General features: G+C 68.0%; 64 protein-coding genes, 4 tRNA genes and 1 pseudogene (1 of these 69 running past the window's edge). 61 read left to right on the top strand and 8 right to left on the bottom strand.

Annotation, left to right across the window (positions count from 1 at the left end):
• A protein-coding gene (locus CTZ28_RS41230; RefSeq protein WP_121894886.1) for a YccF domain-containing protein crosses the window boundary here: on the bottom strand, positions 1 to 253 show its 5' portion. It extends 149 nt beyond the left edge of the window; only the first 253 of its 402 coding nucleotides appear in the window; it begins with the start codon at positions 251 to 253; the stop codon falls past the left edge of the window.
• 255 nt (positions 254 to 508) lie between these two features.
• Between CTZ28_RS41230 and CTZ28_RS41225 the strand changes: the two genes are divergently transcribed.
• From CTZ28_RS41225 to CTZ28_RS41215, 3 genes are all read left to right on the top strand, one after another.
• Entirely contained in the window at positions 509 to 1,660 is a 1,152-nt protein-coding gene (locus CTZ28_RS41225; protein WP_121894885.1) for a barstar family protein, read from the top strand.
• 97 nt (positions 1,661 to 1,757) lie between these two features.
• On the top strand, positions 1,758 to 2,342 hold the full coding sequence (locus tag CTZ28_RS41220; RefSeq protein WP_121894884.1) for an SMI1/KNR4 family protein: 585 nt from the start codon (positions 1,758 to 1,760) through the stop codon (positions 2,340 to 2,342).
• Positions 2,343 to 2,798: 456 nt separating this feature from the next.
• The gene (locus tag CTZ28_RS41215) at positions 2,799 to 3,065 is read left to right on the top strand and encodes a GlsB/YeaQ/YmgE family stress response membrane protein (RefSeq protein ID WP_121894883.1); all 267 of its coding nucleotides are present in this window, start codon (positions 2,799 to 2,801) and stop codon (positions 3,063 to 3,065) included.
• A 109-nt stretch (positions 3,066 to 3,174) separates the two neighbouring features.
• On the opposite strand, the gene CTZ28_RS41210 is transcribed toward CTZ28_RS41215, so the two are convergent.
• Positions 3,175 to 3,663 carry a YajQ family cyclic di-GMP-binding protein gene (locus tag CTZ28_RS41210; protein ID WP_121894882.1) on the bottom strand — a complete coding sequence of 163 codons (489 nt, stop codon included), beginning with the start codon at positions 3,661 to 3,663 and terminating at the stop codon, positions 3,175 to 3,177.
• Positions 3,664 to 3,890: 227 nt separating this feature from the next.
• Between CTZ28_RS41210 and CTZ28_RS41205 the strand changes: the two genes are divergently transcribed.
• Positions 3,891 to 3,972 (top strand) — tRNA-Tyr (locus tag CTZ28_RS41205).
• A gap of 300 nt (positions 3,973 to 4,272) precedes the next feature.
• Here CTZ28_RS41205 and CTZ28_RS41200 read toward each other — a convergent pair.
• Positions 4,273 to 4,473, bottom strand: coding sequence for a hypothetical protein (locus CTZ28_RS41200; RefSeq protein WP_121894881.1), 201 nt, complete (start codon positions 4,471 to 4,473; stop codon positions 4,273 to 4,275).
• A gap of 481 nt (positions 4,474 to 4,954) precedes the next feature.
• Here CTZ28_RS41200 and CTZ28_RS41195 point away from each other — a divergent pair, with 481 nt between their 5' ends.
• Entirely contained in the window at positions 4,955 to 5,455 is a 501-nt protein-coding gene (locus tag CTZ28_RS41195; RefSeq protein WP_121894880.1) for a Dps family protein, read from the top strand.
• A 90-nt stretch (positions 5,456 to 5,545) separates the two neighbouring features.
• Positions 5,546 to 5,758 (top strand): hypothetical protein, encoded by a 213-nt coding sequence (locus CTZ28_RS41190; protein WP_121894904.1) that lies wholly within the window; start codon positions 5,546 to 5,548, stop codon positions 5,756 to 5,758.
• Between the two features lie 64 nt (positions 5,759 to 5,822).
• Here the strand turns inward: CTZ28_RS41190 and CTZ28_RS41185 are convergent, their stop codons facing one another.
• Together CTZ28_RS41185 and CTZ28_RS41180 are read right to left on the bottom strand one after the other, a co-directional pair.
• On the bottom strand, positions 5,823 to 6,479 hold the full coding sequence (locus CTZ28_RS41185) for an NAD(P)H-binding protein (protein WP_121894903.1): 657 nt from the start codon (positions 6,477 to 6,479) through the stop codon (positions 5,823 to 5,825).
• A gap of 170 nt (positions 6,480 to 6,649) precedes the next feature.
• Positions 6,650 to 7,912 (bottom strand): amidohydrolase family protein, encoded by a 1,263-nt coding sequence (locus CTZ28_RS41180; RefSeq protein WP_121894879.1) that lies wholly within the window; start codon positions 7,910 to 7,912, stop codon positions 6,650 to 6,652.
• Between the two features lie 279 nt (positions 7,913 to 8,191).
• Between CTZ28_RS41180 and CTZ28_RS41175 the strand changes: the two genes are divergently transcribed.
• The 9 genes from CTZ28_RS41175 (at position 8,192) to CTZ28_RS41140 (ending at position 13,149) form a co-directional block, all read left to right on the top strand.
• A tRNA-Thr gene (locus CTZ28_RS41175) sits at positions 8,192 to 8,264 on the top strand.
• Positions 8,265 to 8,310: 46 nt separating this feature from the next.
• Positions 8,311 to 8,383 (top strand) — tRNA-Met (locus CTZ28_RS41170).
• Between the two features lie 90 nt (positions 8,384 to 8,473).
• Positions 8,474 to 8,638, top strand: coding sequence for a 50S ribosomal protein L33 (gene rpmG, locus CTZ28_RS41165; RefSeq protein ID WP_003948671.1), 165 nt, complete (start codon positions 8,474 to 8,476; stop codon positions 8,636 to 8,638).
• Between the two features lie 120 nt (positions 8,639 to 8,758).
• Positions 8,759 to 9,211, top strand: a complete 453-nt coding sequence (locus CTZ28_RS41160; protein WP_121894878.1) for a MaoC family dehydratase N-terminal domain-containing protein — start codon at positions 8,759 to 8,761, stop codon at positions 9,209 to 9,211.
• Positions 9,212 to 9,214: 3 nt separating this feature from the next.
• On the top strand, positions 9,215 to 9,643 hold the full coding sequence (locus CTZ28_RS41155) for a MaoC family dehydratase (RefSeq protein ID WP_121894877.1): 429 nt from the start codon (positions 9,215 to 9,217) through the stop codon (positions 9,641 to 9,643).
• 43 nt (positions 9,644 to 9,686) lie between these two features.
• The gene (locus CTZ28_RS47520; RefSeq protein WP_183154848.1) at positions 9,687 to 9,842 is read left to right on the top strand and encodes a hypothetical protein; all 156 of its coding nucleotides are present in this window, start codon (positions 9,687 to 9,689) and stop codon (positions 9,840 to 9,842) included.
• 32 nt (positions 9,843 to 9,874) lie between these two features.
• Positions 9,875 to 10,453: a TetR/AcrR family transcriptional regulator gene (locus CTZ28_RS41150; RefSeq protein WP_121894876.1), complete on the top strand. Its 579-nt coding sequence runs from the start codon at positions 9,875 to 9,877 to the stop codon at positions 10,451 to 10,453.
• Between the two features lie 81 nt (positions 10,454 to 10,534).
• Entirely contained in the window at positions 10,535 to 11,983 is a 1,449-nt protein-coding gene (locus CTZ28_RS41145) for an MFS transporter (protein ID WP_121894875.1), read from the top strand.
• Between the two features lie 110 nt (positions 11,984 to 12,093).
• On the top strand, positions 12,094 to 13,149 hold the full coding sequence (locus CTZ28_RS41140) for a UDP-N-acetylmuramate dehydrogenase (RefSeq protein WP_121894874.1): 1,056 nt from the start codon (positions 12,094 to 12,096) through the stop codon (positions 13,147 to 13,149).
• A gap of 238 nt (positions 13,150 to 13,387) precedes the next feature.
• Here CTZ28_RS41140 and CTZ28_RS41135 read toward each other — a convergent pair whose 3' ends face one another.
• Both CTZ28_RS41135 and CTZ28_RS41130 read right to left on the bottom strand, forming a co-directional pair.
• Positions 13,388 to 14,428, bottom strand: coding sequence for an adenosine deaminase (locus tag CTZ28_RS41135; RefSeq protein WP_121894873.1), 1,041 nt, complete (start codon positions 14,426 to 14,428; stop codon positions 13,388 to 13,390).
• Positions 14,429 to 14,554: 126 nt separating this feature from the next.
• Positions 14,555 to 15,781, bottom strand: a complete 1,227-nt coding sequence (locus CTZ28_RS41130; RefSeq protein ID WP_121894872.1) for a pyridoxal phosphate-dependent aminotransferase — start codon at positions 15,779 to 15,781, stop codon at positions 14,555 to 14,557.
• A gap of 265 nt (positions 15,782 to 16,046) precedes the next feature.
• Here CTZ28_RS41130 and CTZ28_RS41125 point away from each other — a divergent pair.
• The 15 genes from CTZ28_RS41125 to tuf all read left to right on the top strand — a co-directional run bounded on the left by CTZ28_RS41125 (position 16,047) and on the right by tuf (position 35,116).
• Positions 16,047 to 16,119 (top strand) — tRNA-Trp (locus tag CTZ28_RS41125).
• A 106-nt stretch (positions 16,120 to 16,225) separates the two neighbouring features.
• The gene (gene secE / locus CTZ28_RS41120; protein ID WP_121894871.1) at positions 16,226 to 16,513 is read left to right on the top strand and encodes a preprotein translocase subunit SecE; all 288 of its coding nucleotides are present in this window, start codon (positions 16,226 to 16,228) and stop codon (positions 16,511 to 16,513) included.
• An 80-nt stretch (positions 16,514 to 16,593) separates the two neighbouring features.
• On the top strand, positions 16,594 to 17,430 hold the full coding sequence (gene nusG, locus CTZ28_RS41115; RefSeq protein ID WP_121894870.1) for a transcription termination/antitermination protein NusG: 837 nt from the start codon (positions 16,594 to 16,596) through the stop codon (positions 17,428 to 17,430).
• Positions 17,431 to 17,591: 161 nt separating this feature from the next.
• Positions 17,592 to 18,026, top strand: coding sequence for a 50S ribosomal protein L11 (rplK, locus tag CTZ28_RS41110; RefSeq protein WP_121894869.1), 435 nt, complete (start codon positions 17,592 to 17,594; stop codon positions 18,024 to 18,026).
• 100 nt (positions 18,027 to 18,126) lie between these two features.
• Entirely contained in the window at positions 18,127 to 18,852 is a 726-nt protein-coding gene (rplA, locus tag CTZ28_RS41105) for a 50S ribosomal protein L1 (protein WP_121894868.1), read from the top strand.
• Positions 18,853 to 19,015: 163 nt separating this feature from the next.
• Positions 19,016 to 19,945 carry an SCO4651 family lipoprotein gene (locus CTZ28_RS41100; protein WP_121894867.1) on the top strand — a complete coding sequence of 310 codons (930 nt, stop codon included), beginning with the start codon at positions 19,016 to 19,018 and terminating at the stop codon, positions 19,943 to 19,945.
• A 176-nt stretch (positions 19,946 to 20,121) separates the two neighbouring features.
• Positions 20,122 to 20,961 (top strand): SCO4651 family lipoprotein, encoded by an 840-nt coding sequence (locus CTZ28_RS41095; RefSeq protein WP_121894866.1) that lies wholly within the window; start codon positions 20,122 to 20,124, stop codon positions 20,959 to 20,961.
• A gap of 294 nt (positions 20,962 to 21,255) precedes the next feature.
• Positions 21,256 to 21,786: a 50S ribosomal protein L10 gene (gene rplJ / locus CTZ28_RS41090; protein WP_121894865.1), complete on the top strand. Its 531-nt coding sequence runs from the start codon at positions 21,256 to 21,258 to the stop codon at positions 21,784 to 21,786.
• Between the two features lie 110 nt (positions 21,787 to 21,896).
• Entirely contained in the window at positions 21,897 to 22,283 is a 387-nt protein-coding gene (rplL, locus tag CTZ28_RS41085) for a 50S ribosomal protein L7/L12 (RefSeq protein ID WP_121894864.1), read from the top strand.
• A gap of 559 nt (positions 22,284 to 22,842) precedes the next feature.
• Positions 22,843 to 26,328, top strand: coding sequence for a DNA-directed RNA polymerase subunit beta (gene rpoB, locus CTZ28_RS41075; protein ID WP_121894863.1), 3,486 nt, complete (start codon positions 22,843 to 22,845; stop codon positions 26,326 to 26,328).
• 106 nt (positions 26,329 to 26,434) lie between these two features.
• Positions 26,435 to 30,334, top strand: a complete 3,900-nt coding sequence (locus CTZ28_RS41070) for a DNA-directed RNA polymerase subunit beta' (RefSeq protein ID WP_121894862.1) — start codon at positions 26,435 to 26,437, stop codon at positions 30,332 to 30,334.
• Positions 30,335 to 30,753: 419 nt separating this feature from the next.
• On the top strand, positions 30,754 to 31,125 hold the full coding sequence (gene rpsL, locus CTZ28_RS41065; protein WP_003948652.1) for a 30S ribosomal protein S12: 372 nt from the start codon (positions 30,754 to 30,756) through the stop codon (positions 31,123 to 31,125).
• A gap of 2 nt (positions 31,126 to 31,127) precedes the next feature.
• Positions 31,128 to 31,598, top strand: a complete 471-nt coding sequence (rpsG, locus tag CTZ28_RS41060) for a 30S ribosomal protein S7 (RefSeq protein WP_003992340.1) — start codon at positions 31,128 to 31,130, stop codon at positions 31,596 to 31,598.
• A gap of 39 nt (positions 31,599 to 31,637) precedes the next feature.
• Positions 31,638 to 33,764 carry an elongation factor G gene (fusA, locus tag CTZ28_RS41055; RefSeq protein ID WP_121894861.1) on the top strand — a complete coding sequence of 709 codons (2,127 nt, stop codon included), beginning with the start codon at positions 31,638 to 31,640 and terminating at the stop codon, positions 33,762 to 33,764.
• Positions 33,765 to 33,922: 158 nt separating this feature from the next.
• Complete coding sequence (gene tuf, locus CTZ28_RS41050) at positions 33,923 to 35,116, top strand: elongation factor Tu (RefSeq protein WP_121894860.1); 1,194 nt, start codon at positions 33,923 to 33,925, stop codon at positions 35,114 to 35,116.
• Between the two features lie 127 nt (positions 35,117 to 35,243).
• Here the strand turns inward: tuf and CTZ28_RS41045 are convergent, their stop codons facing one another.
• The gene (locus tag CTZ28_RS41045) at positions 35,244 to 35,585 is read right to left on the bottom strand and encodes a hypothetical protein (RefSeq protein WP_121894859.1); all 342 of its coding nucleotides are present in this window, start codon (positions 35,583 to 35,585) and stop codon (positions 35,244 to 35,246) included.
• 91 nt (positions 35,586 to 35,676) lie between these two features.
• Between CTZ28_RS41045 and CTZ28_RS41040 the strand changes: the two genes are divergently transcribed.
• From CTZ28_RS41040 to CTZ28_RS40885, 31 genes and pseudogenes are all read left to right on the top strand, one after another.
• A complete protein-coding gene (locus CTZ28_RS41040) occupies positions 35,677 to 36,324 on the top strand; it encodes a hypothetical protein (protein WP_121894858.1) in 648 nt (215 codons plus the stop codon).
• A gap of 260 nt (positions 36,325 to 36,584) precedes the next feature.
• Complete coding sequence (gene gdhA, locus CTZ28_RS41035) at positions 36,585 to 37,970, top strand: NADP-specific glutamate dehydrogenase (protein ID WP_121894857.1); 1,386 nt, start codon at positions 36,585 to 36,587, stop codon at positions 37,968 to 37,970.
• Between the two features lie 641 nt (positions 37,971 to 38,611).
• Entirely contained in the window at positions 38,612 to 38,920 is a 309-nt protein-coding gene (rpsJ, locus tag CTZ28_RS41030) for a 30S ribosomal protein S10 (RefSeq protein WP_003948644.1), read from the top strand.
• A gap of 18 nt (positions 38,921 to 38,938) precedes the next feature.
• Positions 38,939 to 39,583 (top strand): 50S ribosomal protein L3, encoded by a 645-nt coding sequence (gene rplC, locus CTZ28_RS41025; protein ID WP_121894856.1) that lies wholly within the window; start codon positions 38,939 to 38,941, stop codon positions 39,581 to 39,583.
• Between the two features lie 8 nt (positions 39,584 to 39,591).
• Entirely contained in the window at positions 39,592 to 40,257 is a 666-nt protein-coding gene (rplD, locus tag CTZ28_RS41020; protein ID WP_121894855.1) for a 50S ribosomal protein L4, read from the top strand.
• Positions 40,257 to 40,676, top strand: a complete 420-nt coding sequence (gene rplW / locus CTZ28_RS41015; RefSeq protein WP_121894854.1) for a 50S ribosomal protein L23 — start codon at positions 40,257 to 40,259, stop codon at positions 40,674 to 40,676. The genes rplD and rplW overlap by 1 nt, the downstream gene beginning before the upstream one ends.
• Positions 40,677 to 40,725: 49 nt before the next feature.
• The gene (rplB, locus tag CTZ28_RS41010) at positions 40,726 to 41,562 is read left to right on the top strand and encodes a 50S ribosomal protein L2 (RefSeq protein ID WP_121894853.1); all 837 of its coding nucleotides are present in this window, start codon (positions 40,726 to 40,728) and stop codon (positions 41,560 to 41,562) included.
• Positions 41,563 to 41,574: 12 nt separating this feature from the next.
• Complete coding sequence (rpsS, locus tag CTZ28_RS41005) at positions 41,575 to 41,856, top strand: 30S ribosomal protein S19 (RefSeq protein ID WP_121894852.1); 282 nt, start codon at positions 41,575 to 41,577, stop codon at positions 41,854 to 41,856.
• A 44-nt stretch (positions 41,857 to 41,900) separates the two neighbouring features.
• Entirely contained in the window at positions 41,901 to 42,248 is a 348-nt protein-coding gene (rplV, locus tag CTZ28_RS41000) for a 50S ribosomal protein L22 (RefSeq protein ID WP_121894851.1), read from the top strand.
• Positions 42,248 to 43,069 (top strand): 30S ribosomal protein S3, encoded by an 822-nt coding sequence (gene rpsC / locus CTZ28_RS40995; RefSeq protein WP_003998826.1) that lies wholly within the window; start codon positions 42,248 to 42,250, stop codon positions 43,067 to 43,069. The genes rplV and rpsC overlap by 1 nt, the downstream gene beginning before the upstream one ends.
• Before the next feature lie 5 nt (positions 43,070 to 43,074).
• Positions 43,075 to 43,494, top strand: coding sequence for a 50S ribosomal protein L16 (gene rplP / locus CTZ28_RS40990; RefSeq protein WP_103837549.1), 420 nt, complete (start codon positions 43,075 to 43,077; stop codon positions 43,492 to 43,494).
• Positions 43,494 to 43,718, top strand: a complete 225-nt coding sequence (gene rpmC, locus CTZ28_RS40985; RefSeq protein ID WP_121894850.1) for a 50S ribosomal protein L29 — start codon at positions 43,494 to 43,496, stop codon at positions 43,716 to 43,718. Before rplP ends, rpmC begins: the two co-directional genes overlap by 1 nt.
• The gene (gene rpsQ, locus CTZ28_RS40980; RefSeq protein WP_121894849.1) at positions 43,718 to 43,999 is read left to right on the top strand and encodes a 30S ribosomal protein S17; all 282 of its coding nucleotides are present in this window, start codon (positions 43,718 to 43,720) and stop codon (positions 43,997 to 43,999) included. Before rpmC ends, rpsQ begins: the two co-directional genes overlap by 1 nt.
• A gap of 104 nt (positions 44,000 to 44,103) precedes the next feature.
• Positions 44,104 to 44,472: a 50S ribosomal protein L14 gene (gene rplN, locus CTZ28_RS40975; protein ID WP_003998823.1), complete on the top strand. Its 369-nt coding sequence runs from the start codon at positions 44,104 to 44,106 to the stop codon at positions 44,470 to 44,472.
• A gap of 2 nt (positions 44,473 to 44,474) precedes the next feature.
• The gene (gene rplX, locus CTZ28_RS40970; protein ID WP_121894848.1) at positions 44,475 to 44,798 is read left to right on the top strand and encodes a 50S ribosomal protein L24; all 324 of its coding nucleotides are present in this window, start codon (positions 44,475 to 44,477) and stop codon (positions 44,796 to 44,798) included.
• A complete protein-coding gene (gene rplE / locus CTZ28_RS40965; protein WP_121894847.1) occupies positions 44,798 to 45,355 on the top strand; it encodes a 50S ribosomal protein L5 in 558 nt (185 codons plus the stop codon). Before rplX ends, rplE begins: the two co-directional genes overlap by 1 nt.
• A gap of 5 nt (positions 45,356 to 45,360) precedes the next feature.
• The gene (locus tag CTZ28_RS40960; RefSeq protein WP_003948630.1) at positions 45,361 to 45,546 is read left to right on the top strand and encodes a type Z 30S ribosomal protein S14; all 186 of its coding nucleotides are present in this window, start codon (positions 45,361 to 45,363) and stop codon (positions 45,544 to 45,546) included.
• Positions 45,547 to 45,778: 232 nt separating this feature from the next.
• Entirely contained in the window at positions 45,779 to 46,177 is a 399-nt protein-coding gene (rpsH, locus tag CTZ28_RS40950; protein WP_121894845.1) for a 30S ribosomal protein S8, read from the top strand.
• A gap of 24 nt (positions 46,178 to 46,201) precedes the next feature.
• Positions 46,202 to 46,741, top strand: coding sequence for a 50S ribosomal protein L6 (gene rplF, locus CTZ28_RS40945; RefSeq protein ID WP_121894844.1), 540 nt, complete (start codon positions 46,202 to 46,204; stop codon positions 46,739 to 46,741).
• Between the two features lie 3 nt (positions 46,742 to 46,744).
• Complete coding sequence (gene rplR / locus CTZ28_RS40940) at positions 46,745 to 47,128, top strand: 50S ribosomal protein L18 (RefSeq protein ID WP_121894843.1); 384 nt, start codon at positions 46,745 to 46,747, stop codon at positions 47,126 to 47,128.
• Positions 47,129 to 47,164: 36 nt separating this feature from the next.
• Positions 47,165 to 47,770 (top strand): 30S ribosomal protein S5, encoded by a 606-nt coding sequence (gene rpsE / locus CTZ28_RS40935; RefSeq protein WP_003992370.1) that lies wholly within the window; start codon positions 47,165 to 47,167, stop codon positions 47,768 to 47,770.
• Positions 47,770 to 47,952, top strand: coding sequence for a 50S ribosomal protein L30 (rpmD, locus tag CTZ28_RS40930; protein WP_039656212.1), 183 nt, complete (start codon positions 47,770 to 47,772; stop codon positions 47,950 to 47,952). Before rpsE ends, rpmD begins: the two co-directional genes overlap by 1 nt.
• 2 nt (positions 47,953 to 47,954) lie before the next feature.
• A complete protein-coding gene (rplO, locus tag CTZ28_RS40925) occupies positions 47,955 to 48,410 on the top strand; it encodes a 50S ribosomal protein L15 (protein ID WP_121894842.1) in 456 nt (151 codons plus the stop codon).
• A 239-nt stretch (positions 48,411 to 48,649) separates the two neighbouring features.
• Positions 48,650 to 49,963 carry a preprotein translocase subunit SecY gene (secY, locus tag CTZ28_RS40920; protein WP_121894841.1) on the top strand — a complete coding sequence of 438 codons (1,314 nt, stop codon included), beginning with the start codon at positions 48,650 to 48,652 and terminating at the stop codon, positions 49,961 to 49,963.
• On the top strand, positions 49,963 to 50,625 hold the full coding sequence (locus CTZ28_RS40915; protein ID WP_121894840.1) for an adenylate kinase: 663 nt from the start codon (positions 49,963 to 49,965) through the stop codon (positions 50,623 to 50,625). Before secY ends, CTZ28_RS40915 begins: the two co-directional genes overlap by 1 nt.
• Before the next feature lie 124 nt (positions 50,626 to 50,749).
• Positions 50,750 to 51,586: a type I methionyl aminopeptidase gene (gene map, locus CTZ28_RS40910; RefSeq protein WP_121894839.1), complete on the top strand. Its 837-nt coding sequence runs from the start codon at positions 50,750 to 50,752 to the stop codon at positions 51,584 to 51,586.
• A 151-nt stretch (positions 51,587 to 51,737) separates the two neighbouring features.
• Complete coding sequence (gene infA / locus CTZ28_RS40905; protein ID WP_004927214.1) at positions 51,738 to 51,959, top strand: translation initiation factor IF-1; 222 nt, start codon at positions 51,738 to 51,740, stop codon at positions 51,957 to 51,959.
• A 60-nt stretch (positions 51,960 to 52,019) separates the two neighbouring features.
• Positions 52,020 to 52,133, top strand: a complete 114-nt coding sequence (rpmJ, locus tag CTZ28_RS40900; protein ID WP_003998809.1) for a 50S ribosomal protein L36 — start codon at positions 52,020 to 52,022, stop codon at positions 52,131 to 52,133.
• Positions 52,134 to 52,320: 187 nt separating this feature from the next.
• Entirely contained in the window at positions 52,321 to 52,701 is a 381-nt protein-coding gene (gene rpsM, locus CTZ28_RS40895; RefSeq protein WP_030811707.1) for a 30S ribosomal protein S13, read from the top strand.
• 65 nt (positions 52,702 to 52,766) lie between these two features.
• Complete coding sequence (gene rpsK / locus CTZ28_RS40890; RefSeq protein ID WP_003956432.1) at positions 52,767 to 53,171, top strand: 30S ribosomal protein S11; 405 nt, start codon at positions 52,767 to 52,769, stop codon at positions 53,169 to 53,171.
• A 149-nt stretch (positions 53,172 to 53,320) separates the two neighbouring features.
• Positions 53,321 to 53,630: pseudogene (locus CTZ28_RS40885) on the top strand (DNA-directed RNA polymerase subunit alpha); the annotation flags it as partial.

Below are 53,630 nucleotides of genomic sequence, written 5' to 3'. Positions count from 1 at the left end.
CGAGCCACCAGCCCGCGAAGACGATCCAGATCACGTTGCCGATGCACGAGGGGGCCCCGGCGTTCTGCTTCGGCACCGTGGTGCGGCCGAAGGGCCAGAGCACGAAGCCGGCGATCCGGAGCGAGGCGATGCCGAAGGGGATGGTCACGATGAGGACGAAGCAGATCAGCGCGGCCACGGCGTAGGCGATCGCCATCCAGATCCCGCAGAGGATCAACCACAGGACGTTGAGGACGAGGTTGATCGGTTTCATGATCGCTGCCCCTTCAGGAGTGACACTCGAATGCGGTCTCACCAGCTAGTATCCGGCGCTCAAGTATGAAGTCGTAACCGCAGTGGCCTGGTGGGAGAGTTGTGAGCGTCGGGGAGCGATCCCGTTCGGCATCGCCCACTTCGGGCAGAACCCGGTGTCCCTGCTGTCGCCGGGCCGCGAGATCGTCCCCGGGCACCGGCCGATCGTGGCGCGCCGACCGCTGAGGGGAGCATGGTCAGGGGAGGGAAACCGCAGGTGGGGGCATCGAGGTACGCCGTCATGGTGTACGACGACGAGAGGGAAACGCAGGAGACCGTGGCCCTGTGCGCGGACGCGGAAGATCTCTGCGCGGATGAACCGGAGCTGGACCGCGGCACCTTCCAACTCCTCGGCTGCGCACCCGAAGGCGGCTTCGCGGCCACCCTCGCCGACGCACGGGCGACCGGCTCGGCACCGCTCGGACCGCTCGTCCTGGAAGTCCTCGACCGGCGGGGCGACGGGTTCGGCTGGTGCTGTCTGTACGACGTCCGCGTCCTCGACGACCGCCCCTGCGCGCGCGACCTGTCGCTGCGCGACGTCACCATCGAGGCGTCCGTGGACGAGGAGGACCGGATCGTCCCCCACCCCCGACCGCTGTCCGCCGGTTACCGGCTGCTGGGCCAGGACCGGCTGCACGATGCGCGCGAGGAGCCGCTCGGGACCTGCAAGGACGTGATCACCCCGTTCGACGGATCGGCCGAGCCCCGCGAGAGCCCGCCCGTGCGGCTGCTCGGCTGCTCCGCGACCGGCACCCTGCGCGCGGCGATCGAGGCCGGCAAGGAGGATCTCGGGCCGGCCGAGCTGGTACGTCTGGACGGATCCGGCCGCCCGATCCAGGTCGCCGCGGACGGCGACCTGGTCGCCTGGGCCCCGGCAGCCCGCGGCCACGGCCTGGTCGACCTCGTGCTGGCACCGCGGTCCCGGCGACCGCCCACCGTCGCTCCCCAGGTCTGGCGGTTGTGGGAGGACGGACGGCCGTCCGAGCCCAACGCATGGGCGGCGTGCGGTGCGGACGGCCGCGCCTACTGGCTGACCACCGCCCTCCACCAGCACGGTCGCGGACCCGACAGGCCGCCGGGCACGGCCTGCCACCTCGACGGCCGCTTCGTCACCGACGCCCCCGGCTTCTTCTGCGCGCTCGGCGAAGCCGTGAACGGCCCCGGCGGCTACTTCGGCTGGGGCCTGGATGCCACCGCCGACGCCCTGTGCGGCGGCTTCGGTGCGGCCTGGCCGTTCACCCTCGTCTGGCACGGCTCCGACATCGCCCGCACCTGCCTGGGGCCGACTCCGCTCCTGCGGGGCCCGGAGACTTTCGAGGGCCTCGTGCGGTTCCTCACCGGGAAAGGCATCGAGGTCCGGCTGGACTGACCGTCCGTCACCCACCGCCGCCGACCACGGTTTTCCACAGGTACGAGGTTGTCCACAGGCCCGCACGATTGTCAGAGGCGGCCTGCATCATGAAGCCATGACCGAGATCGAGCAGTTGTTGACACGGGTTGCCGCACAGGCCCGTACCTCCCGCCCGTGGGGCTGGCCTTCGCTGCCCGGCCCCGTCGACCCGGCCGCACCCACCCGGGCGGAGGCCGCCCTGGGCTTCCCCCTGCCACCGCTGCTCGCCTCGCTCTACAGCCGCATAGCGGACGGCGGCTTCGGCCCGGAGTACGGCCTGTTGCCCCTGCTCGACAGCCCGCCCTCCGGCGAACCGGCCGCCGTCGCCCAGTACCTCGCCAACCGTGACGAGGGCCGGCGGGACCCCGACTGGCCCTGGCCCGAGGGCGTCCTGCCGATATCCCACTGGGGGTGCGGGATGTACGCGTGCGTGGACTGCGGCACTCCGGAAGCCACCGTCCTGCTCTACGAGCCGAACGCCGACGAGGCCGACCACGCCTGGTACGTGGACGCGCCCAGCCTCACCGACTGGCTGCGCGCCTGGCTCGACGGCACCGGTTGGTACGAGGAGAACGAGGAGAACGAGGAGAACAACGACGGCATGGACCTGGAACCGTGGTCCGACTTCCGGAGCCGTACGGCACCCGCGCGGACCCCCTGAAGCCGACCCCGCCACCGGGCCTCGACGGCACTCGAGGCTCGACCCCCTTGCCCCTCCACTCTCAGCGCCCCGCCAACCACCGCCGTACGCCGGAAGCCGTCGCCCTGGCCGCGAGCACCCCCGCGCGCGCCGCGCCCACGGCCACCGCGGTCGCAGGCAGGGCAACCCGACGAGCCCGTCGGCACCACCTGGTGACCGGCGCGGCCGACCTGCCGCCAGGGCCCGAGGCGGATGCGGGGCGGCGAGCCGGGCGGACGATCACGGCGTTCCGGACCCGCTGTTGCTCGCTGCAACCGGCCGGGGCGTGCGGGGCGTCTTCTGGAGCGACAAGGCACGAACACGCGCAGGACGGACGGCACGGACCCCGGGCCGTACGGCCTGCGAAGCACAGCCGGCGCGGCGGACATCACAGCGTCCGGACAGTGCGAGCACAGCGCGGGAGGGCAGGTTCACAGCATGAGCATCATCGGTTGGATCATCCTGGGACTGTTGGCCGGCGCCATCGCCAAGATCCTGCTGCCCGGGCGTGACCCGGGCGGCTTCATCGGCACGACCCTCATCGGCATCGCGGGCGCGTTCATCGGCGGCTGGGTCTCGGCCCGCTGGCTGGACCACCCCATCACCAAGGACTTCTACGACGGGGCCACGTGGGCGGCCGCGATCGGCGGCTCGCTCGTCCTCCTGGTCCTCTACCGCATCCTGTTCGGCAACTCGCGCGACTGATCGGTCCCGGGCGCGACACCGACAGACGAGAAGGGTGGGCCGCCTCGGTGCCCACCCTTCCTCGGGGTCGCGTCGTTCCCGTGTCCGCGCGAAGCGCGGACCGGCGGGACTACCGGTAGTTCACGTACTGCAGGGCGAAGTCGAAGTCGTGCCCCTTCAGGAGGGCGATCACGGCCTGCAGGTCGTCCCGGCTCTTGGAGCTGACGCGCAGCTCGTCGCCCTGCACCTGGGCCTTCACGCCCTTCGGGCCCTCGTCACGGATGATCTTCGCGACCTTCTTCGCGTTCTCCTGGGAGATGCCCTCCTCGATCGACGCGAAGATCTTGTACTCCTTGCCGGAGAGCTGGGGTTCGTCCGCCTCCAGCGCCTTCAGCGAGATGCCGCGCTTGATCAGCTTGGACTGGAAGACGTCGAGGACAGCCTTGACCCGCTCCTCGGAGTTCGCCTGCATCAGGATCTTCTCGCCGGACCAGGCGATCGAGGCGCCCACGCCCTTGAAGTCGTAACGCTGCGAGATTTCCTTGGCGGCCTGGTTGAGGGCGTTGTCGACCTCCTGCCGCTCGACCTTCGAGACGATGTCGAAACTGGAGTCGGCCATGTCCTGTGGCTCCTTGTATCGGGGGGCGTATCGGGTGCGTGTCGGCGTGCGCGGAGGCAGCCGCCGAGCCCGGTGCGAGACCGGGCCGCATCCGCACCAGCCTAGCCATCGGACGGGGGCCGGATGCCGATCAATCGGGTGGCGAAGCACCCCTCGGCATCGGGTATTGTTTACGTCGTTGCCAGGGAGCACCGCCGAACAGCGGACTCCGCACGGCAGCGAAACCCGGCGGTGTGCCCGAGCGGCCAAAGGGAGCAGACTGTAAATCTGCCGGCTCAGCCTTCCCAGGTTCGAATCCTGGCGCCGCCACGGTTGAAAAGAGACCCCCTCTGATCAGGTTACGCCTGGTCAGAGGGGGTCTCTTGGTTACTCTTCCCGCTCGATTCGTTGTGGACGGGGCGTGGACGTGTCTCACCTCGTACCGCCCCCCAGGTGTCCCTCGGAAGTGAGCATGATCACTCCGGTTCGTTCCACTCCCGAAGGGCTGCGTCGATCCCGCTGTTCGCCCATTCCCGCGTCTGGTCGAGCGCCCTGGCCCACACCTCCCCATAGGGCCACGCTCGCGCGGGAGCGCCCCGCGGCGCGTGGCTGCGGGGCGCCTTGTGGGGTTCAGTCGATCCTCTCCCCGTTGTGCGTACCGCCCTTGCAGGTGTTGTCCGCCAGATCGGCCGTTCCGCCGCCCTGCTTGCACTCGGAAGGGGTGACGTAGGATGGAGCACCTTGTGCGGTGGCGGTGGCGGCGCCTGTGAGGCCGAGTCCGGCGAGGGCTGCCGTGGCGATGACGGCCGCGAGGATTCGTCGAATGCGCATGTGGTTCCCCTTTCACGGATTGCCTCGGTTGGGGCACTAGTCAGCTTGATCTTCACTCGTGTGGGTGGCACGTGATGGTGCGCCATTCGAGTGGCAGCGCTGTGTGTCCTGCCGTAAGCCGGGCGGAGAACGCGGCGGTCCGGCGGACGGCGATCGGGAGCCGGCTGAGGCCCTCCGGCGGCGCGAAGGCCGAGGGCAGGGCCACCGGAGGGGCCGGGGTCCCTGATGGTGGCGGCCGGCCACGTCGACGCATCGCCGTACGGCCACCGGTCACGGGGGCATCGTGACCGCGGTGGGTGAGACACCCCGACCCCCTCCTGGACCCGTCGCGGTACGGCCATGCCCTGCCGATCTCGGAGGTCGCCCGAGCGGATCAGGAGCGGTGGCGGCGGAGGGGGACCTACGTAGCCTTGATCGTGTAGGGAGACGGGCCTTCCGCTCCAGGGGGCTGCTGCGCACTTCTGCCAAAAGGAGACATGCCATGACCGCTTCCGCTGGGGGCTCCCGGCGTTCGGAGGCCGATGTCACCGGCTTCACGGCCTCGCAGCCGATGGCCCAGGCGTTGCAACAGATCCTGGCGGATCTCGTCGAACTGCATCTCCAGGGGAAGCAGGCCCATTGGAACGTGGTCGGCCACAACTTCCGTGACCTGCACCTGCAACTCGACCAGATCGTCGACGACGCCCGGGAGTCGGCCGACGTCATCGCCGAACGCATGCGCGCCCTCGACCACTGGCCGGACGGCCGCTCCGACACCGTGGCGGCGAGCACCACACTCCCCGCGTTCCCGGAGGGAGAGACGAGCGTGAGCGCCGTTGTCGATCTCATGACCGCGCGGCTGCGTGCCACCGTCGACACGGTGCGCAGCTACCACGACCAGGTCGACAACGAGGATCCCTCCACCGCCGATCTGCTGCACGCGATCATCGACTCCCTGGAGAAGCACGCCTGGATGGTCAGCGCGGAGAACCGAACCATCTGACACCGTTCGGCACGGCAGATCATGTGCGCGACAGTGTTTCCGCGGGCGATCGCGACGGGGTTTCCGGGGTCGATGAAGGACACTGGCTCCATGGCCTCCCGTCGTAGAACCTGTCCGGTGTGCCGTCGTGACATCGCCGTCGTCGCGGGACGCTTCGCGCGACACGACCCGCCCGGCGCGCGCGAGAGCAGCGAACTCGTCTCGTGCGTCGGCTCGCGACTGCAGGCGCAACTGGACGCGGCCCAGCCGGCGTTGGACGGGTACGCCGTACCGGACTTCCCCGGGCAGCTGCCCCTCTTCTGATGGATGGTGCCGACCGGTGCTGCGGGTCCGACCGGTCAACAGGTCCAACGGGCCGCGGCCGGCCTCAGTTCCCCGCCACCGACTTCACCGCGACCGACACCGGCGCCGACCCGCTGATCAGCTCCAGCGTCAGACCGGCCGTCGCCGGGCTCTCCACCAGCTCCGCGAGGACGGCGGCCACGTCCGCGCGCGGGACGGAGCCGCGCCCTGTGTGTGCCTCCAGACGTACGAGGCCGGTGCCGCGCTCGTTCGTCAGCATGCCGGGGCGCAGGATCGTCCAGTCCAGGGCGTCCAGACCGGTCACGTACGCGTCGGCCGCGCCCTTGGCGCGCTGGTAGGCGTCGAAGACGTCGTCCCCCTCGTGGGCCGGGTCCGCGCCCATGGAGGAGACGACGAGGAAACGGCGCACGCCCGCCTGCACGGCCGCGTCCGCGAACAGCACGGCAGCGCCCTTGTCCACCGTCTCCTTGCGGGCCGCGCCACTGCCCGGGCCGGCGCCCGCCGCGAACACGGCGGCGTCCGCGCCCCGCAAGCGCTCCGCGACCTCTCCGGCCGAGGCCGACTCCAGGTCGAGGACGATCGGTTCGGCACCGGCCTCCCGCAGATCGCCTTCCTGTTCGGCCTTCCGGATGATCCCCGCGACCTCGTCCCCGCGCGCGGCGAGGAGGCGTTCCAGCCGCAACGCGATCTGACCATGACCACCAGCAATGACAATGCGCATGTTTCCGACCGTACGCCCGAAGAGCCGCATCCGCCGTACGCGTTCGGCCCGTTCGCCGCGAGCGCCCCGCGTGAGAGCTCGCGTCGCGCGCTCCCCTTCCCCTCGCTTTCCCCTCACTCCACCCGCTTCCCCTGATGCGCTCCTCCTGGCCCGCCCAGTGCCCGCGCTCCTCAGGAGACGTCGCCCCGCCCCTGGCGCGGCAGCCCCAGTTCCGCGGCGACCGCCGAGTTGCAGTACTCCCGTACCGCGCTGGTGCGCGCAACCACGCGCCCCCTGTGCACCACGATCCGGCTGTACGCGAGGGAGAGCGCGCCGGCCAGATGGTGACCGCGTACCGCGAGCAGTTCGGCGGGGAAGCCGGCCTCCACGCGGACCTCGGGAAGGCCGAGGGCGGCGCGGGCCGAGCCACTCACGGCGTCGTACGCCTCCTCCGGGCAGCACCCGTGGCTTGAGGCCAACAGGTAGGCGGCCTCCAGCGGGTCGCCGCGGCCGACCGGGTTGGACACGTCCCGCAGGGCGCCGCTCCCGGCCGCCACCCGTACCCCGGCGGCGCGCAGCAGCTGCACCGGGGCTGTACCCCGCCGCTCCACGGCGCCGCAGCCGCCCTGCGGCAGGCACACCACGGTCACCCCGGCCGCCGCGAGCCGGTCCGCGACGCGGGCTGCCGCCTCGGCCGGCAGCCGGGACAGACCGCCGCACGGGCCGAGGGTCACGCCGGGGCGCAGCCCGCCCGCCATTGCCGCGAGCCGGGCGAGGCGGGCCGGGTCGGATGCGTCCGTGTGCAGGTCGGCGGGGCAGCCGTGCTCGGAGGCCAGTTCCAGGACCGTCTCGACGTAGCCCGTGGGATCGGGGTCGAGGTCGGGGCAGCCGCCCACCGCGGAGGCGCCCATCTTCAGCGCGTCGCGCAGCATCGCCAGCCCGTCGGCCCCGGCCGCCCCGGTCAGCAGCCGCGGCACGGCCACCGTGGTCAGCTCCGCGAGCCCGCGCAGCGAGCGCCCCGCCTGAAGGACGGCGTCCAGCGCGCCCAGCCCCTGGACGTCGCCCACGCGCACGTGCGCGCGCAGTGCCGTCGCCCCGTGCCCGAGGTACAGCAGGGCGGCCTCCGTCGCCCGGCGCTGGACGTCCTCCGCGTCGTACGAGACGGGTGCACCGCGGTCGGCGGAGAACGCGGTGTCGGCGTGGGCGTGCGGCTCCACCGGGGCCGGAAGGAGCAGATAGCCGTTGAGGTCGACGCGGGAGCCGGAACGGACCGGTCCCGGCGCCAGGCTGCCGGCCGTGCCGACCGCCTCGATGCGCCCGCCGTCCAGCCGCACGTCCACGGTACGGCCGTCGGTGAGCCGCGCCCCGCACAGTACGAGGGTCCCGTCGGACCGGCCCGAGGAGCCCGGGGGATTCGACGAGGGCGGGGGCGGGGGCGGCTGGCTGTCGGGCATCGGGGTCCAGGGGCTCGGGGCTGCGGCTCGGGCTGCGTGGGAGGACGGAGAGGACTCATGATCACGCAGAGTGAGTCGAGCCTAGGGTGGCGAGTCGCACGCGGCGGGGAGGAGCGCAATAGTCGTACCGGTGTGGTCCGTCCGGTCCGCCACGCGCGCGTGGAGGGCCTTTGGAAGGGGCTCAGGAGGCTGCCGGGACGGGGGCCGAAGGAGCCTCGGTGGGCGGTACGAAACGGATTTGGGTGAACGGCGGCCTAGCGTGTAATGTCTTCATCGCTCGCCCCAATAGCTCAGTCGGCAGAGCGTCTCCATGGTAAGGAGAAGGTCAACGGTTCGATTCCGTTTTGGGGCTCTGGTGTGAGAGGTTCCCGTCGCGAGGCGGGGTCCGATCTCATCAAAGCGGTGTAGCTCAGTCGGTAGAGCAAGCGGCTCATAATCGCTGTGTCACCGGTTCAAGTCCGGTCACCGCTACTGACAGTAGCCGATTGCGGGGTCGGTCCTTCGATCGGCTACTCTTTCTTGCGTTGAATCAGTCCATCCGTTCGTCATAGGAGCACTCACGTGGCTGCCACCGACGTCCGCCCGAAGATCACGCTGGCCTGCGTGGAGTGCAAGGAGCGGAACTACATCACCAAGAAGAACCGGCGTAACAACCCGGACCGTCTTGAGATGAAGAAGCACTGCCCGCGTTGCAACGCGCACACCGCGCACCGCGAAACGCGCTGACCTTCAGGCTCGTACCGTGAGGCCGCCCCCGCAGTTTGGGGGCGGCCTCACGTCGTTTCCACCGGCTGGAACCCAGCTACCTTGTGGACCATCACAGCTGACATCAGGAGGTGCCGGGCCATGCCGCTCGACCAGTCCTTCGTGGGTCGGAGCTACCCGCCCACCGAGCCCTACGAGGTGGGCCGGGAGAAGATCCGCGAGTTCGCCGAGGCGGTCGGGGACACCCATCCGGCGTATCGGGACCAGGAGGCCGCCAAGGCGCTCGGCCATCCCGATGTGATCGCGCCGCCGACGTTCGTCTTCTCGATCACCTTCCGGGCCGCGGGGCAGGTCGTCGAGGACCCGCAGCTCGGCCTCGACTACACCCGAGTGGTGCACGGCGACCAGAGGTTCGTGTACACGCGCCCGGTGCGCGCGGGCGACCGGCTTCAGGTCACCTCGACCATCGAGACCATCAAGTCCTTGGCCGGGAACGACATCCTGGACATCCGGGGCGAGGTCCACGACGAGGCGGGCGAGCACGTGGTGACGGCCTGGACCAAGCTGGTGGCGCGCGCGGCCGGGGAGGGCTGAGAGATGACGGCGAAGATCGCTTACGACGACGTGGAGGTCGGCACCGAGCTGCCGGCGCAGACGTTTCCGGTGACCCGCGCGACGCTCGTGCGCTACGCGGGCGCCTCCGGGGACTTCAACCCGATCCACTGGAACGAGAAGTTCGCCAAGGAGGTGGGACTGCCGGACGTCATCGCGCACGGCATGTTCACCATGGCCGAGGCGATCCGGGTGGTCATCGACTGGACCGGGGACCCGGGCGCGGTCGTCGAGTACGGCGTCCGCTTCACCAAGCCCGTCGTCGTCCCGAACGACGACGAGGGTGCCGTGATCGAGGTCGGCGGCAAGGTCGCGGCCAAGCTCGACGACAACACGGTGCGGGTGGACCTGACGGCCACGAGCGGCGGCCAGAAGGTGCTGGGCATGTCCCGGGCGCTCGTACGGCTGGCCTGAGCCCGCACGGCCGGCGGCCCGAGCGCCGGAGCGGAGGTGAGGGGTGCCCGGCAAGAGGGGGCGCCCCTTACGCGTCCCGTCGGCGCACGGCCCGTCCGTACGCGTGCTGTTCGTACGCGTGCTGTTCGTACGCGTGCTGTTCGTGCACGCCCGGCCCGCGCGCGTCCCGTCCCCGCGGTCGCCCGGCGGCATCGCTTGACGTAGGTAGTGATTGAGCACTAACTTACTCGCATGGTCAGGATGAGCGCAGACGAGCGGCGCGAAGGTGTCATTCGCGCGGCGATCGCGGAGTTCGCGCAGGGGGGCTACTACGGCACCTCGACCGAGGCGATCGCCAAACGGGTGGGGGTCTCACAGCCGTACCTCTTCCGGCTCTTCCCGGGCAAGAAGGCCATCTTCGCCGCCGCCTCGCTGCGCTGCATCGACGACGTGTGCCGGGTGCTGGAGGAGGCGGGCGAGGGGCTCGAGGGCGAAGAAGCGGTGCACGCCATGGCCCAGGCGTATGTCCGGATGATCCAGGAGCAGCCGGAGCGGCTCCGGATGCAGATGCAGACGTTCATCGCGGTCGCCGCCGCCGAGGCGGAGGGCGACCACGAGTTCGGCGAGGCCGTGCGGGCCGGCTGGATGCGGCTGTGGGAGACCGTGCATCTGCCGCTCGGGGCCGACGAGAACGAGACGACGAGCTTCCTGGCCTACGGGATGCTCATCAACACCCTTGCGGCCATGGGCTTTCCGCCGGACCACCGGGTCTGGCAGGGGATGTACCCGTCCGCCCGGGTCAGCGGGCCGGCGGACGGGCAGGGGAGCTGAGGCGGGCCTGTGGCGCCGCCTTTTCATGAGCTCGAAAGTTAGTAATCAATGACTAATCATCGATCACGCTCTGGGGGAGCGATGTCACAGCAGACCGCGCCGACCACGGCACGCCGCGGGGGAGCCACCTGGGCCCTCGTCATCACCAGCGTCGCCGGATTCATGGCGTCCCTGGACAACCTCGTCGTCACCACCGCCCTGCCCTCCATCCGCGAGGACCTCGGCGGGGCGCTGGACGACCTGGAATGGACCGTGAGCGCCTACACGCTCACCTTCGCCGTCCTGCTGATGTTCGGCGCCGCGCTCGGCGACCGCTTCGGCCGGCGCCGCCTCTTCCTCGCCGGGCTCACGGTCTTCACCGGCGCCTCGGCCGCCGCGGCCATGGCGCCCGGCATCGACTCGCTGATCGCGGCACGCGCGGTGCAGGGCGCCGGCGCGGCCGTAATGATGCCCCTGACGCTCACCCTGCTGACGGCGGCCGTGCCCGCCGCCAAGCGCGGGACGGTGTACGGCATCTGGGGCGCCGTCAACGGTCTCGCCGTGGCCTCCGGGCCGCTCATCGGCGGCAGCCTCACCGAGCACGTCTCCTGGCACTGGATCTTCTGGCTGAACGTGCCGGTCGGCCTGGCCCTGCTGCCGCTGGCCCGGCTCCGCCTCGCCGAGTCCCACGGCACCGGCGCCCCGCTCGACATCCCCGGCACCCTGCTCGCCAGCGGCGGCCTTTTCGGCATCGTCTACGGGCTGGTCCGCGGCCCCGCCGACGGCTGGACCGACGCCGTCGTGCTCGCCGGCCTGCTCGCGGGCGGCGCGCTGCTGGTCGCCTTCGTCGTCCACGGCTCCCGCGCCCGGAACGCCATGCTGCCGATGCGGCTCTTCCGCTCCCGCGCCTTCGCCGGGATCAACGCGGCCAGCCTGCTGATGTTCCTCGGGATGTTCGGGTCGATCTTCCTGCTCAGCCAGTACATGCAGGGCGTGCTCGGCTACTCGCCGACCGAGGCAGGCCTCAGGATGCTGCCGTGGACCGGTATGCCGATGCTCGTCGCGCCGGTCGCCGGGATGCTCTCCGACCGCATCGGCGGCCGTCCGGTCGTCGCGGCCGGCCTGTTCCTCCAGGCCGTCGGGCTCGGCTACCTGGCCTCCGTGGTCACCGCCGACGTCTCGTACGCCGCCCAGCTGCCCGGCCTGATCGTCAGCGGCATCGGCATGGCCCTGTACTTCGCGCCGGCCGCCAACCTGGTCATGTCCAGCGTCCGGTCGTCCGAGCAGGGCATCGCCTCCGGCGCCAACAACGCCCTGCGCGAGGTGGGCGGCGCGCTCGGCATCGCCATCATGTCGTCGATCTTCTCGGCGCGGGGCGGCTACGAGTCCGCGCAGTCCTTCGTCGACGGCCTGCGGCCCGCCCTGGTGACGGGCGCCGCGACGGTGGCCCTCGGCGGGCTCGCCGCCCTGCTGATCCCGGCCCGCCGCATCCCCGGCCGGATCGTGACGTCGGCCGAACCGGCGCCGGCGCTGGAGGCCAGCACCCGCTGAACGCCCGTCCGGTACACGCGCGTACGGTTCCGTCCCTCCCGGCGGGGCCGTACGCGCGCGTGGCCGTGGGCCGGCCGGCGATGTCGGTGCCGTCTCGTAGTCTTGGGCGCGTGCAGGAACTCCACGACGCCCCCCTCGCCCCGCTGACCACCTTCCGGCTGGGCGGACCCGCCACCCGGCTGGTCACCGCCACCACCGACGCCGAGGTCGTCGCCGCCGTCCGCGAGGCCGACGACAGCGGCACCCCCCTGCTGCTGATCGGCGGCGGGTCGAACCTGGTCATCGGCGACAAGGGCTTCGACGGCACCGCCCTGCGCATCGCCACCCGCGGGTTCGAACGTGACGGCACGCGCCTGGAGCTGGCGGCTGGCGAGGTGTGGACCGACGCCGTCGCCCGTACCGTCGAGGCCGGGCTCGCGGGCGTCGAGTGCCTCGCCGGGATCCCGGGCTCCGCGGGCGCGACCCCGATCCAGAACGTCGGGGCGTACGGCCAGGAGGTCTCCGCCACCATCACCGAGGTGATCGCCTACGACCGGACGGCCCGGGAGACGGTCACGCTCACCAATGCCGAGTGCGCGTTCTCGTACCGGCACAGCCGCTTCAAGGCCGACCCCGAGCGGTACGTCGTGCTGCGTGTCCGCTTCGCGCTGGAGGACGCGGACGGGCTGTCGGCGCCGGTCAGATACGCCGAGGCGGCCCGGGCGCTCGGTGTGCGGCCCGGCGACCGGGTACCGCTGGCCGCGGCGCGCGAGGCCGTTCTGAAGCTGCGTGCGGGTAAGGGCATGGTTCTCGACCCCGAGGATCACGACACCTGGTCCGCGGGGTCCTTCTTCACCAACCCGATCCTCACGGACGCGGAGTTCGCGGCGTTCCACGCGCGCGTGCGGGAACGGCTCGGCGACGGTGCCGAGCCGCCCGCGTATCCCGCGGGCGACGGCCGCACCAAGACCTCCGCGGCCTGGCTGATCGACAAGGCGGGCTTCACCAAGGGGTACGGCAGCGGGCCCGCGCGCATCTCCACCAAGCACACTCTTGCCCTCACCAACCGGGGCGGGGCCACCACGGAGGATCTGCTCGCGCTGGCCCGGGAGGTCGTCGGCGGAGTCCGCGCGGCCTTCGGGATCACCCTGGTCAATGAGCCGGTGACGGTGGGTGTGAGCCTGTAGCTCCGCTGGGTGGGCCGGTTGGGTCGTCGGTTCCGTGCGGCTGGGTTCTTGGCCGGTTGCGCAGTTCCCCGCGCCCCTTTCGGGGGGTGCGCGCCGGTATTCGTCTGCGGCGCCGTTGTGGCTGGTTGCGCAGTTCCCCGCGCCCCTTTCCGGGGGTGCGCGCTGGTGTTCGTCTGCGGCATCGTTGTGGCTGGTTGCGCAGTTCCCCGCGCCCCTTTGGGGCTTGGGTAAGAAGGTTTCAGGTCGTCGGGTGGGTGAGCCAGTCGTCGATGCCTGCCAGTAGCTTCGTCCGTACGTTCGGTGGTGCGGCCGAGGCTCTGACCGACTGGCGGGCCAGCTCCGCCAGTTCCGCGTCCGTGAAGGCGTGGTGCTCGCGGGCCAGCCGGTACTGGGCGGCCAGGCGTGAGCCGAACAGCAGCGGATCGTCGGCGCCCAGCGCCATCGGCACCCCCGCCTCGAAGAGCGTGCGCAGCGGGACGTCCTCCGGCTTCTCGTACACGCCCAGCGCCACGTTCGACGCCGGGCAGACCTCGCAGGTCACCTCCCGGTCCGCGAGCCGCTTCAGCAGGCGCGGGTCCTCCGCCGCGCGCACCCCGTGGCCGACCCGGGTCGCGTTCAGGTCGTCGAGGCAGTCGCGGACCGAGGACGGGCCGGTCAGCTCCCCGCCGTGCGGGGCCGACAGCAGTCCGCCCTCGCGCGCGATGTGGAAGGCGCGGTCGAAGTCCCGTGCCATGCCCCGGCGTTCGTCGTTCGACAGGCCGAAGCCGACCACGCCACGGTCCGCGAACCGCACCGCGAGCCGGGCCAGTGTGCGGGCGTCCAGCGGGTGCCTCATGCGGTTGGCCGCCACCAGCACCCGCATGCCAAGACCGGTGTCCCGCGACGCCGTGTGCACGGCGTCCAGGATGATCTCCAGGGCCGGGATGAGGCCGCCCAGGCGCGGTGCGTACGACGTCGGGTCGACCTGGATCTCCAGCCAGCCGGAGCCGTCCTTCAGGTCCTCCTCCGCGGCCTCCCGGACCAGGCGCTGGATGTCTTCCGGGTCCCGGAGGCAGGAGCGTGCCGCGTCGTACAGCCGCTGGAAGCGGAACCAGCCCCGCTCGTCCGTGGCCCGCAGCCGCGGCGGCTCGCCGCTGGTCAGTGCGTCGGTCAGTGCCTCGGGCAGGCGCACGCCGTGCTTGTCGGCCAGTTCCAGCAGGGTGCTGGGCCGCATCGAGCCGGTGAAGTGCAGGTGGAGATGGGCCTTGGGCAGGTCAGAGACATCACGTACACGCTCCATTCCAGGATCTTGCCGCACGCGGCCCGCGTCCCGGTAGCCGTTTCCCCGTTCGTGGTCTTGCTCGCACATAGAAGCGGGCCGCCCCCCGAAGGAGACGGCCCGCCGGCCCACGCACCGTGACCGGGTTCAGTCCCTGGCCTCCGCGAGCAGCTTCTGGATCCGGCTCACGCCCTCGACCAGGTCCTCGTCACCGAGGGCGTAGGACAGCCGCAGATAGCCCGGGGTGCCGAAGGCCTCGCCCGGGACGACCGCGACCTCGGCCTCCTCCAGGATCAGCGCGGCCAGCTCCACCGAGTTCTGCGGGCGCTTGCCCCGGATCTCCTTGCCGAGCAGCGCCTTCACCGACGGGTACGCGTAGAACGCGCCCTCCGGCTCCGGGCAGACCACGCCGTCGATCTCGCTCAGCATCCGTACGATCGTCCGGCGCCGCCGGTCGAAGGCCTCGCGCATCTCCGCCACGGCCTTCAGGTCGCCGGAGACCGCGGCGAGTGCCGCCACCTGCGCGACGTTCGACACGTTCGACGTGGCGTGCGACTGGAGGTTCGTGGCGGCCTTGACGACGTCCTTGGGGCCGATGACCCAGCCCACGCGCCAGCCGGTCATCGCGTACGTCTTCGCGACGCCGTTGACGACGATGCACTTGTCGCGCAGCTCCGGCAGGATCGCGGGCAGCGAGGTGAACGTCGCGTCGCCGTACACGAGGTGCTCGTAGATCTCGTCCGTCAGCACCCACAGGCCGTGCTCGACCGCCCAGCGGCCGATCGCCTCGGCCTCCTGCTCGGTGTAGACCGCGCCGGTCGGGTTGGAGGGGGAGACGAAGAGGACGACCTTCGTCTTCTCCGTGCGCGCAGCCTCCAGCTGCTCCACGCTCACCCGGTAGCCGGTCGTCTCGTCCGCGACGACCTCCACCGGGACACCGCCGGCGAGGCGGATCGACTCCGGGTACGTCGTCCAGTACGGCGCCGGGACGATGACCTCGTCGCCCGGGTCGAGGATCGCGGCGAAGGCCTCGTAGATGGCCTGCTTGCCGCCGTTGGTGACCAGGATCTGCGCCGGGTCGACCTCGTAGTTCGAGTCGCGCAGCGTCTTCGCGGCGATCGCGGCCTTCAGCTCGGGCAGGCCGCCCGCCGGGGTGTACCGGTGGTACTTCGGGTTCTTGCAGGCCTCGATCGCGGCCTCGACGATGTAGCCGGGCGTCGGGAAGTCGGGCTCGCCGGCGCCGAAGCCGATCACCGGACGCCCGGCGGCCTTGAGGGCCTTGGCCTTGGCGTCCACGGCGAGGGTGGCGGACTCGGAGATCGCGCCGACTCGGGCGGAGACCCGGCGCTCGGTGGGAGGGGTTGCAGCGCTCATGGAGCCATCGTTTCAGACTGGAAATGTCCCCGGCACGCGGGTTTCACAGACTGAACGGCAAGGGGCCGCGCCGTGAACAAGCGTGCGGATTCGGCCTCCGGCCAGGACGATCTTGCATTACGGCGCTCGGACGGGCACTTACTGTTCGACGCCGGGCCCGGGACCACGTACACTCTCACCTCGTTGGCCTTCGGCAGCCGCCGCCGAGCCGGTGTACACCGTGCACCCGGTCGGATGCGGTACGTTGGGGGACATCAAACATCAAAGGGTCGTAGCTCAATTGGTAGAGCACTGGTCTCCAAAACCAGCGGTTGGGGGTTCAAGTCCCTCCGGCCCTGCTACACACACCGCCAGGATGTGTGCGCATGTACGTACAGCATTGCACCGCCGTGCGGCTCAGAACCGGGCGCGGCACGGCCACGACCCGGGATCAGGTGAGGACGAATGACGGACGCCGTGGGCTCCATCGACACTCCTGATGCCCAGGACGAGGTACCGGAGTCCAAGAAGAAGGGCCGCAAGGGTGGCAAGCGCGCCAAGAAGGGCCCGCTGAAGCGCCTGGCGATCTTCTACCGCCAGATTGTCGCGGAACTCCGCAAGGTCGTCTGGCCGACGCGTAACCAGCTGACGTCGTACACCACCGTGGTGATCTTCTTCGTCGCCATCATGATCGCGTTGGTGACCGTGATTGACTATGGGCTCAACCACGCGGCCAAGTACGTCTTCGGCTGAGCCAAGAGCGAAGGGCGCCGTGGTACCGGCGCCCCTTTTCGCATGTTCCACCTCTATGTATCCAGGAAGAAGCAGCCATCGTGTCTGACCCGAACCTGAACGGCGCCATTGAGCCTCGCGGGAATGCCGCCGAGGCGGTTGACGACGAGCTCGACATCGTCGAGGGCGCGGACGAGCAGGACGAGTTCGAGGCTGCCGAGGCCGAGGCGGGGGAGCCGGCCGAGGAGGCCGCCCTGCAGGTCGTGGACGAGGACGAGGTTGCCGAGGGCGAGGCCGCCGAGGAGGAGCCCGCGGAGCCCGTCGACCCCGTCGTGGCGCTCCGGGAGGAACTGCGTTCGCTGCCCGGCGAGTGGTACGTCATCCACACCTACGCCGGCTACGAGAACCGCGTGAAGACCAACCTGGAGCAGCGCGCCGTCTCGCTGAACGTCGAGGACTACATCTTCCAGGCCGAGGTGCCGCAGGAAGAGGTCGTCCAGATCAAGAACGGCGACCGCAAGACGATCAAGCAGAACAAGCTGCCGGGTTACGTCCTGGTCCGCATGGACCTGACCAACGAGTCCTGGGGCGTCGTCCGCAACACGCCGGGCGTCACCGGCTTCGTCGGCAACGCCTACGACCCTTACCCGCTGACCCTGGACGAGATCGTCAAGATGCTCGCCCCGGAGGCCGAGGAGAAGGCCGCCCGCGAGGCCGCCGAGGCCGAGGGCAAGCCCGCCCCGCAGCGCAAGGTCGAGGTCCAGGTGCTGGACTTCGAGGTCGGCGACTCGGTCACCGTCACCGACGGCCCGTTCGCCACGCTGCAGGCCACCATCAACGAGATCAACCCGGACTCGAAGAAGGTCAAGGGCCTGGTGGAGATCTTCGGCCGCGAAACGCCGGTCGAGCTGTCCTTCGACCAGATCCAGAAGAACTGACGTCCTCTCGGACGGATTGCTTCCGAGCAGGTCAGGCGATCGCCTGACCTGCTCGGTTTTTGGCCGCACGGGGATACCCGTTATCGTTGTGCGGTATGCCTCCGTCCGGATGATCCGGATCGGATGGCGGAACACTCTCACTAAGGACCCGGAGAGAGCACATGCCTCCCAAGAAGAAGAAGGTCACGGGGCTGATCAAGCTCCAGATCCAGGCCGGCGCGGCCAACCCGGCTCCGCCGGTCGGCCCCGCGCTGGGTCAGCACGGCGTCAACATCATGGAGTTCTGCAAGGCCTACAACGCCGCGACCGAGTCGCAGCGTGGCTGGGTCATCCCGGTGGAGATCACGGTCTACGAGGACCGTTCCTTCACCTTCGTGACCAAGACTCCGCCGGCCGCGAAGATGATCCTCAAGGCCGCGGGCGTCGAGAAGGGCTCCGGCGAGCCGCACAAGACCAAGGTCGCCAAGATCACCGAGGCGCAGGTCCGCGAGATCGCCCAGACCAAGCTGCCCGACCTCAACGCCAACGACCTGGACGCCGCCGCGAAGATCATCGCCGGCACCGCCCGTTCCATGGGCGTCACGGTCGAGGGCTGAGTCCCCACCTCGCAGAACCCATGCGGCGGTGTGACGTCGCACGTGGCAGGGCCTGCTCGGCCCGTACCACGACTCCTTTCAGAACACCTCAGGAGCAGTTGTGAGCAAGCGCAGCAAGGCCCTCCGCGCTGCGGACGCCAAGGTCGACCGGGAGAAGCAGTACGCCCCGCTCGAGGCCGTCCGTCTCGCCAAGGAGACCTCCACGACCAAGTTCGACGGCACCGTCGAGGTCGCCTTCCGTCTGGGTGTCGACCCGCGCAAGGCCGACCAGATGGTCCGTGGCACCGTGAACCTTCCGCACGGCACCGGTAAGACCGCCCGGGTCCTGGTCTTCGCGACCGGTGACCGTGCCGAGGCCGCGCGTGCCGCGGGCGCCGACATCGTCGGCGCCGACGAGCTGATCGACGAGGTGTCGAAGGGCCGTCTGGACTTCGACGCCGTCGTCGCCACCCCTGACCTCATGGGCAAGGTCGGCCGGCTCGGCCGTGTCCTCGGCCCGCGTGGTCTGATGCCGAACCCGAAGACCGGCACCGTCACCCCCGACGTGACCAAGGCCGTGGGCGACATCAAGGGCGGCAAGATCGAGTTCCGCGTCGACAAGCACTCGAACCTGCACTTCATCATCGGCAAGACGTCGTTCGACGACAGCAAGCTGGTGGAGAACTACGGGGCCGCGCTGGAGGAGATCCTCCGTCTGAAGCCGTCCGCCGCCAAGGGCCGCTACATCAAGAAGGCCGCCATCACCACCACGATGGGCCCCGGCATCCCGGTCGACCCGAACCGCACCCGCAACCTCCTCGTCGAGGAGGACCCGGCCGCCGTCTGAGCCTGAGCTCACCCCGGCTGCCGCGTCAGGTACGCGTCGACAAGGGCGGGCCCCGCAACCTTCCGAGGTGCGGGGCCCGTCCTTTCTTTGTGCGACTTCCCGTACGGCTGTCAGTGCGCTGCGTTAGCGTGCGCACACCGGACTCGCACAGGGGTGGGACGACATGAAGAGCACGACCCTGCGCCGCATGACGCGCTCGGCGGCGGTGGCGGCCACGCTGGTGGCGGTGGCCGCCTGCGGCTCCCCGGGCTCGTCCGGCGGCTCCTCCGGAGGTTCTTCCGGCGGCTCCGCCGGGGGCGACGAGGCGGCGGGGAAGAGTGCGACGCGCGTCAGCTCCCTCGCGGCCCTGCGCTCCGCCGAGCGGTCCACGGACCGGGCCGAGTCGGCCGAGGTCCGCTCCACGACCACCATGGGCTCCGTGCTGTCCATGACGGCGGACGGCTCCCTCGGTTGGGGTGACGGCCTCACCGGCACGCTCACCATCGGCTACACCGGCGGCACGGTGGCCGACGCGATGCGCCGGCTCGGCGTCACCTCGATGCAGACCCGCTATCTGCCCGACGCCTACTACGCCAGGATGAGCGACGCCTTCGCCGAACAGGTGGGCGGCAAGCACTGGATCAGGTACGCCCACGCCGACCTGGCCGACCTCGGCGCCGACTCCGGCGCATATCTCAGGGACCAGATGCGGAGCTCCACGCCGAACCAGTCCGTGAAGCTCCTGCTGGCCTCGGGGGATGTGCGGAAGGTCGGCGAGGAGAAGGTGTCCGGCCAGCACACCACGCACTACTCCGGGACGGTGGAGGTCGCCGACCTGGCCACCCGCAACTCCCACCTCGACGCGAGCCGGCTGGCCGAGCTGAAGAAGCAGCTCGACCAGGCCGGCATCACCACCGAGACCGTCGACATCTGGGTCAACGACCAGGATCTGCTGGTCAAGAAGGTCGAGCAGGGTGACACGGCGAACGGAACGATGACCAGCACCGCGTACTACAGCGACTACGGCGTGCGGGTCTCGGTCCAGGAGCCCCCGGCCGCCGACACCCAGGACTTCAGGGCCCTCGTCGGCCGGCAGGGCGGAAGCAGTGCCTGAGTCCTCCTGAGCCCTGTCCGGTCAAGCGTTCGCCAAGCATTCACCAAGGGGCACCGACAAACCCGGAAGACTCCGCGGTTTCGCGCCGGATACGATCTAGCCGTTTACTGTGAATCGGGCATGTGTTCCATGTGTTCCACGTGTGACGTGGGGGGAAGATGAGGTCTGCTGTGTCCATGAGGTCGTCTGTGGGGGCCACCGGTCTTGCCGTCCTGCTCCTCGCCGGGGGTGCGGTCGGCTGCGGCGCGAAGGACGGCGAGGCGAAGTCGCCCGCGCTGGAGCCGGTGGCGGCCATCGCCAAGGCCGCGCAGAACGCGGACGACATCACGTCGTTCCGCTACCGGCTGACCGGCAGTGTCCCGGGCGAGGGCCGGATCAAGGGCGAGGCGGCGATGAGCATCGAGCCGCTGGCCATGAGCATGAAGATGGCGGTCGAGGACAAGGCCACCGACGGAGAGATGGAGATCCGGCTCGTCGACAAGGCGATGTATCTCGGCGGCAACGCCGAGATGGCCAAGGAGATGGACGGCAAGAGCTGGATCAAGTTCGACATGTCCGCCCTCGGCAAGGAGGGCGGGCTCGACATGGACCAGCTCGGCGCCGGCGAGGCCGGCAAGAACCCGGCCGCCGACTCCACCTTCCTCACCGGCTCCAAGGACGTGAAGGAGGTCGGCACCGAGACCGTCGACGGCGTGGAGACCACCCACTACAAGGGCACGGTCAGCCTCGACGACCTGCGGGCCACGCTCAAGGACGAGGACAAGGAGGTCCGCGAGCGGCGCGAGGCGAGCATCGAGCAGTACGAGGAGATGGGCATCGACGCGATGACCATGGACATGTGGATCGACGGGGAGAACCACACGAAGCAGTTCCGCATGCGCGGCGACGCCAAGAAGGGTCCGCTCGACATGACGATCACCTTCCTCGACTACAACGAGCCGGTGAAGGTCACCGCTCCGCCCGCCAAGGACACCGCCGACCTGGCCGAGATGATGCAGTCGGCCGAGCAGGGCTGAGCCTGGGCCCCTACGGACGGATTTGCTTGACAGCGATCCGTTCCTCTACTCTCCTACGGAAGCCAAAGACCGCTGGTCGTTGCCGCGCGTTCGTCCGAGCGCGCGGTGGCCGAAGGATCCGCTGAAAAGTGGGCGACCCGCGCAGGTGACAGAGGAAGAACTCCCGGAGTGCGCGCGCCAGCGCGTGTACGACCGGTCGAGTCCGCCCCGTGCACCTGTGCCGGGGCGTTTCGTTTCCCCAGTCCTCCTTCGGGTCCGCGCGGTCAGAATCACCCGGAAGGAGGCCGAGGCTCTATGGCGAGGCCCGACAAGGCTGCCGCAGTGGCCGAGTTGACGGAGCAGTTCCGCAACTCCAGCGCTGCCATGCTGACCGAGTACCGCGGTCTCACCGTGGCGCAGCTCAAGACGCTGCGCCGGTCGCTCGGTGAGAACGCCCAGTACGCCGTGGTGAAGAACACGCTGACCAAGATTGCGGCCAACGAGGCCGGGATCACGACGCTGGACGACCTGTTCAACGGTCCGACGGCTGTCGCCTTCGTCACCGGTGACCCGGTGGAGTCGGCGAAGGGTCTCCGTGACTTTGCCAAGGACAACCCGAATCTCGTCATCAAGGGCGGTGTCCTTGACGGCAAGGCGCTGTCTGCCGACGAGATCAAGAAGCTTGCGGACCTCGAGTCCCGCGAGGTTCTGCTCGCCAAGCTGGCGGGCGCTCTGAAGGGCAAGCAGACCCAGGCTGCTCAGGTCTTCCAGGCGCTCCCGTCGAAGCTCGTCCGCACCGTGGACGCGCTGCGCGCCAAGCAGGCCGAGCAGGGCGGTGCCGAGTAATTCGGCTCGCGACATGACCACCGCCGCCTGCGGCGGAGGTCGTAGCGGGCCGCACGTACGCCCGCCAGACATGTACATCCGGCACCAGCCGAATTAGTGGAAGGAAAGCCATCATGGCTCTCACCCAGGACGAACTGCTCGCCGAGTTCGAGTCGATGACCCTCATCCAGCTCTCCGAGTTCGTGAAGGCGTTCGAGGAGAAGTTCGACGTCACCGCTGCCGCTGCCGCGGTCGCCGTTGCCGCCCCGGGTGCCCCGGGCGCCGCGGCCGAGGCCCCCGAGGAGAAGGACGAGTTCGACGTCGTCCTCACCGGCGCCGGCGAGAAGAAGATCCAGGTCATCAAGGTCGTGCGCGAGCTGACCTCCCTGGGCCTGAAGGAGGCCAAGGACCTGGTCGACGGTGCGCCGAAGCCGGTTCTGGAGAAGGTCAACAAGGAGGCCGCGGACAAGGCCAAGGAGTCCCTCGAGGGCGCCGGTGCCTCCGTCGAGGTCAAGTAAGGCCTTCCGGGGTTCCGCGAACCCCGTCGCACGCCCCTTGCGGCCCTGAGCGGGCTGTAACGCGAGCACACCGAGGAGCGATCATCCATCCGGGTGGTCGCTCTTCGGCTTTCCCGGAGGTCCGACCGCGGTTGCCTTGCACCCGAGCGAGCGGGGGGTATGGTGATCTTCGTCGTGTCCCTGGAAGCCCGGGTTGGACTGGGGGGCCTTGACGAACCGCACGCAGCGCGCAATTCTCAGGACGCGTCGTCACAACGATCCGAGATCCGAGGCATGGATCGACGACGAAGAGGGCAGTATCAACGTGCGTTGAAGGCAGGCATGGCGCAGGCGTTGAGGACAACGAGGGTCTCCGAAAAGCGGGACTGGACATCAGTGTGCCGAGTGGCTACACTGACCCTTTGCGCTGCCTGTTAGCTGTCCCCTGCCCGTCACCAGGGGTCTGTCCTCACTCGAGCATCGATGACCGAACCTACCCTGACCTGGGGTTTCTGTCGTCCCGCACGGGAGAGGGGCCGGTACGCGCGTAGTGAGTCCGAGCCCTCGGAAGGACCCCCTCTTGGCCGCCTCGCGCAACGCCTCGATCGCGAATACGAATAACGGCGCCAGCACCGCCCCGCTGCGCATTTCCTTTGCAAAGATCAAGGAGCCTCTCGAGGTTCCGAACCTGCTCGCGCTGCAGACCGAGAGCTTTGACTGGCTGCTCGGCAACACCGCCTGGCAGACTCGGGTCGAGGAGGCTCTTGAGAACGGTCAGGACGTCCCCACCAAGTCCGGTCTGGAGGAGATCTTCGAGGAGATCTCCCCGATCGAGGACTTCTCCGGGTCGATGTCGCTGACCTTCCGGGACCACCGCTTCGAGCCGCCGAAGAACTCGATCGACGAGTGCAAGGAGCGCGACTTCACGTACGCCGCCCCGCTCTTCGTCACGGCCGAGTTCACCAACAACGAGACCGGCGAGATCAAGTCCCAGACCGTCTTCATGGGCGACTTCCCGCTCATGACGAACAAGGGCACTTTCGTCATCAACGGCACCGAGCGTGTCGTGGTGTCCCAGCTGGTCCGTTCCCCCGGTGTCTACTTCGACTCCAGCATCGACAAGACGTCCGACAAGGACATCTTCTCCGCCAAGATCATCCCGTCCCGGGGTGCCTGGCTGGAGATGGAGATCGACAAGCGCGACATGGTCGGTGTCCGCATCGACCGCAAGCGCAAGCAGTCCGTCACCGTCCTCCTGAAGGCGCTCGGCTGGACGACCGAGCAGATCCTGGAGGAGTTCGGCGAATACGAGTCGATGCGCGCCACCCTGGAGAAGGACCACACCCAGGGCCAGGACGACGCGCTGCTCGACATCTACCGCAAGCTGCGCCCGGGCGAGCCCCCTACGCGTGAGGCCGCGCAGACGCTGCTCGAGAACCTCTACTTCAACCCGAAGCGCTACGACCTGGCGAAGGTCGGCCGCTACAAGGTCAACAAGAAGCTCGGTGCGGACGAGCCGCTGGACGCCGGTGTGCTCACCACCGACGACGTCATCGCCACCATCAAGTACCTGGTGAAGCTGCACGCCGGTGAGACCGAGACGGTCGGCGAGTCCGGCCGCTCGATCATGGTCGAGACCGACGACATCGACCACTTCGGCAACCGTCGTATCCGCAGCGTCGGCGAGCTGATCCAGAACCAGGTCCGTACGGGTCTCGCCCGTATGGAGCGCGTCGTGCGCGAGCGCATGACCACCCAGGACGTCGAGGCGATCACGCCGCAGACCCTGATCAACATCCGGCCGGTCGTCGCCTCCATCAAGGAGTTCTTCGGCACCAGCCAGCTGTCCCAGTTCATGGACCAGAACAACCCGCTGTCGGGGCTGACGCACAAGCGGCGTCTGAACGCCCTCGGCCCGGGTGGTCTCTCCCGTGAGCGGGCCGGCTTCGAGGTCCGTGACGTGCACCCGTCGCACTACGGTCGCATGTGCCCGATCGAGACGCCGGAAGGCCCGAACATCGGTCTGATCGGCTCGCTCGCCTCGTACGGCCGGGTCAACGCGTTCGGCTTCATCGAGACGCCGTACCGCAAGGTCGTCGACGGCCAGGTCAGCGACGAGGTCGACTACCTGACCGCCGACGAGGAGGACCGCTTCGTCATCGCGCAGGCCAACGCGCCGCTGAACGACGAGTCCCGGTTCGCCGAGGCCCGCGTGCTGGTCCGCCGCCGCGGCGGCGAGGTCGACTACGTCGGCCCCGAGGACGTGGACTACATGGACGTCTCGCCGCGCCAGATGGTGTCGGTCGCGACCGCCATGATCCCCTTCCTGGAGCACGACGACGCCAACCGTGCCCTCATGGGCGCGAACATGATGCGGCAGGCCGTTCCGCTGATCAAGTCCGAGTCGCCGCTCGTCGGCACCGGCATGGAGTACCGGTCCGCCGTCGACGCCGGCGACGTGGTCAAGGCCGAGAAGGCCGGTGTGGTCCAGGAGGTCTCCGCCGACTACATCACGACGGCCAACGACGACGGCACGTACATCACGTATCGCCTGGCCAAGTTCGCCCGTTCCAACCAGGGCACCTCGGTCAACCAGAAGGTCATCGTCAACGAGGGCGACCGGATCGTCGAGGGGCAGGTCCTCGCCGACGGTCCGGCCACCCAGAACGGCGAGATGGCGCTCGGCAAGAACCTGCTCGTGGCGTTCATGCCGTGGGAGGGTCACAACTACGAGGACGCGATCATCCTGTCGCAGCGCCTCGTGCAGGACGACGTCCTCTCCTCGATCCACATCGAGGAGCACGAGGTCGACGCCCGTGACACCAAGCTCGGCCCCGAGGAGATCACCCGGGACATCCCGAACGTCTCCGAGGAGGTCCTGGCCGACCTCGACGAGCGCGGCATCATCCGCATCGGTGCCGAGGTCATCGCCGGTGACATCCTCGTCGGCAAGGTGACCCCGAAGGGTGAGACCGAGCTGACCCCCGAGGAGCGCCTGCTGCGCGCGATCTTCGGTGAGAAGGCCCGTGAGGTCCGTGACACCTCGCTGAAGGTGCCGCACGGCGAGACCGGCAAGGTCATCGGCGTACGCGTCTTCGACCGCGAGGAGGGCGACGAGCTGCCGCCGGGCGTGAACCAGTTGGTCCGCGTCTACGTCGCGCAGAAGCGCAAGATCACCGACGGTGACAAGCTCGCCGGCCGGCACGGCAACAAGGGCGTCATCTCCAAGATCCTGCCGATCGAGGACATGCCGTTCCTGGAGGACGGCACCCCGGTCGACATCATCCTGAACCCGCTCGGTGTGCCGTCCCGAATGAACCCGGGACAGGTGCTGGAGATCCACCTCGGCTGGCTCGCCAGCCAGGGCTGGGACGTCTCCGGCCTCGCCGACGAGTGGGCGGAGCGCCTGCAGAACATCGGCGCCGACCAGGTCGACCCGCGCACCAACGTCGCCACCCCGGTGTTCGACGGTGCCCGCGAGGACGAGCTGGCGGGTCTGCTGGAGCACACCATCCCGAACCGCGACGGTGACCGCATGGTCCTCCCGTCCGGCAAGGCGCGGCTGTTCGACGGCCGCTCCGGTGAGCCCTTCCCGGACCCGATCTCGGTCGGCTACATGTACATCCTGAAGCTGCACCACCTGGTCGACGACAAGCTGCACGCCCGCTCGACCGGTCCGTACTCCATGATCACCCAGCAGCCGCTGGGTGGTAAGGCCCAGTTCGGCGGCCAGCGCTTCGGCGAGATGGAGGTGTGGGCGCTGGAGGCGTACGGCGCCGCCTACGCCCTCCAGGAGCTGCTGACCATCAAGTCCGACGACGTCACCGGCCGCGTGAAGGTCTACGAGGCCATCGTCAAGGGCGAGAACATCCCCGAGCCCGGCATCCCCGAGTCCTTCAAGGTGCTCATCAAGGAGATGCAGTCGCTCTGCCTGAACGTGGAGGTGCTGTCCAGCGACGGTATGTCCATCGAGATGCGTGACACCGACGAGGACGTCTTCCGCGCTGCGGAGGAGCTCGGCATCGACCTGTCCCGGCGCGAGCCGAGCAGCGTCGAAGAGGTCTGACGGGAGTCCGGCGGGGACCGGACCCAGATGAGGGTCCAGTCCCCGCCGACCCCCAGGCCCCCGTTTCAGACCACAGACTTACGACCCTGAGAGGGATTGACGCATAGTGCTCGACGTCAACTTCTTCGACGAGCTCCGGATCGGCCTGGCCACCGCTGACGACATCCGTCAGTGGAGCCACGGCGAGGTGAAGAAGCCCGAGACCATCAACTACCGCACCCTCAAGCCCGAGAAGGACGGCCTCTTCTGCGAGAAGATCTTCGGCCCCACCCGGGACTGGGAGTGCTACTGCGGCAAGTACAAGCGCGTCCGTTTCAAGGGCATCATCTGCGAGCGCTGTGGCGTCGAGGTCACGCGTGCCAAGGTGCGCCGTGAGCGGATGGGCCACATCGAGCTGGCCGCGCCCGTCACGCACATCTGGTACTTCAAGGGCGTCCCGTCGCGCCTCGGCTACCTGCTCGACCTCGCCCCGAAGGACCTGGAGAAGGTCATCTACTTCGCGGCGTACATGATCACGTACGTCGACGAGGAGCGCCGCACCCGCGACCTGCCCTCCCTGGAGGCGCATGTCTCCGTGGAGCGGCAGCAGGTCGAGAACCGTCGCGACGCCGACCTCGAAGGCCGTGCCAAGAAGCTGGAGGCGGACCTCGCCGAGCTGGAGGCCGAGGGCGCCAAGGCCGACGTGCGCCGCAAGGTGCGCGAGGGTGCCGAGCGTGAGATGAAGCAGCTGCGCGACCGTGCGCAGCGCGAGATCGACCGCCTCGACGAGGTGTGGACCCGCTTCAAGAACCTCAAGGTCCAGGACCTGGAGGGCGACGAGCTGCTCTACCGCGAGCTGCGTGACCGCTTCGGCACGTACTTCGACGGCTCGATGGGCGCCGCGGCGCTGCAGAAGCGCCTGGAGTCCTTCGACCTCGACGAAGAGGCCGAGAAGCTCCGCGAGATCATCCGTACCGGCAAGGGCCAGAAGAAGACCCGTGCGCTCAAGCGGCTGAAGGTCGTCTCCGCGTTCCTGCAGACGTCCAACAGCCCCAAGGGCATGGTTCTCGACTGCGTGCCGGTCATCCCGCCGGACCTGCGTCCGATGGTGCAGCTGGACGGTGGCCGCTTCGCGACCTCCGACCTGAACGACCTGTACCGCCGTGTCATCAACCGCAACAACCGGCTGAAGCGGCTTCTCGACCTCGGTGCGCCCGAGATCATCGTGAACAACGAGAAGCGCATGCTCCAGGAGGCCGTCGACGCGCTCTTCGACAACGGCCGCCGCGGCCGCCCGGTCACGGGCCCCGGCAACCGTCCGCTGAAGTCGCTGTCCGACATGCTCAAGGGCAAGCAGGGCCGCTTCCGGCAGAACCTGCTCGGCAAGCGAGTCGACTACTCGGCGCGTTCCGTCATCGTCGTCGGCCCGCAGCTCAAGCTGCACCAGTGCGGTCTGCCGAAGGCCATGGCGCTGGAGCTGTTCAAGCCGTTCGTGATGAAGCGCCTGGTCGACCTGAACCACGCGCAGAACATCAAGAGCGCCAAGCGCATGGTGGAGCGCGGCCGCACCGTCGTGTACGACGTCCTCGAAGAGGTCATCGCCGAGCACCCGGTGCTGCTGAACCGTGCGCCCACCCTGCACCGCCTCGGCATCCAGGCCTTCGAGCCGCAGCTCGTCGAGGGCAAGGCCATCCAGATCCACCCGCTCGTGTGCACCGCGTTCAACGCGGACTTCGACGGTGACCAGATGGCCGTGCACCTGCCGCTGTCCGCGGAGGCGCAGGCCGAGGCCCGCATCCTGATGCTGTCCTCGAACAACATCCTCAAGCCGGCCGACGGCCGCCCGGTGACGATGCCGACCCAGGACATGGTCCTCGGTCTGTTCTTCCTCACCACCGACGGCGAGATGCGCGACGTCAAGGGCGAGGGCCGTTCCTTCGCCTCCGTGGCCGAGGCGATCATGGCGTTCGACGCCGGTGAGCTGTCGCTTCAGTCGAAGGTGGACATCCGCTTCCCGGTGGGCACCATCCCGCCGCGCGGCTGGACCCCGCCGGCCGTCGAGGAGGGCGAGCCGGAGTACCAGACCGGCGACAGCTTCCGGCTGAAGACCACGCTGGGCCGTGCGCTCTTCAACGAGCTGCTGCCCGAGGACTATCCGTTCGTCGACTACGAGGTCGGCAAGAAGCAGCTCTCCGAGATCGTCAACGACCTCGCCGAGCGCTACCCGAAGGTCATCGTGGCGGCGACGCTCGACAACCTGAAGGCGGCCGGCTTCTTCTGGGCGACCCGTTCCGGTGTCACCGTGGCCATCTCCGACGTCGTCGTTCCCGAGGCGAAGAAGGAGATCGTCCGCGGCTACGAGGCGCAGGACGAGAAGGTCCAGAAGCAGTACGAGCGCGGTCTGATCACCAAGGACGAGCGCACGCAGGAGCTCATCGCGATCTGGACCAAGGCGACCAACGAGGTCGCCGAGGCGATGAACGAGAACTTCCCGAAGACCAACCCGATCTTCATGATGGTGAACTCGGGTGCACGAGGCAACATGATGCAGATGCGTCAGATCGCCGGTATGCGTGGTCTGGTGTCGAACGCGAAGAACGAGACGATCCCGCGTCCGATCAAGGCGTCGTTCCGTGAGGGCCTGTCCGTGCTGGAGTACTTCATCTCCACGCACGGTGCCCGTAAGGGTCTCGCGGACACCGCTCTGCGTACCGCCGACTCGGGTTACCTGACCCGTCGTCTGGTGGACGTCTCGCAGGACGTCATCATCCGCGAGGAGGACTGCGGCACCGACCGTGGCCTCAAGCTGCAGATCGCCGAGCGCGGCGCCGACGGCATCCTGCGCAAGGCGGAGAACGTCGAGACGTCCGTGTACGCGCGCTGCCTCGCCGAGGACATCGTGGTCGACGGCAAGGTGCTGGCCCCGGCCGGCACCGACCTGGGCGACGTGCTCATGGACGAGCTGATCCTCCAGGGCATCGAGGAGGTCAAGACCCGCTCGGTCCTGACCTGCGAGTCCGCGGTCGGCACCTGCGCCATGTGCTACGGCCGCTCGCTGGCCACCGGCAAGCTGGTCGACATCGGTGAGGCGGTCGGCATCATCGCCGCCCAGTCCATCGGTGAGCCCGGCACCCAGCTGACGATGCGTACCTTCCACACCGGTGGTGTGGCCGGTGACGACATCACCCAGGGTCTGCCGCGTGTCGTCGAGCTCTTCGAGGCTCGTACCCCGAAGGGTGTCGCCCCGATCTCCGAGGCCTCCGGCCGCGTGCGGATCGAGGAGACCGAGAAGACCAAGAAGATCGTCATCACGCCGGACGACGGCAGCGACGAGACGTCCTACCCGATCTCGAAGCGCGCCCGACTCCTGGTCGGCGAGGGCGAGCACGTCGAGGTGGGCCAGAAGCTCACCGTGGGTGCCACCAACCCGCACGACGTGCTGCGCATCCTGGGTCAGCGTGCCGTCCAGGTCCACCTGGTCGGCGAGGTCCAGAAGGTGTACAACTCGCAGGGCGTGTCGATCCACGACAAGCACATCGAGATCATCATCCGGCAGATGCTGCGCCGTGTGACGATCATCGAGTCCGGCGACGCCGAGCTGCTGCCCGGTGAGCTGGTCGAGCGCTCGAAGTTCGAGCACGAGAACCGTCGTGTGGTCCAGGAGGGCGGTCACCCGGCCTCCGGCCGTCCGCAGCTCATGGGTATCACCAAGGCGTCGCTGGCGACGGAGTCGTGGCTGTCGGCCGCGTCCTTCCAGGAGACGACCAGGGTCCTCACGGACGCGGCGATCAACGCCAAGTCCGACTCCCTGATCGGCCTCAAGGAGAACGTCATCATCGGTAAGCTCATCCCGGCCGGTACGGGTCTGTCCCGCTACCGCAACATCCGGGTCGAGCCGACCGAGGAGGCCAAGGCCGCGATGTACTCGGCCGTCGGCTACGACGACATCGACTACTCGCCGTTCGGCACGGGCTCCGGCCAGGCCGTGCCGCTGGAGGACTACGACTACGGTCCGTACAACCAGTAAGCGAGCAGCTTGAACCGAAGGGCGGCCACTCCGGTACGGGGTGACCGCCCTTCGGCGTGTTCGGCTCCGTGTTCCAGGCGGGTCCTGAGGCCTCGCCGGCCGCTCCGGCGCGGGCGGTGACCTGGCGATGGGAAGATCACACAGGGTGCTCGGGCTCGCCATCACTCGCGGGGCGAGGCGGCCGCGTCCCATTTGTTTTGACCGCAGCGAATGCGCTAGGTACGCTCAGACCTTGTGCCTGGGGTGTGCCCTGGCTCTCGTGCGTGCCTTCAACCGCATGGCGAGCCGACATCGGCCACCGTAATCTGCGACTTTTCCGCCGTCAGGCGGGAGTCTGCGGGATTCGACACACCCGACCGCGTGGGTCGGAGGCGTTCCAGGTTAGCTGTACACATCGGCACACAGAAACCGGAGAAGTAGTGCCTACGATCCAGCAGCTGGTCCGTAAGGGCCGGCAGGACAAGGTCGAGAAGAACAAGACGCCCGCACTCGAGGGTTCGCCCCAGCGTCGTGGCGTCTGCACGCGTGTGTTCACGACCACCCCGAAGAAGCCGAACTCGGCCCTGCGTAAGGTCGCGCGTGTGCGTCTGACCAGCGGCATCGAGGTCACCGCTTACATTCCGGGTGAGGGACACAACCTGCAGGAGCACTCCATCGTGCTCGTGCGCGGCGGCCGTGTGAAGGACCTGCCGGGTGTTCGCTACAAGATCATCCGAGGCTCCCTGGACACCCAGGGCGTCAAGAACCGCAAGCAGGCCCGCAGCCGTTACGGCGCCAAGAAGGAGAAGTAAGAATGCCTCGTAAGGGCCCCGCCCCGAAGCGCCCGGTCATCATCGACCCGGTTTACGGCTCCCCTCTGGTGACCTCCCTGATCAACAAGGTGCTGCTGAACGGCAAGCGCTCCACCGCCGAGCGCATCGTCTACGGCGCCATGGAGGGTCTGCGCGAGAAGACGGGCAACGACCCGATCATCACGCTGAAGCGCGCCCTCGAGAACATCAAGCCGACCCTCGAGGTCAAGTCCCGCCGTGTCGGTGGTGCGACGTACCAGGTTCCGATCGAGGTCAAGCCCGGTCGCGCCAACACGCTCGCGCTGCGCTGGCTCGTCGGTTACTCCCGCGCCCGCCGCGAGAAGACGATGACCGAGCGGCTGCTGAACGAGCTCCTCGACGCCTCCAACGGCCTCGGTGCCGCGGTGAAGAAGCGCGAGGACACGCACAAGATGGCCGAGTCCAACAAGGCCTTCGCGCACTACCGCTGGTAGTCGCTACCCACATCGAGACCGAGAGAAGACTGAAGCCTTATGGCTACCACTTCACTTGACCTGGCCAAGGTCCGCAACATCGGGATCATGGCCCACATCGACGCGGGCAAGACGACCACCACCGAGCGGATCCTGTTCTACACCGGCGTTTCGTACAAGCTCGGTGAGGTCCATGACGGCGCTGCCACCATGGACTGGATGGAGCAGGAGCAGGAGCGTGGCATCACGATCACCTCTGCTGCCACCACCTGTCACTGGCCGCTGGAAGACGTCGACCACACCATCAACATCATCGACACCCCGGGCCACGTCGACTTCACGGTCGAGGTGGAGCGCTCCCTGCGCGTCCTCGACGGTGCCGTGACGGTGTTCGACGGCGTCGCCGGCGTTGAGCCGCAGTCCGAGACGGTGTGGCGTCAGGCGGACCGCTACGGCGTCCCGCGTATCTGCTTCGTCAACAAGCTCGACCGCACCGGTGCCGAGTTCCACCGCTGCGTCGACATGATCTCCGACCGTCTGGGCGCCCAGCCGCTGGTCATGCAGCTGCCGATCGGTGCCGAGGCGGACTTCAGGGGCGTCGTCGACCTGGTGAAGATGAAGGCCCTGGTGTGGTCCGCCGAGGCCTCCAAGGGCGAGATGTACGACATCGTCGACATCCCGGCCACCCACACCGAGGCCGCCGACGAGTGGCGCGGCAAGCTGCTCGAGGCCGTCGCCGAGAACGACGAAGAGCTGATGGAGCTGTACCTGGAGGGCGAGGAGCCCACCGAGGAGCAGCTGTACGCGGCGATCCGTCGTATCACCATCGCGTCCGGCAAGAGCAGCAGCACCACCGTCACCCCGGTGTTCTGCGGTACCGCGTTCAAGAACAAGGGCGTTCAGCCCCTGCTCGACGCGGTCGTGCGCTACCTCCCCTCGCCGCTCGACGTCGAGGCCATCGAGGGCCACGACGTCAAGGACCCCGAGGTCGTCGTCACGCGCAAGCCGTCCGAGGACGAGCCGCTGTCCGCGCTGGCGTTCAAGATCATGAGCGACCCGCACCTGGGCAAGCTCACCTTCGTCCGGGTGTACTCCGGCCGCCTGGTGTCCGGCACCGCCGTGCTCAACTCGGTCAAGGGCCGCAAGGAGCGCATCGGCAAGATCTACCGCATGCACGCCAACAAGCGTGAGGAGATCGAGGCGGTGGGCGCCGGCGACATCGTCGCCGTCATGGGCCTGAAGCAGACCACCACCGGTGAGACGCTGAGCGACGAGAAGGCCCCGGTGATCCTGGAGTCCATGGACTTCCCGGCGCCGGTCATCCAGGTCGCCATCGAGCCCAAGTCGAAGGGCGACCAGGAGAAGCTGGGCATCGCGATCCAGCGCCTGGCCGAGGAGGACCCGTCCTTCCAGGTCCACTCGGACGAGGAGACCGGCCAGACCATCATCGGCGGCATGGGCGAGCTGCACCTCGAGGTGCTGGTCGACCGTATGCGCCGTGAGTTCAAGGTCGAGGCCAACGTCGGCAAGCCGCAGGTCGCGTACCGCGAGACCATCCGCAAGACGGTCGACCGGGTCGACTACACGCACAAGAAGCAGACTGGCGGTACCGGCCAGTTCGCCAAGGTGCAGATCTCGATCGAGCCGCTCGAGGGTGGCGACACCTCGTACGAGTTCGTTAACAAGGTGACCGGTGGCCGCATCCCGAAGGAGTACATCCCTTCGGTCGACGCCGGTGCGCAGGAGGCCATGCAGTTCGGCATCCTGGCGGGCTACGAGATGACCGGTGTCCGGGTCATCCTGCTCGACGGTGCCTACCACGAGGTCGACTCCTCCGAACTCGCGTTCAAGATCGCCGGTTCGCAGGCCTTCAAGGAGGCCGCGCGCAAGGCCGGCCCCGTGCTCCTGGAGCCGATGATGGCCGTCGAGGTCACCACGCCCGAGGACTACATGGGTGAGGTCATCGGCGACATCAACTCCCGCCGTGGTCAGATCCAGGCCATGGAGGAGCGGGCCGGTGCCCGCGTCGTCAAGGGCCTTGTGCCCCTGTCGGAGATGTTCGGCTACGTCGGCGACCTCCGCAGCAAGACGTCGGGTCGCGCAAGCTACTCGATGCAGTTCGACTCCTACGCCGAGGTTCCGCGGAACGTCGCCGAGGAGATCATCGCGAAGGCCAAGGGCGAGTAACGCACCCCGTTCACACGCCGTAGGCTTGACTCCGGAGCCTCCAGGGGCATTCCCCCGCAAACGCGGACGGAACGCCCCCGGGTTCCGGGCCTTTACAGCAAAGATCACCTGGCGCCGATGAAGTAAGGCGTACAGAACCACTCCACAGGAGGACCCCAGTGGCGAAGGCGAAGTTCGAGCGGACTAAGCCGCACGTCAACATCGGCACCATCGGTCACATCGACCACGGTAAGACGACCCTCACGGCCGCCATTACCAAGGTGCTGCACGACAAGTACCCGGACCTGAACGAGGCCTCGGCCTTTGACCAGATCGACAAGGCTCCTGAGGAGCGCCAGCGCGGTATCACCATCTCCATCGCGCACGTCGAGTACCAGACGGAGGCGCGTCACTACGCCCACGTCGACTGCCCGGGTCACGCGGACTACATCAAGAACATGATCACCGGTGCCGCGCAGATGGACGGCGCCATCCTGGTGGTCGCCGCCACCGACGGCCCGATGCCGCAGACCAAGGAGCACGTGCTCCTGGCTCGCCAGGTCGGCGTTCCGTACATCGTCGTCGCCCTGAACAAGGCCGACATGGTGGACGACGAGGAGATCCTGGAGCTCGTCGAGCTCGAGGTCCGTGAGCTCCTCTCCGAGTACGAGTTCCCGGGCGACGACGTTCCGGTCGTCAAGGTCTCGGCGCTCAAGGCCCTCGAGGGCGACAAGGAGTGGGGCCAGTCGGTCCTGGACCTGATGGACGCCGTCGACAGCGCGATCCCGGAGCCGGAGCGCGACATCGACAAGCCGTTCCTGATGCCGATCGAGGACGTCTTCACCATCACCGGTCGCGGTACGGTCGTCACCGGCCGTATCGAGCGTGGTGTCCTCAAGGTCAACGAGACCGTCGACATCATCGGCATCAAGACCGAGAAGACCTCCACCACGGTCACCGGTATCGAGATGTTCCGCAAGCTGCTCGACGAGGGCCAGGCCGGTGAGAACGTCGGTCTGCTCCTCCGCGGCATCAAGCGCGAGGACGTCGAGCGCGGCCAGGTCATCATCAAGCCGGGCTCGGTCACCCCGCACACCGAGTTCGAGGCGCAGGCCTACATCCTCTCCAAGGACGAGGGTGGCCGCCACACGCCGTTCTTCAACAACTACCGTCCGCAGTTCTACTTCCGTACGACGGACGTGACCGGCGTCGTGACCCTCCCCGAGGGCACCGAGATGGTCATGCCGGGTGACAACACCGAGATGAAGGTGGAGCTCATCCAGCCCATCGCCATGGAAGAGGGCCTGAAGTTCGCCATCCGTGAGGGTGGCCGTACGGTGGGCGCCGGCCAGGTCACCAAGATCAACAAGTGATCTCGGGCTGACCCGGCAGGTCTCTGAGAGGCCCGTACGACTCCGGTCGTACGGGCCTTTCGGCGTTCGTCCGGGCGGGGGCGCACGACGGTCGGGGGAGCGGCGGGGCCGGAGGGCGTTCAGGGGGTCATTCCGGCCGCTGTTGCCGCGGGCCTCGTCTGTCCTCAGTCTTCACCGCGTCGTCGACCTTCTTCGCCAGGTCGTCGTCGAGCTTCCGGAACTCGCGCACCACCGTGTCGGACATGTCGGCGAGGGCGTCCAGTTGCCGGGTGATGTCCTCGCGGCCGTCCTCCCAGTTCGACTCGAAGTCGTCCAGCGCGTCGTTGACCTTGCCGTCGCCGATGTCGTCCTTGTAGGACTCGAAGAGCTTCTTGGTGTGGTTCAGGCGGGTCTTGATCGAGCGCAGACGCCGGCCGTAGTCCTCAAGTTCGGTCAGCGGGAGCGAGAGGTCGCTCTTGCCCTTGCCCATGCGTCCGTCCCCCGTTCTCGTAGTCTGGGCCGCACCGTACAACAGCATGCTGCCTGGACAAGTGACCGACGAAACGGGGGACATGACAGCGATGGCCCGCTACATGGAGACGCTCACCATCGAGCGCGGCGGCTTCCGCATCAAGGTGCCGGAGTCGTGGTGGGAGTTCGACGTACGCCCGGAGTCGCGTGACGACTCGATCCGGCGCATGGTGAACGAGCGGGTCGAGCAGCGCCCGGAACTGGCTCCGTACCGCGACACGTACACCGGCTTTCTGCGGAGGGCCGCGGCCGACGCCTGGAAGTCCGGCGCGCTGTACTGCGGTTGCATGGCCGAGAGCTTCGGCGGGGACACCCCGATCACCGGCTCGGTCACCGTCTCGCTGGTCGGCGGACGCACCAGTGAGGGGGCGCCGCTGGCCAACGATCCCGCCGCGATCGCCTCCCAACTCGCCGTCAAGGAAGCGAGGAAGCCGGGTGACTCCTGGCGGAAGGTGACGACCGTCGACATACCCGGGGTCGGTCCGGCCGCCCGTACCCATGGCATCGAGGACATCCCCGTCCCGGACGACAGCCTCAATCGCACCGTCCGGGCCGTGCTGATGCAGACCTACATCCCGGTTCCGGGCCAGGAGGGCAAGGTGGCCCTCGTCGCCGGCAGCAGCCAGGTACTCGACCTGGCCGACTCGTTCTTCGACATCTTCGACGCCATCACCTCAACGTTCCGCTTCACGAACTGAGCCAACGGCGAGCGACAGCGCCGGCGCGTTCCGGGGTGTGATGTCGGTCTCGGGGAGTTGGTTGTCCGGGGGTGTGGGTCTCAGATGGCGGACATCCGCGGTAGGGGGGCTGGCCTCGGCGTTTACACAGGGGTAACACTGAGGTGCCGGCCGCCCCCGGATGTCCACCCCCGGGGCGGCCCCAGTCCTGCGCGCGGCAACGGCGCCGAGCGCTCACCACCGGTACGTACCGGTGACAGCCGTGCCCGGAAGGGGACCACGTGACCACCCGATCCGAAGCGAGACTCTCGCCGACCCTGCTGCCCTCGCCGTCCTCACTGGACATCGTGCGGACCGAGATCGAGCATCGCAACCCGGCCCAACCCGAGTTCCACCAGGCCGTCCGCGAGGTGCTGGAGACGCTCGCGCCGGTGCTCGCGGCCCGTCCGGAGTACGCGGAGCCGGGACTCGTCGAGCGGCTGTGCGAGCCGGAGCGGCAGATCATCTTCCGGGTGCCGTGGCAGGACGATCACGGCCGGGTCCACGTCAACCGCGGTTTCCGTGTCGAGTTCAACAGCGCGCTCGGCCCGTACAAGGGGGGCCTGCGCTTCCACCCGTCGGTGAACCTCGGCATCGTGAAGTTCCTCGGTTTCGAGCAGATCTTCAAGAACGCGCTCACCGGGCTCGGCATCGGCGGCGGCAAGGGCGGCAGCGACTTCGACCCGCACGGCCGCAGCGACACGGAGGTCATGCGGTTCTGCCAGTCGTTCATGACGGAGCTGTATCGGCACATCGGTGAGCACACCGACGTGCCGGCGGGTGACATCGGCGTCGGCACCCGTGAGATCGGTTACCTGTTCGGCCAGTACCGGCGGATCACCAACCGCTGGGAGTCCGGCGTCCTCACCGGCAAGGGCCCGCACTGGGGCGGGTCCCTGATCCGGCCCGAGGCGACCGGGTACGGGAACGTGCTGTTCGCGGCGGAGATGCTGCGCGTGCGGGGCGAGGACCTGGAGGGCCGGACGGCGGTCGTCTCCGGCTCGGGAAACGTCGCCATCTACACCATAGAGAAGCTGCTCGCCCTCGGTGCGAACCCGCTGACCTGCTCGGACTCCAGCGGGTACGTGGTCGACGACAAGGGCATCGACCTGGATCTGCTCAAGCAGGTCAAGGAGGTCGAACGCGGCCGGATCAGTACCTACGCCGAGCGCAGGGGCGGGTCCGCGCGGTTCGTGTCCGGCGGGCGGGTCTGGGACGTCCCGGCCGATGTCGCGCTGCCGGCGGCGACGCAGAACGAGCTGGACGAGAACGACGCGGCCACCCTCGTCCGCAACGGTGTGAAGGCGGTGTCGGAGGGCGCGAACATGCCGACGACACCGCAGGCCGTGCACCTGTTCCAGCGCGCGGGGGTGGCCTTCGGCCCCGGCAAGGCGGCGAACGCGGGCGGGGTCGCGGTCAGCGCCCTGGAGATGGCACAGAACGCGTCACGCACCGCGTGGGGGGCCGCCCGTGTCGAGGAGGAACTGGCCCGCATCATGGCGGACATCCACACCACGTGTCATGAGACCGCCGAACGCTACGGCTTCCCCGGCGACTATGTGACCGGCGCGAACATCGCCGGCTTCGAGCGGGTCGCCGACGCGATGCTGGCACAGGGCGTCATCTGAGACGAACGGCACCCCGTGCGGCGGTTCCCGCGAGGCAGGGCGCGCCGTCCCCGGTGATCCGGATGATCCGGCGCACCGCCAAGTGGCGGATGCGCGAGGACGGTTCGGCCACGGCCGAGGTCCTCTTCACTCGGGACGGTGCCCACCTCGCGGAGCAGTGGACAGCGGAGCGCCGCGTCCGAGCGCGGGGGCGGGCTGACCGTGTGCGACGGCGAGTTGTGGGTGAACGGTCCGTGGGTCTCGGTTTGACCCATGCCACCCCCGGGGTACTCTCTTCCGCTCGATTGGCCAGCCCCCCGCCCACTGTGGCAGACTGTCCGAGTTGCTCGGTCGAGTGTTGATGCTGTGCGCCTCCCGCCGGGAGGACCGGAAGCTAGTCCCACAGTACTCGTCAACCCCATGTGGGTTGGACGTACGGGAATCTTCCGGGAAGTGTCGGCGCGGCACCGGCCAGGCGCCCGGTGGGCCTTCCGTCCCCGGTCTGCGGTTCCGGAAGGGCCGTGTGCATTCCCCGCCAGGGATGTTCGAACAAGGGACATCTGTGTCAGCGGGGGTGCGACACGCCCGACCGCGTGGGTCGGAGAGGGCGAAGGGAACACCGGGTTCCGGAGCGTAAGAAGAGACAGGACTACTGAGTAGCCATGGCGGGACAGAAGATCCGCATCCGGCTCAAGGCCTACGACCACGAGGTCATCGACTCCTCGGCGAAGAAGATCGTCGAGACGGTGACCCGTACTGGTGCGTCGGTCGCGGGCCCGGTGCCGCTGCCCACTGAGAAGAACGTGTACTGCGTCATCAAGTCGCCGCACAAGTACAAGGACTCGCGCGAGCACTTCGAGATGCGCACGCACAAGCGCCTGATCGACATCCTCGACCCGACCCCCAAGACCGTTGACTCTCTGATGCGACTCGACCTCCCGGCCGGTGTCGACATCGAGATCAAGCTCTGAGGCGCGGTGATCTGAGAGATGGCTAAGCAGATCAAGGGCATCCTGGGCGAGAAGCTCGGCATGACGCAGGTGTGGGACGAGAACAACCGCGTTGTTCCCGTCACCGTCGTCAAGGCCGGGCCCAATGTCGTCACCCAGGTCCGTACCAATGACGCCGACGGCTACGAGTCCGTCCAGATCGCCTTCGGCGAGATCGACCCGCGCAAGGTGAACAAGCCCCTGAAGGGTCACTTCGCCAAGGCCGACGTCACCCCGCGTCGTCACCTCGTCGAGATCCGCACGTCGGACGCCTCCGAGTACACGCTGGGCCAGGAGATCACCGCCGAGGTGTTCGAGGCCGGCCTCAAGGTCGACGTCACCGGCAAGAGCAAGGGCAAGGGCTTCGCCGGTGTCATGAAGCGCCACAACTTCCGTGGCCTCGGCGCCGGGCACGGTACCCAGCGCAAGCACCGCTCCCCCGGCTCCATCGGTGGCTGCGCCACCCCGGGTCGTGTGTTCAAGGGCCTCCGCATGGCGGGTCGCATGGGCAACGAGCGGGTCACCACCCAGAACCTGACCGTCCACGCCGTTGACGCGGAGAAGGGTCTGCTGCTCATCAAGGGCGCGGTTCCCGGTCCGAACGGCGGCCTCGTCCTGGTCCGCACCGCGGCCAAGGGGGCCTGAGGTAACCGATGAGCACTGTTGACATCCTTTCGCCGGCGGGCGAGAAGGCCGGTTCCGTCGAGCTCCCCGCGGAGATCTTCGACGCCAAGGTCAGCGTTCCGCTGATCCACCAGGTCGTCGTCGCGCAGCTGGCCGCTGCCCGCCAGGGCACCCACAAGACCAAGACCCGTGGCGAGGTCCGTGGTGGTGGCAAGAAGCCGTACCGCCAGAAGGGCACCGGCCGCGCCCGCCAGGGTTCGACCCGTGCGCCGCAGTTCGCCGGCGGTGGCGTCGTGCACGGCCCGCAGCCGCGTGACTACTCGCAGCGGACCCCGAAGAAGATGAAGGCCGCCGCCCTGCGCGGTGCCCTCACCGACCGGGCCCGGCACAGCCGCATCCACGTCGTCTCCGGCGTGGTCGAGGGCGAGGCCCCCAGCACGAAGGCCGCCAGGAGCCTGTTCGGCAAGATCAGCGAGCGCAAGAACCTGCTCCTGGTCGTCGACCGCGCCGACGAGGCCGCGTGGCTGTCCGCCCGCAACCTGCCCCAGGTGCACATCCTGGAGCCGGGCCAGCTGAACACGTACGACGTTCTCGTCTCGGACGACGTGGTCTTCACCCAGGCCGCGTTCGAGTCCTTCGTGTCCGGCGCGCCAGCTGCTGCGCGGAACAATGACACCGAAGGGAGCGAGGTCTGATGGCTGTCCGTCACCCCGCTATCGCCTCGAAGGCCGCCAAGGCCGCCAAGGCCGCGCGCGTCGCCAAGGCGAGGCGCCACGCCGCCGAGGGCAAGAACACCGTCGTCACCCCGGCGAGCAAGGCCTACACGGACCCCCGTGACGTCCTGCTCAAGCCGGTCGTGTCCGAGAAGAGCTACGCGCTCCTCGACGAGAACAAGTACACGTTCGTCGTCGACCCGCGTGCCAACAAGACCCAGATCAAGGAGGCCGTCCAGGCGGTCTTCTCGGTCAAGGTCACCGGGGTCAACACGATCAACCGCCAGGGCAAGCGCAAGCGGACCCGCACGGGCTTCGGCCAGCGCGCCGCCACCAAGCGCGCGATCGTGACCCTCGCCGAGGGCGACCGCATCGACATCTTCGGCGGTCCGACCGCGTAAGCGGTCGGAGCGTCCAGATAATCGGGAATCTTCCGAGGACTGAGAGACAATGGGAATCCGCAAGTACAAGCCGACTACGCCGGGCCGTCGTGGCGCCAGCGTCGCCGACTTCGTCGAGGTCACGCGGTCCACGCCGGAGAAGTCGCTGGTCCGCCCCCTGCACAGCAAGGGCGGCCGTAACAACGCCGGTCGTGTGACCGTTCGCCACCAGGGTGGCGGACACAAGCGCGCCTACCGTGTGATCGACTTCCGTCGGCACGACAAGGACGGCGTGCCGGCGAAGGTCGCGCACATCGAGTACGACCCCAACCGCACCGCGCGCATCGCGCTCCTGCACTACGTGGACGGCGAGAAGCGCTACATCCTCGCGCCGCGTGGCCTGAGCCAGGGCGACCGCGTCGAGAACGGCCCCGGGGCCGACATCAAGCCGGGCAACAACCTCGCCCTGCGCAACATCCCGGTCGGTACCACGCTGCACGCCATCGAGCTGCGTCCGGGCGGCGGCGCCAAGTTCGCCCGCTCGGCCGGTGCCTCCGTGCAGCTGCTCGCGAAGGAGGGCTCCATGGCCCACCTGCGCATGCCGTCCGGTGAGATCCGCCTGGTCGACGTCCGCTGCCGCGCCACTGTCGGCGAGGTCGGCAACGCCGAGCAGAGCAACATCAACTGGGGCAAGGCGGGCCGCAAGCGGTGGCTGGGTGTTCGCCCGACCGTCCGTGGTGTGGTCATGAACCCGGTGGACCACCCGCACGGTGGTGGTGAGGGCCGGACCTCCGGTGGCCGCCACCCTGTGTCCCCGTGGGGCAAGAAGGAAGGCCGTACTCGTTCGCCCAAGAAGGCGTCGAACAAGTACATCGTCCGCCGCCGCAAGACGAACAAGAAGCGCTAAGGACGGGTTGAGATGCCTCGTAGCTTGAAGAAGGGGCCCTTCGTCGACGACCACCTGATGAAGAAGGTGGACACCCAGAACGAAGCCGGCACCAAGAACGTCATCAAGACCTGGTCCCGTCGCTCGATGATCGTCCCGGCCATGCTCGGCCACACGATCGCGGTGCACAACGGCAAGATCCACATCCCGGTGTTCGTCACCGAGTCGATGGTCGGCCACAAGCTCGGCGAGTTCTCGCCGACCCGCACCTTCCGGGGCCACGTCAAGGACGACCGGAAGTCGAAGCGCCGCTAGGCGCGGATCGCACCAGACAAGCAAGTAACTCTGAAGGGACAACCATGGAAGCCAGGGCCCAGGCGCGGTACATCCGCGTCACGCCCATGAAGGCCCGCCGTGTGGTGGACCTCATCCGTGGCATGGACGCCACGGAGGCCCAGGCTGTTCTGCGATTCGCTCCGCAGGCAGCCTCGGTGCCGGTGGGCAAGGTGCTGGACAGCGCCATCGCCAACGCCGCGCACAACTACGACCACTCCGACGCCGACTCGCTGTTCGTCTCCGAGGCGTACGTCGACGAGGGCCCGACCCTGAAGCGGTTCCGCCCGCGGGCCCAGGGCCGTGCCTACCGGATCCGCAAGCGGACCAGCCACATCACCGTGGTCGTCAGCAGCAAGGAAGGAACCCGGTAATGGGCCAGAAGGTAAACCCGCATGGGTTCCGGCTCGGTGTCACCACCGACTTCAAGTCGCGCTGGTACGCCGACAAGCTGTACAAGGACTACGTCAAGGAAGACGTCGCCATCCGTCGGATGATGACGTCCGGCATGGAGCGCGCCGGCATCTCCAAGGTCGAGATCGAGCGCACCCGTGACCGCGTCCGCGTGGACATCCACACCGCGCGCCCGGGCATCGTCATCGGCCGCCGCGGCGCCGAGGCCGACCGCATCCGCGGTGACCTGGAGAAGCTGACCGGCAAGCAGGTCCAGCTGAACATCCTCGAGGTCAAGAACCCGGAGACGGACGCTCAGCTGGTGGCCCAGGCCGTCGCCGAGCAGCTGTCCTCCCGCGTCTCCTTCCGCCGCGCCATGCGCAAGAGCATGCAGTCGGCGATGAAGGCGGGCGCCAAGGGCATCAAGATCCAGTGCGGTGGCCGCCTCGGCGGCGCCGAGATGTCCCGCTCGGAGTTCTACCGCGAGGGCCGGGTGCCCCTGCACACGCTCCGCGCGAACGTGGACTACGGCTTCTTCGAGGCCAAGACGACCTTCGGCCGCATCGGTGTGAAGGTCTGGATCTACAAGGGCGACGTCAAGAACATCGCCGAGGTCCGCGCCGAGAACGCCGCCGCCCGTGCGGGCAACCGCCCGGCGCGTGGCGGTGCCGACCGCCCGGCCCGTGGTGGCCGCGGTGGCGAACGGCGCGGTCGTAAGCCGCAGCAGGCTGCCGGCGCCGAGGCCCCCAAGGCCGAGGCTCCCGCGTCCGCTCCGGCTGAGAGCACCGGAACGGAGGCCTGACCGACATGCTGATCCCCCGTAGGGTCAAGCACCGCAAGCAGCACCACCCGAAGCGCGACGGCGCTGCCAAGGGTGGCACGACGGTTGCGTTCGGCGAGTACGGCATCCAGGCGCTGACCCCGGCGTACGTCACGAACCGCCAGATCGAGGCGGCTCGTATCGCCATGACCCGTCACATCAAGCGTGGCGGCAAGGTCTGGATCAACATCTACCCGGACCGTCCGCTGACGAAGAAGCCGGCCGAGACCCGCATGGGTTCCGGTAAGGGTTCTCCGGAGTGGTGGATCGCCAACGTCAAGCCCGGACGCGTGATGTTCGAGCTGTCGTACCCCAATGAGAAGATCGCCCGTGAGGCGCTGACCCGTGCGGCCCACAAGCTGCCGATGAAGTGCCGGATCGTCAAGCGCGAGGCAGGTGAAGCGTGATGTCGGCCGGTACCAAGGCGTCCGAGCTGCGCGAGCTGGGCAACGAGGAGCTGCTGGACAAGCTCCGCGAGGCCAAGGAAGAGCTGTTCAACCTCCGCTTCCAGGCGGCGACCGGTCAGCTTGAGAACCATGGCCGTCTGAAGGCGGTCCGCAAGGACATCGCGCGGATCTACACCCTGATGCGCGAGCGTGAGCTGGGCATCGAAACGGTGGAGAGCGCCTGATGAGCGAGAGCAACGTGACTGAAACGACCGAGCGCAACGCCCGCAAGACCCGTGAGGGCCTGGTCGTCAGCGACAAGATGGACAAGACCGTCGTCGTCGCCGTCGAGGACCGTGTGAAGCACGCGCTGTACGGCAAGGTCATCCGCCGTACCAACAAGCTCAAGGCGCACGACGAGCAGAACGCTGCCGGCATCGGCGACCGTGTCCTCCTGATGGAGACCCGGAAGCTGTCCGCCACCAAGCACTGGCGCGTCGTCGAGATCCTCGAGAAGGCCAAGTAGTAATTCCTGCGGGGCAGTTGCCTCGCAGGACAGTTCCGCCAGGCTCGGCAGGGGTTGCGTGAAGGAACCCCTGCCGGGAACCGGCAGACAAACAGGAGATAGACGTGATCCAGCAGGAGTCGCGGCTGCGTGTCGCCGACAACACGGGCGCGAAGGAGATCCTTTGCATCCGTGTGCTCGGTGGCTCCGGTCGCCGCTACGCGGGCATCGGTGACGTCATCGTCGCCACCGTCAAGGACGCGATCCCCGGTGGCAACGTGAAGAAGGGTGACGTCGTCAAGGCGGTCATCGTTCGCACCGTCAAGGAGCGCCGCCGTCCGGACGGCTCGTACATCCGCTTCGACGAGAACGCCGCCGTCATTCTGAAGAACGACGGCGACCCTCGCGGCACCCGCATCTTCGGCCCGGTCGGCCGTGAGCTGCGCGAGAAGAAGTTCATGAAGATCATCTCGCTCGCGCCGGAGGTGCTGTAAGCATGAAGATCAAGAAGGGCGACCTGGTCCAGGTCATCACCGGCAAGGACAAGGGCAAGCAGGGCAAGGTCATTGCCGCTTACCCGCGCGAGGACCGCGTCCTGGTCGAGGGTGTCAACCGGGTCAAGAAGCACACCAAGGCCGGCCCGACCGCTCGCGGTTCCCAGGCCGGCGGCATCGTGACCACCGAGGCGCCGGTCCACATCTCCAACGTCCAGCTGGTCGTGGAGAAGGACGGCAAGAAGGTCGTCACGCGTGTCGGCTACCGCTTCGACGAAGAGGGCAACAAGATCCGCGTTGCCAAGCGGACGGGTGAGGACATCTGATGGCTACCACCACCACTCCGCGTCTGAAGACGAAGTACCGCGACGAGATCGCCTCGAAGCTGCGTGACGAGTTCAAGTACGAGAACGTCATGCAGATCCCGGGCCTCGTCAAGATCGTGGTCAACATGGGTGTGGGCGACGCCGCCCGCGACTCCAAGCTGATCGAGGGCGCCATCCGCGACCTCACCACGATCACCGGTCAGAAGCCGGCCGTCACCAAGGCCCGCAAGTCCATCGCGCAGTTCAAGCTGCGCGAGGGGCAGCCGATCGGTGCCCACGTCACGCTCCGTGGCGACCGCATGTGGGAGTTCCTGGACCGCACCCTGTCGCTCGCGCTGCCGCGCATCCGCGACTTCCGCGGTCTGTCCCCCAAGCAGTTCGACGGCCGTGGCAACTACACCTTCGGTCTCACCGAGCAGGTCATGTTCCACGAGATCGACCAGGACAAGATCGACCGCGTCCGGGGTATGGACATCACCGTGGTCACCACGGCGACCAACGACGCTGAGGGCCGCGCGCTCCTTCGTCACCTCGGCTTCCCGTTCAAGGAGGCGTGAGCGAGATGGCGAAGAAGGCTCTGATTGCCAAGGCTGCTCGCAAGCCCAAGTTCGGTGTGCGTGGCTACACCCGCTGCCAGCGCTGTGGCCGTCCGCACTCCGTGTACCGCAAGTTCGGCCTGTGCCGCGTGTGCCTTCGTGAGATGGCTCACCGTGGCGAGCTGCCGGGCGTGACCAAGAGCTCTTGGTAATCCCGCCCGTTCGGGATTCCCAGGGCTCTCGGTAAGCAGTGGGCGTGTCAGGTGCCCTTCGTTCCATGGCTTAGGCTTGGAGGGTTGGGCGCCTGACCACCGCCCGTGGGCACGGCCCACTAATGTTTGCTTACTACGCCGTAGGTCCACCGCGCCGCACCCGTCCCGTCTCGGATCGGGGAGAGGGACGGCGCACCAGGAAACCCCGGCGAGAGAGGCCGAAGGCCAATTCATGACCATGACTGATCCGATCGCAGACATGCTGACGCGTCTGCGGAACGCGAACTCGGCGTACCACGACTCCGTGGCGATGCCGCACTCGAAGATCAAGTCGCACATCGCGGAGATCCTCCAGCAGGAGGGCTTCATCACGGGCTGGCAGGTCGAGGACGCCGAGGTCGGCAAGTCCCTCGTCCTGGAGCTGAAGTTCGGCCCCAACCGTGAGCGCTCCATCGCGGGCATCAAGCGGATCTCCAAGCCCGGTCTCCGGGTGTACGCGAAGTCCACCTCCCTGCCGAAGGTGCTCGGCGGCCTCGGCGTGGCGATCATCTCCACGTCGTACGGGCTCCTCACCGACAAGCAGGCCGGCAAGAAGGGCGTGGGTGGGGAAGTCCTCGCCTACGTCTGGTAGCAGAAGGGAACGGAGGAAACAGCTATGTCGCGCATCGGCAAGCTCCCCATCGCGGTTCCCGCCGGCGTGGACGTCACCATCGACGGCCGTACGGTCTCGGTCAAGGGCCCCAAGGGCTCGCTGACCCACACCGTCGTGGCGCCGATCGAGATCGCCAAGGGCGACGACGGCACCCTGCAGGTGACCCGCCCCAACGACGAGCGTCAGAACAAGGCCCTGCACGGCCTGTCCCGCACGCTGGTGGCGAACATGATCACCGGCGTGACCCAGGGTTACGTGAAGAAGCTCGAGATCAGCGGTGTCGGCTACCGCGTGACCGCCAAGGGTTCGAACCTGGAGTTCGCTCTCGGTTACAGCCACCCGATCGTGGTCGAGGCCCCCGAGGGCATCTCCTTCAAGGTGGAGGCCCCGACCCGGTTCTCGGTCGAGGGCATCGACAAGCAGAAGGTCGGCGAGGTTGCGGCCAACATCCGCAAGCTGCGCAAGCCTGACCCGTACAAGGCCAAGGGCGTCAAGTACGAGGGCGAAGTCATCCGCCGCAAGGTCGGAAAGGCGGGTAAGTAAGCCATGGCATACGGGCAGAAGATCCTCAAGGGCGACGCCTACAAGCGCGCCGCGATCAAGCGCCGCCACATCCGGATCCGCAAGCGGATCGCCGGTACGGCGGAGCGTCCCCGTCTGGTCGTGACCCGCTCCAACCGTCACATCGTGGCGCAGGTGATCGACGACCTGAAGGGCCACACGCTGGCATCGGCGTCCACGCTGGACACGTCGATCCGCGGTGCCGAGGGCGACAAGTCCGCGCAGGCCAAGCAGGTCGGCGCCCTGGTCGCCGAGCGTGCCAAGGCCGCCGGTGTCGAGGCCGTCGTGTTCGACCGTGGTGGCAACCAGTACGCCGGGCGCATCGCCGCCCTGGCGGACGCCGCCCGCGAGGCCGGGCTCAGGTTCTGAGCCGCCGTAGCTAGCGGAATAGAGAGAGGTAATCCAATGGCTGGACCCCAGCGCCGCGGTGGCGGTGCCGGTGGCGGCGAGCGGCGGGACCGGAAGGGCCGTGACGGCGGCGCTGCTGCCGCCGAGAAGACCGCGTACGTTGAGCGCGTCGTCGCGATCAACCGCGTCGCCAAGGTTGTGAAGGGTGGTCGTCGCTTCAGCTTCACCGCGCTGGTCGTGGTGGGCGACGGTGACGGCACCGTGGGTGTCGGATACGGCAAGGCCAAGGAGGTGCCGGCCGCCATCGCCAAGGGTGTCGAGGAGGCCAAGAAGCACTTCTTCAAGGTCCCGCGGATCCAGGGCACCATCCCGCACCCCATTCAGGGTGAGAAGGCCGCCGGTGTCGTGCTCCTCAAGCCGGCCTCGCCGGGTACCGGTGTGATCGCCGGTGGTCCCGTGCGTGCCGTCCTGGAGTGCGCCGGCATCCACGACGTGCTGTCGAAGTCGCTCGGCTCCGACAACGCGATCAACATCGTGCACGCGACCGTGGCGGCCCTGAAGGGTCTGCAGCGTCCCGAGGAGATCGCGGCCCGCCGTGGTCTGCCGCTCGAGGACGTTGCGCCCGCGGCCCTGCTGCGTGCGCGTGCCGGGGCGGGTGCGTGATGGCTCAGCTGAAGATCACGCAGGTCAAGTCCTACATCGGCAGCAAGCAGAACCACCGTGACACCCTGCGGTCGCTTGGTCTCAAGGGGATCAACACCGTGGTCGTCAAGGAGGACCGCCCCGAGTTCCGCGGCATGGTGCACACCGTCCGCCACCTCGTGTCGGTCGAGGAGGTCGACTGATCATGGCGGAGAGCAACCCGCTGAAGATCCACAACCTCCGTCCCGCCCCGGGCGCCAAGACCGCCAAGACCCGTGTCGGTCGTGGTGAGGCGTCGAAGGGTAAGACGGCCGGTCGTGGTACCAAGGGCACCAAGGCCCGCTACCAGGTTCCGGAGCGCTTCGAGGGCGGCCAGATGCCGCTGCACATGCGCCTCCCGAAGCTGAAGGGCTTCAAGAACCCGTTCAAGACCGAGTACCAGGTCGTGAACCTCGACAAGCTGGCCGCGCTCTACCCCGAGGGTGGCGAGGTCACGGTCGAGGGTCTGGTGGCCAAGGGCGCCGTTCGCAAGAACAGCCTGGTCAAGGTGCTCGGCCAGGGCGAGGTCTCCGTGGCGCTGCAGGTGACGGTCGACGCCGTCTCCGGCTCCGCCAAGGAGAAGATCACCGCTGCCGGCGGCACCGTCACCGAGCTCGTCTGACCCACTCGGGTGACTCGATGACCTGAACGAACCCGACCGGGGATGCCCTACAAATGGGGTATCCCCGGTCGGTCGTTCCAAGGGAGCAGTGTCGCCGGTAAGGTTGCCTGCACTGCCCACTTTCCTTGGGTGCTTCACATGGGGCACTCTGATCGGCAGTTGACCGTTACGTATTTGTCTTTGTCGAACCTCAAGACCGTCACCCTTGACGCAGTTGCGCGGGGGTCGCAGGAGGCACCGTGCTCACCGCGTTCGCCCGGGCGTTCAGGACGCCCGACCTGCGCAAGAAGCTGCTCTTCACGCTGGGCATCATCGTGGTCTACCGGGTCGGTACCCACATCCCGATCCCCGGCGTCAACTACCAAGCCGTCCAGCAGTGCGTGAAAGAGGCATCCGGCAATCAGGGACTCTTCGGTCTCGTCAACATGTTCAGCGGCGGCGCGCTGCTGCAGATCACCGTCTTCGCCCTCGGCATCATGCCGTACATCACGGCGAGCATCATCCTGCAGCTGCTGACCGTGGTCATCCCGCGCCTGGAAGCCCTCAAGAAGGAGGGCCAGTCCGGCACGGCGAAGATCACGCAGTACACGCGTTATCTGACGGTGGCGCTGGCCATCCTGCAGGGCACCGGCCTGGTGGCCACCGCCCGCAGCGGCGCCCTCTTCTCCGGCTGCACCGTCGCGTCGAGCATCGTCCCCGACCAGGCGATCTTCGCCACCATCACGATGGTCATCTGCATGACCGCGGGTACGGCCGTCGTCATGTGGCTGGGCGAGCTCGTCACCGACCGCGGCATCGGCAACGGCATGTCGATCCTCATGTTCATCTCGATCGCCGCGACCTTCCCGTCCGCGCTGTGGGCGATCAAGAAGCAGGGCACCCTGGCCGACGGCTGGATCGAGTTCGGCACCGTCATCGCGGTCGGCCTGATCATGGTCGCGCTCGTGGTCTTCGTCGAGCAGGCCCAGCGCCGCATCCCCGTGCAGTACGCGAAGCGCATGATCGGCCGTCGCTCCTACGGGGGTACGTCCACCTACATTCCGCTGAAGGTCAACCAGGCGGGTGTGATCCCCGTCATCTTCGCGTCCTCGCTGCTCTACATCCCGGCTCTGATCGCCCAGTTCGCCGGCGGCAACTCCGGCTGGAAACAGTGGATCACCACGAACCTGACCAAGGGCGACCACCCGATCTACATCACCCTCTACTTCTTGCTGATCGTTTTCTTCGCGTTCTTCTACGTGGCGATCTCCTTCAACCCCGAGGAAGTCGCCGACAACATGAAGAAGTATGGTGGCTTCATCCCGGGCATCCGGGCTGGCCGACCGACCGCTGAGTACCTGTCGTACGTACTCAACCGGATCACCTGGCCGGGTTCGCTGTATTTGGGTCTGATCGCTCTCGTACCGACGATGGCGTTGGTTGGCTTCGGGGCAAGCCAGAACTTCCCGTTCGGTGGCACCAGCATCCTGATCATCGTGGGTGTGGGTCTCGAAACGGTGAAGCAGATCGAGAGCCAGCTTCAGCAGCGCAATTACGAAGGGTTCCTCCGCTGATGCGAATCGTCCTCGTCGGGCCGCCGGGTGCCGGTAAGGGAACGCAAGCTGTGCGACTTTCCGAAGAACTGCGCATCCCGCACATCTCCACGGGCGACCTGTTCCGGGCCAACATCAGCCAGCAGACTGAGCTGGGGAAACTCGCGAAGTCCTACATGGACGCCGGCAACCTCGTCCCCGACGAGGTCACCATCGCGATGGCCGAGGACCGTATGGGGCAGCCGGATGCCGAGAACGGCTTCCTGCTGGACGGCTTCCCGCGGAACGTCTCCCAGGCCGAGGCGCTGGACGAACTGCTGGAGAACGAGAACGTCACGCTGGACGCCGTGCTCGACCTCGAAGTCCCCGAGGACGAGGTGGTCAAGCGGATCGCCGGCCGGCGCACCTGCCGCAACAAGTCGGAGCACGTCTTCCATGTGACCTACAGCCCGCCGAAGAAGGAAGGCGTCTGCGACGTCTGCGGCGGCGAGCTGTACCAGCGTGACGACGACTCCGAGGGCACCGTCCGCAAGCGGCTCGAGGTCTACCACACGCAGACGGAGCCGATCATCGACTACTACAAGGCGCAGGGGCTGGTCGTGACGATCTCCGCCCTGGGCCCGGTGGACGAGATCACCCAGCGGGCGCTCGGAGCGCTCAAGCGGGACGAGGACGCCAAGTAGCCTCCTCGGGTCTTCCGGCCGCGGTGCCCTCTCCCGGACCTCGTCCGGGGGTACCCCAGGGCGCCGCGGCCGTAGTGTTGTGCAGTGACCGGTTGTCGTGAGTGACGGAGAGCGCAGGCCCCCCATGGTGCAGATCAAGACCCCCGAGCAGATCGCCAAGATGCGTGCGGCGGGGCTGGTCGTCGCCGCGATCCACGCGGCCACCCGGGAGGCCGCCGTGCCCGGCGCCAGCACCAAGGACCTGGACGAGGTGGCGCGCAAGGTGCTCGCCGAGCACAGCGCCACGCCGAACTTCCTCGGGTACGGCGGCTTCCCGGCCACCATCTGCACCTCGGTCAACGAGGTCGTCGTCCACGGCATCCCGTCGGACGAGGTGGTCCTCAAGGACGGCGACATCATCTCCATCGACTGCGGCGCGATCGTGGACGGCTGGCACGGCGACGCCGCTTACACGGCCTTCGTGGGCTCCGGCCACGCCCCGGAGCTGATCGAGCTGTCCCGGGTGACCGAGGAGTCGATGTGGGCCGGGATCGCGGCGATGCGGCAGGGCAACCGGCTCGTCGATGTCTCCCGGGCCGTCGAGACCTACATCCGCCGCCAGCCGAAGCCCGGCGGCGGCCGTTACGGGATCGTCGAGGACTACGGCGGCCACGGCATCGGCACCGAGATGCACATGGACCCGCACCTGCTGAACTACGTCGACCGCCGGCGCGGCAAGGGCCCCAAGCTGGTCCCCGGCTTCTGCCTGGCCATCGAGCCGATGGTGTCCCTGGGCACCCCGAAGACCGAGGTGCTCCAGGACAACTGGACGGTCATCACCACCGACGGCACCTGGTCCTCCCACTGGGAGCACTCCGTCGCCCTGACCGAGCAGGGGCCGCTGGTGCTGACCGCCCCCGACGGCGGCCGGGCCAAGCTGGCGGAGCACGGCATCACCGCCGCCCCCGACCCGCTGGCATAACGATCTCCGGCCCGGGGCAGACTTCCTGGATTCGTCTTTCCGGGGGCGCTGACGTAGACTGACTCGTCGGCTCTCGTGCACTCGCATGTCCGCATGTGCCCGCAAGGGACGCGAGGGAGTCGATCAAGGTAGTCGATTCGAAGGGCGAAGCGTGGCCAAGAAGCAAGGTGCCATCGAGATCGAGGGCACTGTCGTCGAGTCTCTTCCGAACGCCATGTTCAGGGTCGAGCTCCAGAACGGCCACCAGGTTCTGGCACACATCAGCGGCAAGATGCGTATGCACTACATCCGCATCCTCCCTGACGACCGGGTCGTGGTGGAGCTGTCTCCTTACGACCTGACGCGTGGCCGGATCGTCTACCGATACAAGTAGATCTTGCCCGCGCCCCGGTCCGCCGGGGCGATGGCACTGACCCGGAGAACCTCACATCCCATGAAGGTCAAGCCGAGCGTCAAGAAGATCTGCGACAAGTGCAGGGTGATCCGCCGTCACGGCCGGGTCATGGTCATCTGCGAGAACCCGCGCCACAAGCAGCGCCAGGGCTGACGCAGGACCGGACCTCTGCATCACGCAGGGCTTCGCGCGACGCAAGCTGAATCTGTTCATACGCAGGACCCGGCACCGTTCGGTTCCGACACCCCCGGCTCGGAGGCCGGGGACCCAGTTCGTACCTGGTACGGCGGCTGGGATCCGGTCCTGTGGAAGACCTCCGACAAGTAACTGGAGCCATTGAATGGCACGCGTTTCCGGTGTTGACATCCCGCGCGAAAAGCGCGTGGAGGTCGCCCTCACCTATGTGTTCGGCATCGGCCGGACCCTCTCCCAGGAGACGCTGGCTGCGACCGGCGTCGACCCGAACACCCGCGTTCGCGACCTCTCCGAGGAGCAGCTCGTCGCGATCCGCGAGTACGTCGACAACAACATCAAGACCGAGGGTGACCTCCGTCGCGAGATCCAGGCCGACATCCGCCGCAAGGTGGAGATCGGCTGCTACCAGGGTCTCCGTCACCGTCGCGGTCTGCCCGTCCGCGGCCAGCGCACCAGCACCAACGCTCGTACCCGCAAGGGCCCGCGTCGCGCCATCGCCGGCAAGAAGAAGCCGGGCAAGAAGTAGTCCGCAGCGGATACCTGTCCACGGTCTTCGCTGTAGGACCGACCACCTCCCGTAGGAGTTTGTAGATGCCCCCCAAGGGTCGTCAGGGCGCTGCCAAGAAGGTGCGCCGCAAGGAAAAGAAGAACGTCGCTCACGGCCACGCGCACATCAAGAGCACGTTCAACAACACGATCGTCTCGATCACGGACCCGTCCGGCAACGTGATCTCCTGGGCCTCCGCCGGTCACGTCGGCTTCAAGGGCTCCCGGAAGTCCACGCCGTTCGCCGCGCAGATGGCCGCCGAGTCGGCTGCCCGCCGCGCCCAGGAGCACGGCATGCGCAAGGTCGACGTGTTCGTGAAGGGCCCGGGTTCCGGTCGTGAGACCGCGATCCGCTCCCTGCAGGCCACGGGCCTCGAGGTCGGCTCCATCCAGGACGTCACCCCGACCCCGCACAACGGCTGCCGTCCGCCGAAGCGCCGCCGCGTCTGACGCGTCACGCTCCGCGAACAGTGGTTCGGGCGGTACGGCTCTGTACGGGTCGTACCGCCCGTACCCTTGCATCACCCGCACTTTCACGGGTGCGGTCCCCGTCGGACGTCAAATAGCGGGCGTCCACGAAAGAAGGATCTGATCCACCCATGCTGATCGCTCAGCGTCCCTCGTTGACCGAAGAGGTCGTCGACGAGTTCCGCTCCCGGTTCGTGATCGAGCCGCTGGAGCCGGGCTTCGGCTACACCCTCGGCAACTCGCTCCGCCGTACCCTTCTGTCGTCGATTCCCGGTGCTGCTGTCACGTCGATCCGTATCGACGGCGTGCTGCACGAGTTCACCACCGTGCCGGGTGTCAAGGACGATGTCACCGACCTGATCCTCAACATCAAGCAGCTGGTCGTCTCCTCGGAGCACGACGAGCCGGTGGTGATGTATCTGCGCAAGCAGGGTCCGGGTC

This window comes from Streptomyces shenzhenensis (assembly GCF_003688995.1).
In the GTDB taxonomy this organism is placed as follows: Bacteria; Actinomycetota; Actinomycetes; order Streptomycetales; family Streptomycetaceae; genus Streptomyces; species Streptomyces shenzhenensis_A.
The sequence above is the reverse complement of the archived record's forward strand: the minus strand, read 5'-3'. Positions and strand labels throughout refer to the sequence as shown.

What these genes read in the sequence shown, in the direction of transcription:
- CTZ28_RS41220 (WP_121894884.1), top strand. Translation starts at nt 1,758, where the DNA reads ATGACCGAGATCGAGCAGTTGTTGACACGGGTTGCCGCACAGGCCCGT.
- CTZ28_RS41215 (WP_121894883.1), top strand. Translation starts at nt 2,799, where the DNA reads ATGAGCATCATCGGTTGGATCATCCTGGGACTGTTGGCCGGCGCCATC.
- CTZ28_RS41210 (WP_121894882.1), bottom strand. Translation starts at nt 3,663, where the DNA reads ATGGCCGACTCCAGTTTCGACATCGTCTCGAAGGTCGAGCGGCAGGAG.
- CTZ28_RS41200 (WP_121894881.1), bottom strand. Translation starts at nt 4,473, where the DNA reads ATGCGCATTCGACGAATCCTCGCGGCCGTCATCGCCACGGCAGCCCTC.
- CTZ28_RS41195 (WP_121894880.1), top strand. Translation starts at nt 4,955, where the DNA reads ATGACCGCTTCCGCTGGGGGCTCCCGGCGTTCGGAGGCCGATGTCACC.
- CTZ28_RS41190 (WP_121894904.1), top strand. Translation starts at nt 5,546, where the DNA reads ATGGCCTCCCGTCGTAGAACCTGTCCGGTGTGCCGTCGTGACATCGCC.
- CTZ28_RS41185 (WP_121894903.1), bottom strand. Translation starts at nt 6,479, where the DNA reads ATGCGCATTGTCATTGCTGGTGGTCATGGTCAGATCGCGTTGCGGCTG.
- CTZ28_RS41180 (WP_121894879.1), bottom strand. Translation starts at nt 7,912, where the DNA reads ATGCCCGACAGCCAGCCGCCCCCGCCCCCGCCCTCGTCGAATCCCCCG.
- CTZ28_RS41160 (WP_121894878.1), top strand. Translation starts at nt 8,759, where the DNA reads ATGCCGCTCGACCAGTCCTTCGTGGGTCGGAGCTACCCGCCCACCGAG.
- CTZ28_RS41155 (WP_121894877.1), top strand. Translation starts at nt 9,215, where the DNA reads ATGACGGCGAAGATCGCTTACGACGACGTGGAGGTCGGCACCGAGCTG.
- CTZ28_RS41150 (WP_121894876.1), top strand. Translation starts at nt 9,875, where the DNA reads ATGGTCAGGATGAGCGCAGACGAGCGGCGCGAAGGTGTCATTCGCGCG.
- CTZ28_RS41145 (WP_121894875.1), top strand. Translation starts at nt 10,535, where the DNA reads ATGTCACAGCAGACCGCGCCGACCACGGCACGCCGCGGGGGAGCCACC.
- CTZ28_RS41135 (WP_121894873.1), bottom strand. Translation starts at nt 14,428, where the DNA reads ATGGAGCGTGTACGTGATGTCTCTGACCTGCCCAAGGCCCATCTCCAC.
- CTZ28_RS41130 (WP_121894872.1), bottom strand. Translation starts at nt 15,781, where the DNA reads ATGAGCGCTGCAACCCCTCCCACCGAGCGCCGGGTCTCCGCCCGAGTC.
- secE (WP_121894871.1), top strand. Translation starts at nt 16,226, where the DNA reads ATGACGGACGCCGTGGGCTCCATCGACACTCCTGATGCCCAGGACGAG.
- rplK (WP_121894869.1), top strand. Translation starts at nt 17,592, where the DNA reads ATGCCTCCCAAGAAGAAGAAGGTCACGGGGCTGATCAAGCTCCAGATC.
- CTZ28_RS41100 (WP_121894867.1), top strand. Translation starts at nt 19,016, where the DNA reads ATGAAGAGCACGACCCTGCGCCGCATGACGCGCTCGGCGGCGGTGGCG.
- CTZ28_RS41095 (WP_121894866.1), top strand. Translation starts at nt 20,122, where the DNA reads ATGAGGTCGTCTGTGGGGGCCACCGGTCTTGCCGTCCTGCTCCTCGCC.
- rplJ (WP_121894865.1), top strand. Translation starts at nt 21,256, where the DNA reads ATGGCGAGGCCCGACAAGGCTGCCGCAGTGGCCGAGTTGACGGAGCAG.
- rpsG (WP_003992340.1), top strand. Translation starts at nt 31,128, where the DNA reads ATGCCTCGTAAGGGCCCCGCCCCGAAGCGCCCGGTCATCATCGACCCG.
- fusA (WP_121894861.1), top strand. Translation starts at nt 31,638, where the DNA reads ATGGCTACCACTTCACTTGACCTGGCCAAGGTCCGCAACATCGGGATC.
- CTZ28_RS41045 (WP_121894859.1), bottom strand. Translation starts at nt 35,585, where the DNA reads ATGGGCAAGGGCAAGAGCGACCTCTCGCTCCCGCTGACCGAACTTGAG.
- CTZ28_RS41040 (WP_121894858.1), top strand. Translation starts at nt 35,677, where the DNA reads ATGGCCCGCTACATGGAGACGCTCACCATCGAGCGCGGCGGCTTCCGC.
- rpsJ (WP_003948644.1), top strand. Translation starts at nt 38,612, where the DNA reads ATGGCGGGACAGAAGATCCGCATCCGGCTCAAGGCCTACGACCACGAG.
- rplC (WP_121894856.1), top strand. Translation starts at nt 38,939, where the DNA reads ATGGCTAAGCAGATCAAGGGCATCCTGGGCGAGAAGCTCGGCATGACG.
- rplD (WP_121894855.1), top strand. Translation starts at nt 39,592, where the DNA reads ATGAGCACTGTTGACATCCTTTCGCCGGCGGGCGAGAAGGCCGGTTCC.
- rplW (WP_121894854.1), top strand. Translation starts at nt 40,257, where the DNA reads ATGGCTGTCCGTCACCCCGCTATCGCCTCGAAGGCCGCCAAGGCCGCC.
- rplB (WP_121894853.1), top strand. Translation starts at nt 40,726, where the DNA reads ATGGGAATCCGCAAGTACAAGCCGACTACGCCGGGCCGTCGTGGCGCC.
- rpsS (WP_121894852.1), top strand. Translation starts at nt 41,575, where the DNA reads ATGCCTCGTAGCTTGAAGAAGGGGCCCTTCGTCGACGACCACCTGATG.
- rplV (WP_121894851.1), top strand. Translation starts at nt 41,901, where the DNA reads ATGGAAGCCAGGGCCCAGGCGCGGTACATCCGCGTCACGCCCATGAAG.
- rpsC (WP_003998826.1), top strand. Translation starts at nt 42,248, where the DNA reads ATGGGCCAGAAGGTAAACCCGCATGGGTTCCGGCTCGGTGTCACCACC.
- rplP (WP_103837549.1), top strand. Translation starts at nt 43,075, where the DNA reads ATGCTGATCCCCCGTAGGGTCAAGCACCGCAAGCAGCACCACCCGAAG.
- rpmC (WP_121894850.1), top strand. Translation starts at nt 43,494, where the DNA reads ATGTCGGCCGGTACCAAGGCGTCCGAGCTGCGCGAGCTGGGCAACGAG.
- rpsQ (WP_121894849.1), top strand. Translation starts at nt 43,718, where the DNA reads ATGAGCGAGAGCAACGTGACTGAAACGACCGAGCGCAACGCCCGCAAG.
- rplX (WP_121894848.1), top strand. Translation starts at nt 44,475, where the DNA reads ATGAAGATCAAGAAGGGCGACCTGGTCCAGGTCATCACCGGCAAGGAC.
- rplE (WP_121894847.1), top strand. Translation starts at nt 44,798, where the DNA reads ATGGCTACCACCACCACTCCGCGTCTGAAGACGAAGTACCGCGACGAG.
- CTZ28_RS40960 (WP_003948630.1), top strand. Translation starts at nt 45,361, where the DNA reads ATGGCGAAGAAGGCTCTGATTGCCAAGGCTGCTCGCAAGCCCAAGTTC.
- rpsH (WP_121894845.1), top strand. Translation starts at nt 45,779, where the DNA reads ATGACCATGACTGATCCGATCGCAGACATGCTGACGCGTCTGCGGAAC.
- rplF (WP_121894844.1), top strand. Translation starts at nt 46,202, where the DNA reads ATGTCGCGCATCGGCAAGCTCCCCATCGCGGTTCCCGCCGGCGTGGAC.
- rplR (WP_121894843.1), top strand. Translation starts at nt 46,745, where the DNA reads ATGGCATACGGGCAGAAGATCCTCAAGGGCGACGCCTACAAGCGCGCC.
- rpsE (WP_003992370.1), top strand. Translation starts at nt 47,165, where the DNA reads ATGGCTGGACCCCAGCGCCGCGGTGGCGGTGCCGGTGGCGGCGAGCGG.
- rpmD (WP_039656212.1), top strand. Translation starts at nt 47,770, where the DNA reads ATGGCTCAGCTGAAGATCACGCAGGTCAAGTCCTACATCGGCAGCAAG.
- rplO (WP_121894842.1), top strand. Translation starts at nt 47,955, where the DNA reads ATGGCGGAGAGCAACCCGCTGAAGATCCACAACCTCCGTCCCGCCCCG.
- CTZ28_RS40915 (WP_121894840.1), top strand. Translation starts at nt 49,963, where the DNA reads ATGCGAATCGTCCTCGTCGGGCCGCCGGGTGCCGGTAAGGGAACGCAA.
- map (WP_121894839.1), top strand. Translation starts at nt 50,750, where the DNA reads ATGGTGCAGATCAAGACCCCCGAGCAGATCGCCAAGATGCGTGCGGCG.
- rpmJ (WP_003998809.1), top strand. Translation starts at nt 52,020, where the DNA reads ATGAAGGTCAAGCCGAGCGTCAAGAAGATCTGCGACAAGTGCAGGGTG.
- rpsM (WP_030811707.1), top strand. Translation starts at nt 52,321, where the DNA reads ATGGCACGCGTTTCCGGTGTTGACATCCCGCGCGAAAAGCGCGTGGAG.
- rpsK (WP_003956432.1), top strand. Translation starts at nt 52,767, where the DNA reads ATGCCCCCCAAGGGTCGTCAGGGCGCTGCCAAGAAGGTGCGCCGCAAG.